Annotated in this window: 45 protein-coding genes, 1 pseudogene and 1 riboswitch (2 of these 47 cut by a window edge); of the genes and pseudogenes, 8 read left to right on the forward strand and 38 right to left on the reverse strand. The window is 50.6% G+C overall.

The features are described 5' to 3' along the window. From DP091_RS18005 to DP091_RS18035, 7 genes are all read right to left on the reverse strand, one after another. Positions 1 to 222: the beginning of an MFS transporter gene (locus tag DP091_RS18005; protein ID WP_113059584.1), read on the reverse strand. Its footprint begins 1,032 nt before the window's first position; only the first 222 of its 1,254 coding nucleotides appear in the window; the start codon lies at positions 220 to 222; the stop codon falls past the left edge of the window. Positions 223 to 590: 368 nt separating this feature from the next. Beyond that, positions 591 to 2,426, reverse strand: coding sequence for a sensor histidine kinase (locus DP091_RS18010; protein ID WP_113059585.1), 1,836 nt, complete (start codon positions 2,424 to 2,426; stop codon positions 591 to 593). After that, a complete protein-coding gene (locus tag DP091_RS18015) occupies positions 2,423 to 4,003 on the reverse strand; it encodes a response regulator (RefSeq protein ID WP_113059586.1) in 1,581 nt (526 codons plus the stop codon). The genes DP091_RS18010 and DP091_RS18015 overlap by 4 nt, the downstream gene beginning before the upstream one ends. A 119-nt stretch (positions 4,004 to 4,122) precedes the next feature. Further along, complete coding sequence (locus DP091_RS18020) at positions 4,123 to 5,802, reverse strand: extracellular solute-binding protein (RefSeq protein ID WP_113059587.1); 1,680 nt, start codon at positions 5,800 to 5,802, stop codon at positions 4,123 to 4,125. A 67-nt stretch (positions 5,803 to 5,869) separates the two neighbouring features. Beyond that, complete coding sequence (locus DP091_RS18025) at positions 5,870 to 6,769, reverse strand: carbohydrate ABC transporter permease (protein WP_113059588.1); 900 nt, start codon at positions 6,767 to 6,769, stop codon at positions 5,870 to 5,872. 27 nt (positions 6,770 to 6,796) lie between these two features. Beyond that, on the reverse strand, positions 6,797 to 7,774 hold the full coding sequence (locus DP091_RS18030; protein ID WP_258394606.1) for an ABC transporter permease: 978 nt from the start codon (positions 7,772 to 7,774) through the stop codon (positions 6,797 to 6,799). Positions 7,775 to 8,100: 326 nt separating this feature from the next. Then, positions 8,101 to 10,188: a molybdopterin-containing oxidoreductase family protein gene (locus DP091_RS18035; protein WP_258394607.1), complete on the reverse strand. Its 2,088-nt coding sequence runs from the start codon at positions 10,186 to 10,188 to the stop codon at positions 8,101 to 8,103. Positions 10,189 to 10,662: 474 nt separating this feature from the next. After that, positions 10,663 to 10,857, forward strand: a riboswitch (cyclic di-AMP (ydaO/yuaA leader). A 165-nt stretch (positions 10,858 to 11,022) separates the two neighbouring features. Between DP091_RS18035 and DP091_RS18040 the strand changes: the two genes are divergently transcribed. Then, a complete protein-coding gene (locus tag DP091_RS18040; RefSeq protein ID WP_113059590.1) occupies positions 11,023 to 12,849 on the forward strand; it encodes an APC family permease in 1,827 nt (608 codons plus the stop codon). A 154-nt stretch (positions 12,850 to 13,003) separates the two neighbouring features. Here the strand turns inward: DP091_RS18040 and DP091_RS18045 are convergent, their stop codons facing one another. The 6 genes from DP091_RS18045 to DP091_RS18070 all read right to left on the reverse strand — a co-directional run bounded on the left by DP091_RS18045 (position 13,004) and on the right by DP091_RS18070 (position 19,450). Further along, positions 13,004 to 13,864, reverse strand: a complete 861-nt coding sequence (locus DP091_RS18045; protein WP_113059591.1) for a formate/nitrite transporter family protein — start codon at positions 13,862 to 13,864, stop codon at positions 13,004 to 13,006. A gap of 332 nt (positions 13,865 to 14,196) precedes the next feature. Continuing rightward, the gene (locus DP091_RS18050; RefSeq protein ID WP_113059592.1) at positions 14,197 to 15,444 is read right to left on the reverse strand and encodes an MFS transporter; all 1,248 of its coding nucleotides are present in this window, start codon (positions 15,442 to 15,444) and stop codon (positions 14,197 to 14,199) included. 111 nt (positions 15,445 to 15,555) lie between these two features. After that, positions 15,556 to 16,149 (reverse strand): TetR/AcrR family transcriptional regulator, encoded by a 594-nt coding sequence (locus tag DP091_RS18055; protein ID WP_113059593.1) that lies wholly within the window; start codon positions 16,147 to 16,149, stop codon positions 15,556 to 15,558. 241 nt (positions 16,150 to 16,390) lie between these two features. After that, positions 16,391 to 16,984 (reverse strand): DUF4352 domain-containing protein, encoded by a 594-nt coding sequence (locus DP091_RS18060; RefSeq protein ID WP_113059594.1) that lies wholly within the window; start codon positions 16,982 to 16,984, stop codon positions 16,391 to 16,393. A gap of 127 nt (positions 16,985 to 17,111) precedes the next feature. Next, positions 17,112 to 18,473, reverse strand: a complete 1,362-nt coding sequence (locus DP091_RS18065) for an FAD-dependent oxidoreductase (protein WP_113059595.1) — start codon at positions 18,471 to 18,473, stop codon at positions 17,112 to 17,114. Between the two features lie 497 nt (positions 18,474 to 18,970). Continuing rightward, positions 18,971 to 19,450 carry a glutathione peroxidase gene (locus DP091_RS18070; protein ID WP_113059596.1) on the reverse strand — a complete coding sequence of 160 codons (480 nt, stop codon included), beginning with the start codon at positions 19,448 to 19,450 and terminating at the stop codon, positions 18,971 to 18,973. Positions 19,451 to 19,737: 287 nt separating this feature from the next. Between DP091_RS18070 and DP091_RS18075 the strand changes: the two genes are divergently transcribed. Beyond that, a complete protein-coding gene (locus DP091_RS18075) occupies positions 19,738 to 20,274 on the forward strand; it encodes a hypothetical protein (RefSeq protein WP_113059597.1) in 537 nt (178 codons plus the stop codon). Between the two features lie 25 nt (positions 20,275 to 20,299). On the opposite strand, the gene DP091_RS18080 is transcribed toward DP091_RS18075, so the two are convergent. The 3 genes from DP091_RS18080 to DP091_RS18090 form a co-directional block, all read right to left on the reverse strand. After that, entirely contained in the window at positions 20,300 to 21,553 is a 1,254-nt protein-coding gene (locus DP091_RS18080) for a hypothetical protein (protein ID WP_113059598.1), read from the reverse strand. An 876-nt stretch (positions 21,554 to 22,429) separates the two neighbouring features. Then, on the reverse strand, positions 22,430 to 22,780 hold the full coding sequence (locus DP091_RS18085) for a DUF3243 domain-containing protein (protein ID WP_113059599.1): 351 nt from the start codon (positions 22,778 to 22,780) through the stop codon (positions 22,430 to 22,432). 95 nt (positions 22,781 to 22,875) lie between these two features. Continuing rightward, positions 22,876 to 24,567 carry a DEAD/DEAH box helicase gene (locus DP091_RS18090; protein ID WP_113059600.1) on the reverse strand — a complete coding sequence of 564 codons (1,692 nt, stop codon included), beginning with the start codon at positions 24,565 to 24,567 and terminating at the stop codon, positions 22,876 to 22,878. Between the two features lie 192 nt (positions 24,568 to 24,759). Between DP091_RS18090 and DP091_RS18095 the strand changes: the two genes are divergently transcribed. Further along, positions 24,760 to 25,326: a hypothetical protein gene (locus DP091_RS18095; protein WP_113059601.1), complete on the forward strand. Its 567-nt coding sequence runs from the start codon at positions 24,760 to 24,762 to the stop codon at positions 25,324 to 25,326. On the opposite strand, the pseudogene DP091_RS18100 reads toward DP091_RS18095, so the two are convergent. The 12 genes and pseudogenes from DP091_RS18100 to DP091_RS18155 form a co-directional block, all read right to left on the reverse strand. Further along, a pseudogene (locus DP091_RS18100) lies at positions 25,323 to 26,992 on the reverse strand (ABC1 kinase family protein). The gene DP091_RS18095 and the pseudogene DP091_RS18100 overlap by 4 nt on opposite strands. Further along, positions 26,993 to 27,310 (reverse strand): phasin family protein, encoded by a 318-nt coding sequence (locus DP091_RS18105; RefSeq protein ID WP_113059602.1) that lies wholly within the window; start codon positions 27,308 to 27,310, stop codon positions 26,993 to 26,995. It abuts the pseudogene before it with no gap. Positions 27,311 to 27,585: 275 nt separating this feature from the next. Then, a complete protein-coding gene (locus tag DP091_RS18110; protein WP_258394608.1) occupies positions 27,586 to 28,230 on the reverse strand; it encodes a PepSY domain-containing protein in 645 nt (214 codons plus the stop codon). A gap of 121 nt (positions 28,231 to 28,351) precedes the next feature. Beyond that, positions 28,352 to 29,002: a PepSY domain-containing protein gene (locus DP091_RS18115; protein ID WP_113059603.1), complete on the reverse strand. Its 651-nt coding sequence runs from the start codon at positions 29,000 to 29,002 to the stop codon at positions 28,352 to 28,354. 87 nt (positions 29,003 to 29,089) lie between these two features. After that, a complete protein-coding gene (locus DP091_RS18120) occupies positions 29,090 to 30,442 on the reverse strand; it encodes a sensor histidine kinase (protein WP_113059604.1) in 1,353 nt (450 codons plus the stop codon). Beyond that, positions 30,439 to 31,137: a response regulator transcription factor gene (locus DP091_RS18125; RefSeq protein WP_113059605.1), complete on the reverse strand. Its 699-nt coding sequence runs from the start codon at positions 31,135 to 31,137 to the stop codon at positions 30,439 to 30,441. The genes DP091_RS18120 and DP091_RS18125 overlap by 4 nt, the downstream gene beginning before the upstream one ends. A 36-nt stretch (positions 31,138 to 31,173) precedes the next feature. Beyond that, positions 31,174 to 31,812 carry a ThuA domain-containing protein gene (locus DP091_RS18130; protein ID WP_113059606.1) on the reverse strand — a complete coding sequence of 213 codons (639 nt, stop codon included), beginning with the start codon at positions 31,810 to 31,812 and terminating at the stop codon, positions 31,174 to 31,176. Between the two features lie 109 nt (positions 31,813 to 31,921). Beyond that, a complete protein-coding gene (locus tag DP091_RS18135) occupies positions 31,922 to 32,737 on the reverse strand; it encodes a uroporphyrinogen-III synthase (RefSeq protein WP_113059607.1) in 816 nt (271 codons plus the stop codon). A 227-nt stretch (positions 32,738 to 32,964) separates the two neighbouring features. Further along, positions 32,965 to 34,947, reverse strand: a complete 1,983-nt coding sequence (locus DP091_RS18140) for a methyl-accepting chemotaxis protein (protein WP_113059608.1) — start codon at positions 34,945 to 34,947, stop codon at positions 32,965 to 32,967. Positions 34,948 to 35,196: 249 nt separating this feature from the next. Continuing rightward, positions 35,197 to 36,657 carry a catalase gene (locus DP091_RS18145; protein WP_113059609.1) on the reverse strand — a complete coding sequence of 487 codons (1,461 nt, stop codon included), beginning with the start codon at positions 36,655 to 36,657 and terminating at the stop codon, positions 35,197 to 35,199. Between the two features lie 190 nt (positions 36,658 to 36,847). Next, on the reverse strand, positions 36,848 to 37,666 hold the full coding sequence (locus tag DP091_RS18150; RefSeq protein WP_113059610.1) for a winged helix family transcriptional regulator: 819 nt from the start codon (positions 37,664 to 37,666) through the stop codon (positions 36,848 to 36,850). Continuing rightward, entirely contained in the window at positions 37,642 to 38,037 is a 396-nt protein-coding gene (locus DP091_RS18155) for a Fur family transcriptional regulator (RefSeq protein ID WP_113059611.1), read from the reverse strand. Before DP091_RS18155 ends, DP091_RS18150 begins: the two co-directional genes overlap by 25 nt. A 200-nt stretch (positions 38,038 to 38,237) precedes the next feature. On the opposite strand from DP091_RS18155, the gene DP091_RS18160 reads away from it, so the two are divergent. From DP091_RS18160 to DP091_RS18175, 4 genes are all read left to right on the forward strand, one after another. Continuing rightward, positions 38,238 to 39,248 (forward strand): D-alanyl-D-alanine carboxypeptidase family protein, encoded by a 1,011-nt coding sequence (locus tag DP091_RS18160; protein ID WP_113059612.1) that lies wholly within the window; start codon positions 38,238 to 38,240, stop codon positions 39,246 to 39,248. Positions 39,249 to 39,366: 118 nt separating this feature from the next. Next, on the forward strand, positions 39,367 to 40,062 hold the full coding sequence (locus DP091_RS18165; RefSeq protein ID WP_071218812.1) for a response regulator transcription factor: 696 nt from the start codon (positions 39,367 to 39,369) through the stop codon (positions 40,060 to 40,062). Further along, a complete protein-coding gene (locus DP091_RS18170; RefSeq protein WP_113059613.1) occupies positions 40,055 to 41,152 on the forward strand; it encodes a sensor histidine kinase in 1,098 nt (365 codons plus the stop codon). Before DP091_RS18165 ends, DP091_RS18170 begins: the two co-directional genes overlap by 8 nt. A 114-nt stretch (positions 41,153 to 41,266) precedes the next feature. Then, on the forward strand, positions 41,267 to 42,379 hold the full coding sequence (locus DP091_RS18175; RefSeq protein ID WP_113059614.1) for a GGDEF domain-containing protein: 1,113 nt from the start codon (positions 41,267 to 41,269) through the stop codon (positions 42,377 to 42,379). Here DP091_RS18175 and DP091_RS18180 read toward each other — a convergent pair. From DP091_RS18180 to DP091_RS18195, 4 genes are all read right to left on the reverse strand, one after another. Then, positions 42,376 to 43,326, reverse strand: coding sequence for an aldo/keto reductase family protein (locus tag DP091_RS18180; protein ID WP_113059615.1), 951 nt, complete (start codon positions 43,324 to 43,326; stop codon positions 42,376 to 42,378). The two genes, DP091_RS18175 and DP091_RS18180, sit on opposite strands and share 4 nt — an antisense overlap. An 80-nt stretch (positions 43,327 to 43,406) precedes the next feature. Further along, a complete protein-coding gene (locus tag DP091_RS18185) occupies positions 43,407 to 44,516 on the reverse strand; it encodes a Ger(x)C family spore germination protein (protein ID WP_113059616.1) in 1,110 nt (369 codons plus the stop codon). Then, positions 44,513 to 45,622, reverse strand: coding sequence for a GerAB/ArcD/ProY family transporter (locus tag DP091_RS18190; RefSeq protein WP_113059617.1), 1,110 nt, complete (start codon positions 45,620 to 45,622; stop codon positions 44,513 to 44,515). Before DP091_RS18190 ends, DP091_RS18185 begins: the two co-directional genes overlap by 4 nt. After that, a complete protein-coding gene (locus tag DP091_RS18195; RefSeq protein WP_113059618.1) occupies positions 45,615 to 46,976 on the reverse strand; it encodes a spore germination protein in 1,362 nt (453 codons plus the stop codon). The genes DP091_RS18190 and DP091_RS18195 overlap by 8 nt, the downstream gene beginning before the upstream one ends. Positions 46,977 to 47,186: 210 nt before the next feature. Between DP091_RS18195 and DP091_RS18200 the strand changes: the two genes are divergently transcribed. Continuing rightward, complete coding sequence (locus DP091_RS18200; protein ID WP_113059619.1) at positions 47,187 to 48,740, forward strand: FAD-dependent oxidoreductase; 1,554 nt, start codon at positions 47,187 to 47,189, stop codon at positions 48,738 to 48,740. Positions 48,741 to 48,964: 224 nt separating this feature from the next. Here DP091_RS18200 and DP091_RS18205 read toward each other — a convergent pair whose 3' ends face one another. The 6 genes from DP091_RS18205 to DP091_RS18230 all read right to left on the reverse strand — a co-directional run. Further along, complete coding sequence (locus DP091_RS18205) at positions 48,965 to 49,417, reverse strand: hypothetical protein (protein WP_113059620.1); 453 nt, start codon at positions 49,415 to 49,417, stop codon at positions 48,965 to 48,967. Between the two features lie 184 nt (positions 49,418 to 49,601). Next, positions 49,602 to 51,473, reverse strand: a complete 1,872-nt coding sequence (locus DP091_RS18210; protein ID WP_113059621.1) for an ABC transporter ATP-binding protein — start codon at positions 51,471 to 51,473, stop codon at positions 49,602 to 49,604. Further along, positions 51,470 to 53,197, reverse strand: a complete 1,728-nt coding sequence (locus DP091_RS18215) for an ABC transporter ATP-binding protein (protein WP_113059622.1) — start codon at positions 53,195 to 53,197, stop codon at positions 51,470 to 51,472. The genes DP091_RS18210 and DP091_RS18215 overlap by 4 nt, the downstream gene beginning before the upstream one ends. Positions 53,198 to 53,208: 11 nt before the next feature. Beyond that, entirely contained in the window at positions 53,209 to 53,769 is a 561-nt protein-coding gene (locus DP091_RS18220; protein WP_113059623.1) for a MarR family winged helix-turn-helix transcriptional regulator, read from the reverse strand. Positions 53,770 to 53,891: 122 nt separating this feature from the next. Further along, positions 53,892 to 55,004 (reverse strand): ribosome small subunit-dependent GTPase A, encoded by a 1,113-nt coding sequence (rsgA, locus tag DP091_RS18225; RefSeq protein ID WP_113059624.1) that lies wholly within the window; start codon positions 55,002 to 55,004, stop codon positions 53,892 to 53,894. A gap of 399 nt (positions 55,005 to 55,403) precedes the next feature. After that, positions 55,404 to 57,671 carry the 3' portion of an ATP-dependent DNA helicase gene (locus tag DP091_RS18230; protein WP_113059625.1) on the reverse strand. It continues 21 nt past the right edge of the window, so only the last 2,268 of its 2,289 coding nucleotides appear in the window; the start codon falls outside the window, past its right edge — the gene reads right to left on this strand; its stop codon occupies positions 55,404 to 55,406.

The following is a 57,671-nucleotide window of genomic DNA, read 5'->3' on the forward strand; positions in this document are numbered from 1 at the left end:
CACCCCGACCCGGTGGTACAGCGCGCCGCCAAGGAGTTGACCGGCAATTCCCCCCATGGACTGAATCAGTATGACAAAGCCCGCATCCTTCATGCTGCGTCCCAGTTCATCGAATACATACATCGTTGTCAGCGGCCACATCAGGGACCCGCCTGCAGAAGCAACGAGACTTGCAACAAGAAAACCTCTTACTTCCTTAGGGTACTGCTCCAACCATTTCATGTTTATTATCTCCCAGCAGCCTCACAGCAGTATATTTACGCATATAACCTAAAATAGCCCCACAAAGTGGAGCCTATGCTCCGATGCTTATTCCAAATACTTTGCGGGGACCCCAAAAAACTTTATAAATTCTTATATGTTAAAAAAAAGCCCATGCGGGCTTTTTCTAATTATTCTTCAAAATGAGGCGAACGCCGTCTTTTTGTTGTCCCTATAATCCTGAAAGAATGAACATTGCTTGTCACTTCTTATCGCCCAAATCCTAGTATCGCTTGAGAGATCCATTTTTAGCAAGCACACTCATTGACGCTTTACCATAACAGCGAATTCTCAATTCTTGAAGAACCCCTTGGTTCAGAGCTCCCCGTCTACTCCGCCGCCTTCTTATCGGGGTTTGAATTTCTGGATCTTGCAGGTATACGTATTTGAACCGAGGTCCCGATTCCGACTTTGCTGAAGATGGACACGCCGTATTCGCTCCCGTAATGCAGCTTCACCCGCTGGTCGATGTTTCGAATTCCGCAGCCCGTGTGACTATGATCCTGGGGATCCAATATCTCTTGGATTCGTTCCTGCTTCATACCCAGGCCATCATCTATTATTCTGTACAGGATATCATCGCCTTCCTGTTTGACTGAAACCCGAATATGAATACGATCTCCACTCCAAGCATGCTTCAGCACATTTTCAATGAAGGGCTGTAAAATCAGTTTGATAGTCTCGTAAGGCCATATATTCGTGTCGATATCAAATGTGACTTCCATGCGCTGACCATATTTCACTTTTTGAATATCCAGATACGCATTGGCCTGCTCAATCTCTAATACGATGGGTATCAATATTCTGCCTGAATTTAAGGTAAGCCGATAAAATTGTGCCAGCTGCACAACCATATCCTGAAGTTTCTCCGTCTTGCCGAATTTCGCAAGCTGATTAATGGAGGATAGCGTATTGTATAAGAAATGAGGATTAATCTGCGTTTGCAGCATTTCAAGCTCTGCTTCCTTCTTCTGTAGCTGAGTTAAATACACTTTTTTTATTAATGCTTCAATATCTTCGCCCATCGCATTCAAGGCATTCGCAATTTGAGGGAACTCCCCCTTGCCCCGATAAGCGATCCGTTTATGCAGATCCCCTTCCCGAAATGCATTGAGTACTCCTACAATCTTCAGGATTCGTTTAGAAAAAGATCGAGAAATAACATACCCCGTATATGTAAATAACACTACGCAGATGATACAAATAACAATCAAAATCGTTCGTACTCTCTTCGCTTCCTGTTCAATAATATTAAGGGGAACTTGTGCAACGATCTTCCAGTTCTTCTGTGGCAAATTTTCTTCGATGATCAAATAATGCTTTTGATCGTGTGCTGTTAACCCCGTAGGTTCATTTATTTTGATGAGGGTGTCGTAATTGTCTTCAACAGATGGGCCGGAGGTAAACACCACATTCCCGAAGGGATCCAATACTGATAACATACTTCCGTCCCCAAGTTTCGTGTAATCTACACTATCGAACAGCTGCGATAAGCGAACACTGAACCGCATGATTCCCACTTCCTTAATTTGCAGCGGATTGTTCATATCCACCATTCGTCGAATCATCGAGATCCGTCCATCCCGCTCATCCTCTTCCACCTGCCTCCAGATCATGGTTGCATTGTATTTCTCCCCCGGCAGTGTGAAATACCAAAACTCATTGGAGACTCGGGTCATATGGTAAATATCATAGGTTTGTTCGTTGAAATCTTGGTTGATTTCGTGATTCCAATTTTTATACTTCTCGTACACCGTTTGATTATGAAAATAGACGGACAGCCTTAAATTAAGACCAACCGCCTTTGCAGCGCTTTCTAGCTTGGGGAGAATCACATTGTTCATACGGACATAGTTCTCAGCACCCGATAAATTCCGGCGGACGCTCTGAATGAATGCAGGATCATCATACAACGTCGCCGATGTTTGGACGATATCATCCACCTTATAGGCAACGTTATCCCGAATCTGCTGAAGCGTCCCCTGAATGTTGACGCGGGTCTGTTCGCGCATAGTCTCATCATACATCGAATGCGAAATATAGAAATTTACAGAAACCAATAGCAAAGTAAAGAGCGTAAAGGTCAGCATGAGCTTATAACCGACGGGTATATACCCCAGCTTCTTGCCGTCTGTTCCGGATGATGGAATCCAGTGATTGTTCATCCCAATTCTCTCTTTCGATATTCCATGGGTGTCATGGCAAATTTTTCTTTGAATTGTCGGCTGAAATAAGGAAGATAGCGGTATCCTACCTGATCGGCGACTTCATAAACCTTAAGGCCAGGCTGTTTTAGCAATTCACATGCTTTTTCCATACGCAGTTGTACAAGCAGTTCATTAAACGTATTTCCGGACCTCTCTTTAATCAAAAATCCGATATGACTCGGCGAAAAAGAGAAATGCTGGGCAATATCCTTGATCGTTATATTCTCGCTCATTCGTTCTTTCATCGTTTGGATGACACTGCGGATGAATTTGCTATCTTTAGAATTGGATTTCTCATATAATCTTTCCGAAATTTCGAATATACGCTGGATGAACCATGAACGAATATCGCTGACGGTTTCGAACTGCATCAAGATATCAAGATGATGAATATCCATGCCTAACAGGTCAAACAAGTCTTCATTTCGACTGCTTAAATATTGTTCGAGCTTCCATATAATATAGTTCGACATATTATGCACGGTAAAACGGGAGCGCAGACTCCTTATAGAACCGAATAATTTTTCCAGTTCGTCACAGATTTGAACCAGCTCGTATTCCTTCATTGCCTTAAAGAGGACGTTCATGCGTTCATCAAGCATCCTTGCATCCAGCATTCCCGGCTCGGCACTGACGTCTTCATACTTGATAATACTTCCCTTGCCCAGAAACATCTTGCCTTCCACCGCTTCAACAGCTTGCCTGTACGACAGGTGTAGTTGATCCAAGGTGCGTACGGGTTCACCAATGCCCGTTGTCATGGATGTCATCAAATGCTGCTGAACGCTATCCATCAGTGTACTTATCGTTGGAGTAGCGTTACTGTCCTCCAGCAGTATCGCTACTCGTTGCGAAGACAGCTTACAGTAAGGAAGCATGCCGCTCCCACTATCCGTAATCGCCTCTTGAATACGTTGCAGGAATATTCTAGCCAATTCCCTCTGTGAGGAAAGGCTCCCCGCCTGACGCCATGAAACATTATCGAGCTCCATGACTGCGACGCGAACCGGCCATTTCAACTGGTCGAATTCATAAGAGATACTCATCTTTGTCAGTAATTCTTCTGATTCTTCCCGCTCAAGCAGACGTATAAGGAAATCGCTTTTGACAATGGGGATCATCTCCTGATAAGCCATCTCCACCTCGCGCTGCTTGTTTTCTTCATCTAGATCCCGCTTTACCTTGATTAAGGAAGCAACAAGCTCCCTATCGTTCATCGGCTTGAGAACATAACTATAAGCGTTCAATAAGAGTGCTTGCTGTACATAACTGAATTCCTGATATCCGCTGACGAATATGACTCGCATGTTAGGTTTATGTTCAAGCGCAATCCGTGCCAGCTCGAGTCCAGACATATAAGGCATATTGACGTCGCTGACCAGTATATCGATATCCTCGTTCTTGATAATTTCACATGCCGACAACGCATTATTGACGCTTCCCACGACTGTCATACCCAGATCAGGCCAAGGAATGAATCTTTTCATTCCTTCGAGATCCAGCTCTTCATCATCGACTAGCAGCACCTTGTACATGGAACCCCCTCCAGACAATTATAAATAACTGCTTGATTTACATATTTAGTTCGCAAACAGAGATATCCCAAAGAACCTTATGGATTCTTTGGGAAGTCCCCTTGATGTCACTGTGTTATTTATTTTCCGTTCAGTTTAGCTAAATTCTCTTGCCATTTGATCGTCCTCCATTCCAGAAGCTGACCATAGCCCAGATCCATCAAATCCTTGTTTCCTTGGTCGAGAATTTTATCAACCTCTTCGTCGCTCTTCGCCATGACGGACTTAGCATAGATTTCGAGGAAAAGTTCATCGACAGATGCTTTGATAATGCCTTCATCCGAATCTGGAGCCGGATTAAGGTTAACAAATTCTGTAACGTTTAATTGAGTTGGCCAAGTAATCGTTTGTTGGTAACGTGTTCTCCAGTCCTGTTCTTCGAAGGGGAGATTCTCCATGTATTTATATTTGGCAGGGTCAATATAACTCGTATTGCCTACGAACATAACAGGCTCATTCTTAGATTGAATCTCTGCTACTTCTGCCGGATCATAATTCTCGGTGAAATTCGGCTTACCATCTTCATCGAATCCATCCCAGTTCTTTCCTTCCGGACCGAAAAATTGAACGTTCATCCCTTCCGGACCTGTGTACCAGTCGAGGAATGCGAAAATCGCTTCAGGGTCCTCAGCATCCGTTGTAATATAGGCAGCATTCCATCCAAAGCTCGTATAGGTGCCCGGATAAATCTTATTCTTATCCAGACCTGGCTTATGAATAGGCCAAATCATGAAATACCCGCCATCCGGATCTTGTTTGATCAGTTCAGGGTGCGCTTCGCCTGCCATCGTTGTGGGACTTGCTCCTGCAAAAACTGCCACTCTGCCTGTCATGACTTTCTCCAAAATCTGATCTTCCGTTTGGTTAAAGGCATCTTGAGAAATGAGCTTCTCTCTGTACAGTTTAGCAATATATTTCTGAGCCTCTCGGAATACCGGATCTGTAAGTACTGACGTCAGCTTTCCGTCTTTTGGAACAGCAAGCAAGCTAGCATTCAGATTCGTGTAACTCGCTCCCTCTCCGAAGGCCGTGTATAACACGCCAAGTCCCTGTCTTTCCTGTGCACGGTGCGGCTCGAACGGAATGATGCTGCTGCCGTACTTATCTTTAACTTTCACCAGATAATCATATAGATCGTCCGTTGTTTCGAGCGGAGGCTCGCCCAGCTCTTTATAGATTTTCTTGTTAACTACGTAACCGGCGTTACCGTATGGATTGGATGAATACCAGTTAGGGAACATGTACAGCTTGCCATCATCTGAACGTAACATGTTCAGATCGCCCATCCATGTCTTCAGGTTGGGATACTTATCCAAATAATCATCATAAGCTACCAGCTTTCCTTCTTTGCGGAGTCTCTCCATGTCTGGATGGTTCTTGTCTGTCCAGATCATATCCGGCAGCTCGTCGGAAGCCATCATCGCACTCAGCTTTTGCGTATGTGCTCCAGCAGCCGCAATCATGTTGATTTTCACTTGTTTTTCTTCACTTAAATATTTACCGACAGGCGTGCTTTCCCATTTAGGGAAGTCCGAGTTCTCATAGTGAGAATATGCTGAAAACTCCAGCGGCTTCTCACCAAGCACCCATTTACCGTCACTATTCCCCTCTGCTGGCGGGTCGGTTTTCTTCTCGCCATCATTGTTCGCTGCCGGTGGTGCTGGAGCTGGAGCTGCCGATTTTCCGCATCCCGCTAGAGCCGTAACCATTATCAATAGCAACGAGACCAATACGAGCAACGGCTTTTTCGTCTTTCTCATTCACTTAACCCCTCTCATTAACAAAAATATATATGTTCAAAGCTATTCGCCTTAAACCGTTCGTCAACTACTCCTTTAGCGAGCCTACCAGCACACCTTTGACAAAATACTTTTGCACAAAAGGATAGACAAGAATGATCGGTAAAGTCACCACGATCATCATCGCCATTGTGAGCGATTTTGAAGTGATTTGCCTTGCTTGATCCAGTAGGGCAACCGAAGCGCTATCGAGCACGGAGCTTGAACCCGATACAATATTGGCATTCAAGGTCTGCCGCAGAATCGTCTGAATGGGGAGTAAAGGATCACTGGTGATGTAGATACTCGGCAGAAACCAGTCATTCCAATGGCCAACGGCGGTCAACAAAGCCAGCGTGGCGATAACCGGTCCGGACAAGGGGATAATAATCCGGAAGAATGTGCCCCAATTGCTGCAGCCGTCAATATTGGCCGATTCCTCCAAGCCGGCGGGAAGACCTTTAAAGAAGGTTCGGAATATGATCATGTTCCACACGCTGATCAAGGATGGGATTATAAATACTAGAAAGCTGTCCATCAGACCGAGTGAACGGTACAGGAGATAGGTAGGGATCAAACCTCCGTTAAAGTAGATCGTAAATATAAAGAACAATGTGTAATATTTGCGACCGACTAGATAAGTACGGGTCATCCCGAATGCGAGGAGCGCTGTCATGAATATGGAGGTTGCGGTTCCGATTAGGGTACGACTTATGGATATGAAGAACCCGTTAAGCAGTCGGTCGTCCTGAAGAATGATTTTATAATTTTCGGTTGTGAATTCTCTTGGCCAGAAGGTGACTCCGCCCTTTGCTGTATCGACACCTACATTGAAGGAAACAGCCACCGCATTCCAGAAAGGATAGAGTGCCGAGAAGGCTAATAAACTAAGGAACACGTATATCACGATAAGCACGACCTTATCACCAAAGCTAATTCTTTTTAACATGCCGTACCTCCTGAAGGCTCATGATTGTTACCATAAGCTATTACCAGATCTTCGAGCCAGATAGTTCGCGATCGTAAGCAGTCCAACACTGATAATCGCCTTGAACAATCCGATAGCAACCGCATAAGAATAACGGTGTGACCCTAGGCCTACTCGATAGACATACGTATCAATGACATCGGATACCGGCCGCAGCACCGGATTGGATGCCAGGAGCAAGATGTCCTCAAAGCCTGCATTGAGCAAGTTACCGATAGCAAGAATCATGAAGATGATGACTACTGGCATAATCGAAGGAAGCGTAATCAGATAGATCTGCTTGGTCTTGCTAGCCCCGTCAATGTCTGCAGCCTCGTACAGCGCCGGATCGATACTTGCTATTGCAGCCAGAAAGACGATCGAGTTAAATCCGATTTCCTTCCATACGTTGGCCGAAATCAGGATCGACCAAAAATACTCCTTTAACGAAAGGAAATTGATCGGTTCATCAATGGCCCCTAGGCTCTCCAGCAGAATGTTGATGCTTCCGTTCTCCGTTGATAGCAAGGCGGTGGTGAACCCTGCCACAATAACCCATGATAAGAAATGAGGCAGATATGTAATCGTCTGGATGACTCTTTTGAATAACATATGGCGAACTTCATTCAATAAAAGTGCCAGTACAATCGGTGCTGGAAATCCGATAAAGAATTTCAATAAACTGATTACAATCGTGTTGCGCAAAATTCTTTCAAACTCGGGGGCGGCAAAAAAATCTTCAAAATGTTTAAAACCAACCCACGGGTTATCCCAAATTCTCGAGCCGGTGAATAGGTTATAATCCATAAATCCGGTTATTACGCCGTACATAGGCAGATAGGCAAAAATGAAAACTAGAATGACGCCGGGTATCACCATGAGCTGAACATCCCATTGCTTCATGAATCGCCTAAGAAAACTTTTACTATGGACTTTTGGCTGCCGGGCAATGGGCGACGGCTGCTGTTCTGCAGTAGCTTGCGGCATAAGTTATCCTCCCGTTACGAAATGATGTAAAAGCATGCCGGGTCTCTGAATATTTACCGTTTTCGAAACCGCTTGCAATTGACTTAGTATCATTCTACCTATGGAAATATTTTGAATCTATATAATAAAACCCCGATTTTTTATACTTCTACCGGAATGTTTCACCCTTCCCAGCCAACAAAAAAACGTCTATCGACGTACTTCCTCAATAGACAGACAGCATTTAACAGAAGTTTCTATTGCGATAAAAGGGGATGCTAAACCTCGTCTAAAAAAAGACTGCCTTGAGGTCATATAGACCTGCAAGACAGTCAATGTAATCATCTTTATGCACCGGTTATTTTCATCCTGACCTCGACCACCGTTGAGAAGAAGGTAGCCCCTTCACCCAGATCCGCCAGCCTGTCGGGCGTGAGGGCATTGGCGCGCTGCTTGCGCCCCTCGCCTTCCCACCACAAGCCTTGGCTGACAACGGTGCCCGGCAGCATTTTATCCGTTACCTTGGCCCGAACTTCATAGGTTCCGCGGTCGTTGTATACCGTAACCATGTCTCCGTCCTCTATACCGCGTTCCTCTGCATCCTCCGGATGGATCTGCAGGGCTGGCTCCTTCTCCAACCTCTGATGTTTCTCCACATTCGCAAAGGTTGAATTCAGGAAGTTGTGGTTCGGCGGTGAAATGAACATGAGCGGGTATTTGTGCCCGCGTCCGCGCCTTACGCCGTCATAACCTTCCTTGAGCGGCACGTAGGTCGGAAGAGGCGGAAGACCTGCCTCCTCCAATTGCACGGAGTATAACTCAATCCGGCCCGAAGGCGTCGGCAAACGATCTAGATACGTTTCAAGCGGCGACATGTCAAGCTTCACATAACGGTGTTCCTTTAGCTTGTCCAGCGTGACGCCGTTCAGATAAGGGTTATCCGGGAAGTCGAGTGCTCTTGCCATCATCTCCTCTTCCGTCTCATGGAAGGCCGGGTCAGTGAAACCCATAGCCCGCCCCAGCATGGAGAACAGCTCTACATTGCTCTTGCTCTCCCCAAGCGCCGGAATGACCGGCTCCTGCAGCTGAATGTACTGATGCCAGTAGGAAGCGAACAGGTCGGTATTCTCGAACGAGGAGGTTGCCGGAAGCACGATATCCGCATACTTGGCCGTATCCGTCATAAACAGGTCATGAACAACCGTAAACAGATCTTCCCGTGCAAACCCTTCCCTTACCCGCTCGGTGTCGGGAGCGACAACCAGCGGATTGCTGCAATAGACAAAGACCGACTTAATCGGCTGTTCGGTCATGGCAAGCGCTTCGCCGATCCGGTTCATGTTAATCGTCCGGGCATCCGGATTCGGCCGGAGATCGGGACGTTCGAGCGCATCGCTGTCCATGCTGTTGTAGCCGCCGTTCGACTTGGCGGCCCCTCCGCCCCGCTTCAGCCATTGTCCGGTCAAGGCGGGAAGCGCCGCGATGCTGCGCACCGTCAAGCCGCCATTGTCGTGATGCTGAAGACCGTTACCGATATGAATATAGGAAGTATCTGCCCGGCCGTACAGCTCGGCCAGCCTCTCGATATCCTCAACTTGAATTCCGGTAATGGAGGATACGTGCTCCGGTGTATAGTCTTTCACATGCTCACGCAAGGCTTCATGACCGATCGTATACTCGCTGAGAAATTCCTCGTTCACCAAGCCTTCACGGAACATGATGTGCATGAGGCCGACGGCCAGTGCCGCATCCGTGCCCGGAAACAGCGGAATGAACCAATCCGCCCATTGCCCCGTCTGGTTCTTATGCACGTCGATGACAACGACCTTGGCACCGGCCTTGCGCGCTTTCTCTGCCAACACCACCTGATGCATATTGGTGCTGACGATGTTGCCGCCCCAGACGATGATGACGTCGGCATGTACGGTATCCTCCGGGACGGTGCCTCCATTAAACCCCATAACGGATTTCCAGCCCTCATTGCCTGCGGAATTACAGATCGATTGCTTCAACCGGCTGGCGCCCAGCCTGTTGAAGAACCTCCGATCCATGCCGTCCACGCTCAAAATTCCCATGTTGCCGTAGAAGCTGTAAGGCAGTATGCTCTCAGAGCCGTGCTCCTCGATCAGCTTCTTGTAGCGTTCAGCAATCTCCTGAACCGCTTCATCCCAGCTGATTCGCTCGAAAGCGCCCTCGCCCTTGGGCCCTATCCTCCGCAGCGGATAAAGCACGCGCTCCGGATGATACACCCGATGTGCCATATTTCGGACTTTATTACAGATGGCTCCCTGCGTAATCGGATGATCCGGATTACCGGTAACCTTCACGATTTTTCCGTTCTCTTTATGGAGCAGCAGGCCGCAAGTATCGGGACAATCCAACGGACAGACCGCCGGAAACACGCCGTTTTCCTGATGAATCATCGCTTGAGTCATTTCGTCTATTCCCCCTTGTACACGCTGAATCATATCCCCTTATCTTAAAAGAAAATCAGGGCTCCAGTAAAGTCTTACATTTTTTTCTGCATCGGTGATTCATTCTACTTCCTTCCGGGTAATTCCTATCAAGAGCAACGAAGAGAAACCCAGACCCTTTCTCTTCCTTGCCAAATCATGGACCACTCCCAAAAATTCGCCATGCCATGTCTCCTCCCCCGAGACCGGCATGGCGAATTTGTTTTGTATTGGCGTCTATCCATCCTGAGCAACTGGCAAGTACAGCATATAGAAAGTCATGATTTCTGTAGCAAACATGCAAAAAACAAAGCCTGTCAAAGCCACATATTCATGTAAGCGCTTATTTGTCATTTTTTATAAATAATTCTGCTTAATTTTTCGTTGGAGGGTGTTTTACAAACGATTGGAGCAGGCGTAATATACTATTCAGCTTCGAAAACATTCTTCATATTCACATGACATTCGCTTAATTTCCTTGATGGAAAGCGGGGGAACCAATCGTATGGAGGGATATCTATAGGATCCTTCATCCATACTATGGGGTGAATCCGGATGCATCGCGTACGTACGCCGCGACGGCATCAGGTAGGGCGACTCTCACCGCCCGAATCCGACAGCTAACCTCGTCAGCGTTGATCGGGAGGGTTGTGAACTTGTGATCAAACACAGGGTTCTAACCTGTGTTTTTTGTTTGCCAAAAATCAGCATAGGAATGGTGACCTTTCGTATGACCTGCACATGAAACACACCGATTGAAGTCCAATCAGTCAGCTTTCATCATGAACTTAATCTTAATCGGCGGTGAAAACAACCATGTTATCTTCAATCAAGCGATTCCTCATCGGAAGACCGCTTAAATCTACGGAATTGGGCGAGCAAAAGCTGAACAAAACCAAAGCGCTGGCCATCCTTTCATCCGACGCCTTATCGTCCGTGGCCTATGGACCGGAACAAATCCTGATCGTCTTGATGACCGTTGGCGCGGCTGCCTATTGGTACTCCATACCGATTGCTGTCGGCGTCCTGGTCTTATTGCTGGCACTTATCCTGTCGTACAGACAGATTATTTTTTCATATCCGCATGGCGGCGGAGCCTACGTGGTTTCCAAACGGAATCTGGGCATGTATCCGGGATTGGTCGCCGGCGGCTCCCTGCTGGTTGACTACATTCTGACGGTTGCAGTCAGCGTGTCGGCGGGGACGGACGCAATCACATCGGCATTTCCGGAATTGCACGCCTACAATCTGCCCATCTCCATCGTGTTCGTGCTATGTTTGACCGTACTCAATTTAAGAGGGGTTACAGAGTCGGCCTCCATACTGGCTTATCCGGTTTACTTGTTTGTACTCGCGCTGTTTATCCTGATTGGCGTTGGAATATACAACATTGCTACAGGCCATGCATCTCCGGAGCTGCATACGCCTATCGGCACGCCTGTCGCCGGGCTGAGTTTGTTCCTGCTTCTGCGGGCATTTGCCTCGGGCAGCTCCGCCCTGACCGGCGTTGAGGCCATCTCCAATGCCATCCCGAATTTCAAAGATCCCGCTCCGAATAATGCAGCCAAAACCTTGGTCGCGATGGGATCCTTGCTGGCCCTGTTATTTTCGGGCATCGTATACCTGGCCTATTACTATGGGGTCAGCCCCAGTGAGCAAGTCACGGTCGTTTCCCAGATTGCCGAGCATACCTTTGGACGAAACTTTCTGTATTACTTCATCCAAGGAACAACGGCTCTCATTCTGATCCTGGCTGCCAACACGGGATATTCCGCCTTCCCGCTGCTTGCCGTTAATCTGGCGAAAGATAAATTCATTCCCCGAATGTTCACCGTCCGCGGAGACCGTCTGGGTTATTCGAACGGAATCATTATACTTGGATTCTTCTCTATTCTGTTGCTGCTGGCTTTCGAAGGCAAAACCGAGCATCTGATTCCGCTGTATGCCGTCGGCGTGTTCATCCCGTTTACCCTCTCCCAGACGGGGATGATGGTGAAGTGGATTCGCGAAAAGCCCGAAGGATGGGTCGTCAAGCTGATCATTAACACTACCGGCGCCTGTATCAGCTTTATCGTGACGATGATCTTCTTCTTTACGAAATTTGCCCAAGTGTGGACCGTCTTGATATTCCTGCCGCTGATCATTTGGCTGTTCACCCGAATCCACAAACATTACGAGGCCGTAGCAGACCAGCTGCGAATTACAACCTGTGAGCCTGTTAAACCGATTGAGGGAAATGTTATGATTCTGCCTGTGGCGGGAATCACGCATGTGGTGGAGAACTCGCTGAATTATGCCAAATCGCTGGGTGCAGGCCAAATTATCGCGGTGTACGTGCCGTTTGAGCGTGAGGACGAGGCGGCTTTCCAGGAAAAATGGAAAAAGTGGCAGCCGGACATCCGGCTGGTAACACTCCCCTCCCCTTACCGGAGCATCATTCAGCCGCTGACTAAATTCATCGATACCGTACAGCGCAAGGCAAGCGAATCCGACTACCAGGTTACCGTGGTCATCCCGCAGTTCATCCCCAAGAAGGGCTGGCATAACTTCCTGCACAATCAATCCAGTTTGCTCATCCGTGCACATTTGCTGTATCGGAGAGATGTGATTGTTACGACTGTGCCTTACCATTTAAAGAAATAGCGGGCTTGTTTCCTATTGTGCCTTGTACAAGAGTCCGCTCCGCCAACAACAACAAAAAAGCTGCGATCATCCGACCCTATCCCTTAGTGAGCGGTCGATCGCAGCTTTTTTTCTTAGCCTTTGCTTATCAGGCTTCGGGATAATAAAGCAACCTTTACGCAGAATGAACCTGTTGGGCAGGGCCGGTAGGCGGAGCAGAAGGCAGGGCAGCATCTTGTTCGCTGCGTGGAATGACCTCAACCTCATCATGCTTCTTCAAATATACGGTCCCGTAGGCAGCTCCAACAAACAACGCGCCTCCAACGAAATTGCCAAGCCAAACCGGAATGAAGTTTATGAAATACGCACCCCAGCTGTAATACCCTTCAAATATTGCGGCCGGAATGAGGAACATGTTGGCCACCACGTGCTGAAAGCCGATGGCTACAAACGCCATCGTCGGAAACCAGATCCCGAGAATTTTGCCACTCATCTGGTCCGATCCGTAGGACAGCCACACGGCGAGCGCTACGAGCCAGTTGCAGCCGATGCCCGACAAGAAGGCCTGCAGAAAGCTGTCATCCAGCTTGTGTCCCGCCATATCCACCAGCTTCTCCAAATAAACGCCGCTGCCTGTCAGACCGGTCACATGACCGAAGAAGTAAGCGACGAACAACGCCCCCGCCATATTGCTTACCGTGACGAGAGCCAAATTCCGTATCATCTCCTTCGTGGAAATCCGCTTCTTGAATCTGGCCAGGGACACGGCCATCATATTACCCGTCAGCAGCTCTCCGCCTGCAAGCAATACAAGAATTAGTCCGACAGGAAATATCGCCGCGCCTATAAAACCGGCAATGCCTCCCCAAGCCTCAGACGCACCGGCAATTACGCGAATATCCAGCAAAAAGCCGAGCGCGATAAAAGCACCCGCCAAAAATCCTAGTATCATTACGTTCATAACGGAGGTATGTGCTTTTTTCACCCCGTTCTCCACGGTGATCTCCGCAATGCGATCAGGCTTGTAATAGGCCATGTCCGTTCCCCCAGTTCTCCCTTTTTCCGTCCTGAAAATCTCTCGAATGCAGCTTCTGATGTTTCTGTTACATTTACCCATATTGTACCGCAGCTGCCAATGCAAGTACGTGAATTATATCACGACCTTGCGCAGAATCGGACATCCTTGTGTCCTTGCTGCCCTGAACTCGTGTAGAATCGATCAATCTCTCGATCCGAGCCTGAGGTACATATAAAAATAGCGGTGCCCGGAGATTATCCCGACACCGCCCGGTTGGTGCTTTTACCAACCCTCTCTTTTATATCAGCAAGCCTATGCCAATCTGCCAGCAACAAGTTCTAACCACTATCCTATGCCTCGGCGGCAGTCTCTACTCTAACAGGCGTTTCCTTTTCCTGAGCCGGAACGTTCGAGATCGGAAGCTTCATGCTAATCAAGGACGACAGCAGGAAGAGCGCACCTGCCGTAAAATACACGATCACAATGGAGGTTGCCGACATATACCATCCCGTAAACCCGGAGCCGATGAGCAGCATGCCGGTAAACATCGGCGTCATCACGCCATTCAGCCGACCGATGAATTTCTCTTCCACCTGCTGCATCATCACGGCCATCAGGACCGTCTGTGCCATCGCCATCAGCACCCCGGTTGCGAAGCGCATCGCGCCGGTCAGGATCGGCCACTGTGACAACACCTCGACAAAGGTCGAGAGGCCAAGGAAGGCAAGCCCGGCGAACAACAAGTAGTTGCCTTTCACTCTCCCCGCAATGACAGCAGCCAGCACGCCGCCTATTAACATGCCTAGGCCCTCCAGCGCGGTGAACCACTGAACGCTGGACATTGCCAGCTGTAAGCGCTCCGTGATGACAAAGATATCAAGCGGCTGAACAAGTCCGCTGCCCAGTGCCAATAAAACGTAGACGACCAGCAGCACCTTCAACAGCCGGCTGGAACCGATGTAAGTGAAGCCCGCCTTCATATCCTTCATAAAGGAACCGGTCGATTCCGAATGGTTAGAGGGTTCATCCACACTGGAAGGAAGAAACGCTAGCACGATCGCCGAAGCGCCGAATAGAACCAACAAGCTGATTAAAGACGCCTGCAATCCAAAAGCTTGATAAAGCGTCGTACCGACCATCGGTCCCAAAATGATAAACAGCGACATCGAGGTCTGGGACAAAGCCGTGGCCGCAGGCACATGCTCATCCGGCAAGCAGCGCTTGATGAGTTTCATGGACGATGGCTGCGAGAATTGAGATACAACAGCCGAGACCAGGGTCACCGCAAATACGGCCTGCCAGTATCCCGCATACACAACGAACAGGATAAGCAATATGGATAAAAAGCTTAGAATGTCCCCCCAGATCATCGTTCGCTTGGGGCGCCAACGGTCCGCCAGCACGCCGCCAATCATGGAGATCACAAAGATCGGCGCGTATTCAATTACGGTAAGCAGCGATACGGCGACCGGATCATGGTTGCTCTTCTCCATAATGAAGAACAACAATGCCATGTTGCGGATCCAGATCCCGATATTTTGCATGAAATCCGAAACCATCAGCAGCACGAACGCGCGGTTGCCAAACAAATGCCTCATATTATATCCCCCTTTTGAAAACCGACTATTCGGTTTAAATATATTTAAGCGGATACGCCCTCTCCCGCTTGCAAACCGAGAAGAAGCGTTTCCGATATATCCTCCGGTACACTACGATCCTTGACCCGATAACACACCGTTTAAAAAGTAAGTGACTCCCTTACTATACAGAAGTCTCGATTCCTCCTGGGACCGTTCAAAATGCGACACCGACATCCCATCGAGCAGCGATGCGAATATGATGGATATTTCCTCTACATCCTCCGCCGGTATTCGCCCTTCGCTTACTCCTTCCGCGAAAATCTCGCGGTAGAGCTTGCGCGGACCTTGCAGGATGGCCAGCATCTCGCCCACAATCGTCTTATTCTCCGGCTGATTGATATAAAACTCCTCCGCAATCTTGGTGAGCGGATTCTGGAAGTCATCAACCATATGATCGGCAATGCCGTACAGCTTCTCCTCGAAGCTGGCATAACGGGCTTTTTTATCGTCCCAGGCTTCCATCCATTCCTGATTCTGCTTCGCCAGCAGCTTGACGAACAAATCTTCCTTGCTCTCAAAGTGATAGTAGATGCTTCCCTTACTGGCACCCGTATATTTAACCAGTTCATCCATGGATGTTGCCGCATACCCGCGCTGGATGAACAGTTCCTTCGCTTTATCCAGAATCATGTCCCGCTTTCGCTGCGCTTTTTCTGAAGACATCGACGTCAGCACTCCTTGCTTGAAATAATGATCCGCAAATCACGTATTAAAACCTGATTCCCGTAATATAAAAATGGATCTGTGAAGATGATGAACAACGCTCACAATTAAAAAACCGACTGTACGGTTTAATCATACTGAAAACATTCCCGTATGTAAAGCGGCGTCTTCACCGAAAAAAGGACCTCGCCTAAGCAAAGTCCTCTCATCATTCGTACATCCCGAAACCAATATTATTTTTTTATTCCACTGCCCAAATAGCTCTTCCTTCTTTCATCGGATCGCCATAACTCAGCTGCAGCCCCTTAACTCCCTGTTTCACTTCGTATGGTATTTCACCTGTCAGCTCGCCGCCTGGGGCAATGGTGCCGTCCAGCATTTTCACGTCATCCGTAATGGGAACGGTATAGTTAAGATCGCTCGAATCCGTCAGGGAAAAAGACAGCGCGGAAGAGATGACCAGCGGCTCCTGGCCATTGTTTTTCACGGTAATGTCAACCACCTTAAACGTATGGCCCGGCTGAGGCTTCAAATATTCATCGCCCCCGGATTCACGTACGCCGTTCAGCGTGATGACCGTGCCGTGGTAATCGACCGTATCGCCAACTGCCGCAGGTTCGCCGATCGGCTTCACCTCTGCATGGTCAGCCGGTTGGTCCTCGCCTTGGGGTTCTGCAGGCGGCTGTTCTTCAGACGCCCCCGTCTGACCGGTTCCCCCATTGTCCACAACAGCCGGCGGAGTCTCTGCAGGCGGATCAGCCTGATCATTGGAACAAGCGGCCGTCAGCAGCATGGAGAACAATGCAGCTGAGGCCAGCATTACTTTTTTATTCATACTTTATCCTACCTCCTGAAAGTCGAAATCTACATGTCCGGATATTTTCCAATTCGCTGTCAAAATCCATAATCCTTCAATAACAAGAAAAAGACCCCCAAATTAAGGAGTCTTCTTGGTGAATCGATTACGAATGCACAGGTGTTTTGTTTTCGACCGCCGGCAATGCCTGCAATCCAGCCGTGTTAAGGAAATTCCACGGTTTATTGTAATGCGGCTGGAAGAAGAAGTCGATGAAGGCCAATTGATCAATCGTCATCCGATTCTGTATGCATACCGACAGCGTGTTAATCGATTGCGTCATATCCACTTTGGAAATGACCTGTGCACCAAGCATCCGGCGGCTGTCTTGCTCATATACCACCTTCAGCGTAACCTCTTCGAAGGTAGGCATGAATTCCGGACGGTAATGATCCGTAATGGTGACCGTCTCCACCTTCAAGCCTTCGTCCTTGGCGGCTCCTTCGGTTAATCCCGTCGAGGCAATGTTGTGTTCGTATATTTTCAATCCCGACGTACCTTGCGTTCCCATATACGGGGTTGTCGGCGACACAAGATTGCGTGCCACGAGCGTACCCATCCGAACTGCGTTAGTAGCCAGTGGAATATACATCATTTTACCGGTCGGGTTATAGTGCACGGAGCAGCAATCGCCTGCTGCATATACATCCTGCTTGCTGCTTTGCATATATTGATCCACGACGATGGCGCCATTTTTCAGCATTTCCACCTGACCCTTCACCAGCTCCGTATTCGGACGGAAGCCGATGCAGAGGATCACGAGATCCGTATCGATTTCACCTTTGTCGGTGATGACCTTGTTCACCATGCCATCCTTGCCTTGGAAAGAAGTCACGGTCTGGCCCAGAGCCATCTCAATCCCTTTTTCACGGAAGGATTCCTCGATCTTGCCGCTAAATTCAGGATCAAGATATTTGTTCAGAATGCGGTCGGCACTATCAATCAGCGTAACCTGCTTACCGTTCTGTTGGAAGGCCTCAACCAGTTCCACGCCGATATAACCGGCGCCAACAACCGTAATGTGTTTCGCTTCCTGCGCTTTTTCAATGATCGTATTGGAATGATTGTAGTTTTTGCAGAGCAGAATATTATTCAGATCGATGCCTTCAAGCTTCGGTACGATTGGCCATGATCCGGTTGTGATAATCAGTTTGTCATAGGCATCATCAAAAATTTCTTCAGTAACCAGGTTCCGAACTTTCAAGCTTTTCTTATCCGTATCCACCGAAATGATCTCATGCTTCATCTTGGTTTCAACACCCAGCTCGTCGAGCTTCTGAGGCGAAGAGTAGAACAGACCGTCAGGGTCTTTTACAACGCCTCCGACGTAAAGCGCAATGCCGCAAGACAGGAATGAGATGTTATCATTGCGTTCATAAACGGTGATCTGTGCTTCCGGGTAAAGTTTGGCGGTATTCACGATGGCGGACGTTCCTGCATGGGTACAACCGATAACTGCTACTTTCATGGTTTTTCCTCCTCCAAGTATGAAGCTGTATATTTGATTAAGATGAGCTCTTTTGCCTGGATTCATGCTTGGTAACGCTTGTTGAGCATGAATGTGGTGACTGGCAATATTATTATTTGTGAATGTATTCACTTTATACTTTTATTATAATGTGACTTATTTCACAATTCAATAAGTAATCGCATTATTCACATATTGTACATAATTTCACATAGTTGGAATGATAAAAGATGTTGACCTAAAGAGCATGATGCTCTCATGGCTAATACTCACAATTAGATCAAGAATACAGTTTCCGTATCAGGGTAAGCTATAAGAGTCCCGCCTCAAATGAAATTCAAGGATCATCCTTATCTTATGCGTGTGCCTTAACGGATCTTAATGTTGATTCGGCTAATTAACGGAATGGGCCCATGAAAAATCAAAAACAGGACTGTTCTCCCCAGAGAAATATCCCCGAAGAAAACAGCCCTGTTGATAATCGTTACTTTCTTCCACTAGCCAAGCAGAGATTCAATGGCGCCCTTCATCGATTCCGGCGTATCTCGCGGTTCGAATCGCTGAACCACCTCGCCCTCGCGGTCTACCAGAAACTTTGTGAAATTCCAAGCGATCTCTCCGCCTTCATTCGGTCCTGGCTGCTCGGATTTCAAATATTGAAATAACGGATGCGTTTCTTCCCCGTTCACGTCAATCTTCGCAAAGATTGGGAAATTCACGCCATAATTCAATTGACAGAATGATTCGGCCTCTTTACTTGTCCCCGGCTCCTGTCCGCCAAACTGGTTGCACGGGAAACCAAGAACCTGAAGTCCTTGCTGGCTATATTGGTCATACAGCTGCTGAAGCTCTCCATATTGCGGCGTAAGTCCGCACTGGCTGGCCGTATTTGCAATAATCAGAACCTTGCCCACATACTGATCGAGCGAGACTTCCTGACCCTTGGTATTTGTTGCATGATATTCGTAAACTGACATCTTCGAATCCCCTCCCGGCTTGTTTTGAATGGATGGCACGCTTCAAGCTTTACAGTCCAGCCAATCTCCTTCCATCATATCGAATAAATCGTCTTAAACCAAATTTTAGTCCAACGCCTCTACCCCGCTGCCCGCAAATCCATTATGATGAATGTATGACCTCTTCAAACAAAATTTACATATGCTATAACAGCTAGTTTAACCAGCAAGTAAGCAGGGTAATGATTTAAGGTTTGGAGAAATATTGCAATATTCCGTATTTCAACAACAGTAAGTGAGGAATAGAAATGAAACTGTATCCCGAAATGTTTATATCCCCATGGCATCTCATTGTCATTGTGCTGGCACTGATTGCCTTCGTCGGCTTAATCAAAGGGGGTTATGACCGAAAGACCGTGCTTCGCAGCACTGGGTTATCGACGCTGGCCTTCTATTTTATACTGACGATCCCCATTGGTCTTATCACCCAGGAGTCGCTTTACAAAGAAGAAACGATGCTGACCGATTTGGATCAGAATTTTGAGGACAAGAAGACGGATTCCGAGCTCCAAAGCTTTCAAGACTACATCGTGGTCCACGCCGGAGCCTATAAAAACGAGGATGATGCGGACATTGAGATCTATGCCGGCAACTACCATGAGAGCCAAACATTTCATGGTCACATCACCCTTTTCGTATACGATAAGAACGATGATGAAGTCTTCACCGAGATGTACAAGAACGTAACCCTTGCCCCCGGCGAGAAGAAGAAGCTCGACACAGCCTTTACCAGCCAGCCTATGGAAACCTACAGATACCGATACGAAACGCACCCCCAAATGTAAAGGGTGCGTTTTTCTCGTTTTCGTATTAAGTGGACAGATGGTCTCCAGGCTGGATCCCCGGCTTATCGTTTTCGGGAAGAGGCTGATACGCCCCCGGCATCGGTGGCAGATTCTTCGCATCCCGACCTTTGCGCACATGCCGGATGCCCAAATAGAAGAGACCGACCACCGGCAGTGACAGCATGGCTATAGCAAGGAGCATGCTGGACATTTGATACGAGGGATCCGTTTCGATCTCGGAAAAATCCAAAAACATAAACGATAAAAAGGTAATCAACGAGAACATGATGATCTGGAGCCAGCGCATCCATTTCACCAGGAAGAAAAACAGGATCGCGGAGAGTGCCACAAGTAAAATGGGGAATAACGGCCGTTCCGGGTCCGCGTTGCCCAGCTCTGCCTGGCGCGTCAGCCAAAAACCGATAGCGAACTGAACCGGAAATATCAGCCACGCCAGCAAACCGGTTCCACGGAAAGCCGATCTTTGCTTTTGCAGCGCCTCTTCATATTCGAGGAGTTTCATCTCGTATTCCAGCTGATGAAGCTCCTCCTCCGTCAATTCCCGGTCTTCCTCCTCATTTTCCTGTACCAGACGGTCCAGGTAAGGCCGGAATTGCCGCTCCATATTGCCATCAAATTCGGCACGCTCTAAATCCTCGTCCTCGCGAAGCAAAGACGCAACCGATTCATCCCCAAGATCATGAATGATGATGGAAGTCAGATATAAAGGAATGTCCCCTCTGCCGATAACCTCCAGCCACCGGTTGGCATCCATCGGATCCGTGAAAGGAATGGCCACCGCCCGTTCCGTCTGCCCTTCTCCCGCAACCAGATACATAATCGGCATTAACTCCGCCATAGGCACGGATTCGGCCATTTTGCTCTTCTTATAAGCATAACTGAATTGAAAGATGTATCGCCCGTAGTATAGTTCCTTGATGTCACCGATCCTAAGGCTTCCCTTCAGGGAGTCTTTCGTTTCCTGGTCCCATCTCTCATATTCAATAAAATCTTCGTATAACAAATACTCGTCCAGATGCGTATTGTTCCAGATATGCCCTTTCAGGCTTCTCGACAGACGAATCATCATGAAGATGCCGGCTGGTATGGCAACCAAAATCATCCAGGTCCAAACATTCGTCCAGAAGTACAGCAGCATCAAAGGACCCAGTGTCAGCGCCAGGCCAAGCAGTATTCCCAGCACGTGCATTTCAAATGTAATCACCCAATAAAAAGGCTGCATTTTGGGCTTTCTCTGCTCATGAATCACCAGAGACATTCAGGAACTCCCCCTACTATTCTTTCATTTGTTTCTATGGCTCACATGTAACGAAGGCATTGGAGATCGTATATGGAGTACTTCGCAGGATGTACCAAATAGTATGTAAGGCCAACGGTAGAGCGTGCGTCCGGCAGTGCAACAGAAGAGAGACAATTGCAAGTCTTGCAGAGCGATGGAGCAGCGTCCTGCGTTCACTCGAACTCTAACCTAACGGACTCAGGAAACCTTATTCCGTAGAAAATAGGGTTTTGAGTGAATCGAACGGACAGGGAATCCGCTATTCTTCTCAAAAGACGGTATTTCAGCTGTTTTCAGGCTAAATAACGGCTATGGTGTCCGTTAGAACGATAAATGGACCTCATAACAGAGAAATAACGTATCTGATGTCCGTTAGCCTCGCGTTTGGCGGGGTTCTGGTCACCGTCATAGCGATTTCGTTGCATCTGGGTACCGTTTCATTCCAGCTGGATACCATATCGTTGCGCCTAGATACCATATGTTACACCTGCGTATCGTTTCATTGCACCTAGACACCTTATCGTTGCACCTGAATGCCTTATCGTTACACCTGGGTACCGCTTCATTGCACTTAGTTACCATATCATTACACCATATTATTGCACCCTGGATACCATATCGCTGCTTCATTGCACCACACCTCGATATGATACCGAAGGCGGAGGCGAACCAGCACGTCTAGCCTGCATGCATAGTATGTATAGAAATTATTATCCACCCCTACGTCCTTATATCCCTACATTTCTACATTTCTACATCTCTACATCCTTATAAATATGTTTAATTACTACTCTTGAACCCAAAAATCCTTCCACGGCAAGCCAGCCGGGAAGGATTTCCATCTCACGCTTTACCTTATGGAGCCGTTCGTTTCTGAGCCAGCTTCACAAGCAGATGAGCCAACTGATGCTGCTCTTCTTTGGTTCCGACCTTCCACAACTCCTGAAGAAGCTTCTCTTCGGAATTACGGGGCTCCTCGTTTGCAGCCAGATAACCAGCCACCTTCTCTGCTGCCTGTGCCAGCTGCTCTTCATTCAACCCAATACTCTCGGCAAGCTGAATTCGCTTGTTCAAATAGGATTGGAAGGCATCAAAATCGGCCAGGATTCTCTCCTTCTCCCCATCATCAATCCGGTCCATTGCGTCACTGACCTTACTCACATCCAGTTCACCTTGCTTGTTCACTACATGATTATGTTCAGACATGGTAACGCCTCCTTGTCTTTGACTGGGTAACGCTTTCTACTTAAACGGGATCTTCCGGATTGAAACAGATGCTTCCTGAAATTTTTCTGAAACTTCTAGCGGCTGCGTCCACCGCGCCGGCCACCACTCTGGCCTCTTGCTGCGCGTCCTTCAGGTGATCGGGTACCGCCCTGTCCGCCGCGACCGCCTTGATTTCCACGACCCTCGGTTCTGGACGGTCCACGGCTGCTGCCACCGCGCGTTCCGGCCTGTGATCCACGGCCTTCGCCTGCACGTCCCCCGTCACGAGTACCGCTGCTGCGGCCTCCAGCCGACAATGGTCCGCGTTCCTCGCCTGCACGCCCGCCGTCACGACTACCGCTGCTGCGGCCTCCAGCCGCAGATTGTCCGCGTCCCTCGACTGCACGGCCGTCCCGGTTCCCTGCCCGTCCGGATCCACGTTCATCTCTGCGTGACGATCCGGCCCTTCCTCTGCTCTGCTCGCCGCCACGGCGCCCGGAACCCGTACCGCGATCCGCTCGGCTTCTTCCTTGGCCGCGTTCCTGATCGGCTTCAAGCGAAGAGATGTTTCTTGCTTTTCCCGGTCTGCCTGTATCCCTGCCTGAGCCACCCGTGCTTTCCCGAAGGCCTCCAGCACTGGAATCATAGCGGACCCGCTTCAAGCGCAGAGAAATTCCTTCCTCGATGCGCTGTAGATCATTAAGATCCTTACCGGCAGCAAACGTGATAGCCATCCCGTTCCCACCGGCCCGTCCGGTCCGTCCGATACGATGGATGTAACTTTCAACATCATGAGGCATATCGTAGTTAAAGACATGCGTCACGCCCTCGACGTCAAGCCCTCTCGCAGCAACATCCGTTGCCACCAGCAGCTGCAGCTTGGCTTCCCGGAAGCGCTTCATGACCGCTTCCCGCTTCGCTTGGGACAGGTCGCCGTGCAGCTCGTCCGATTGATACCCATGGGCCAGCAGCGCCTCATTCAATGTTGTTGCTCTGCGCTTTGTCCGGCAGAAGATAATCGCGAGAAAAGGGTTATGCTCCTCAATCATCGTACGCAGGGCATCCTGCTTGGAACGGTCCGTACACTCGACCACAACCTGCTGGATCTGCTCCAGCGGAATCGGGGAAGCCCCCTTAATGACGATATCGACGGGGTCTTTCATATAGTTGCCGGCAAGCTGCTTCACGCCGGCAGGCATCGTGGCCGAGAAGAGCATTGTCTGGCGCCGATACGGAAGTGCATGCATCAGGGCTTCCACCTCATCCAGAAAGCCCATGTGAAGCATCTGGTCGGCTTCGTCCAGCACCAACTGCTTCACGCCGCCCAGCTCAAGCGTGCCCCGGCGTAAATGGTCCAGCAACCGGCCCGGTGTTCCGATGATCAAATGTCGGCCGCCTTCGAGCTTGCGCAGCTGTTTCTCCACGTCCTGACCGCCATAAACAGCCAGGATTTTGATCCCGTCCGGCTCGCCGGCCGTCAGCTTCTTGGCTTCCTCCGTAATCTGCAATGCCAATTCACGTGTCGGCGCAATAATGAGCGCCTGCGGGTACGCCCGCTTAGGATCGATTTGCTGCAGAATCGGCAGCATGAAAGCCAGCGTTTTACCTGTGCCGGTCTTTGCCCGAGCGATAACGTCCTTTCCTTGCAGCAGCAGCGGGATACTCTCTTGCTGTACCGGAGTCGGCACCGCAATTCCCTGCTCCTTCAGTTTCCGTACTCTTTGTTCGTCAATGCCCAGCTGTTGAAAGTTCGGCAAACGTTCCACCTCATTTAAATTATTTAGCATCTGTTGCGTCATATCGATTGGATTTAGCAAACAAACATACTTACATATAAGTCCAACAAAATGTCGATCGAATTCGTTCTAAGAAGAACGAACGTTGTCGTTGTATTTCTTTTCAACTGACAAAAGATCCTGACTTTGGTAATGTCAATGATATAGAAATCCAGTTTACACCGCTAAGGAGGTGTCCCCGATATGCATACCATGCAGATCATTCTGTCAGCACTCATCCTGTTGATTCTGTTCGGCCTTATCAACCTGATGATGAATTATAATTCAAGACGCGACGGGGAGCCTGTCGTACCCTTACGAAAGAAGCTTTGGCTTATCCCGCTGTTGTCGGCCTTTATTATTATACCGTTAGAACTCTTTGCCATGTTATATGCCCGGTGGTTCCCCATATCGGATCCATCCGGATCAGGTGAAATCCTGGCTTACGACGGTCAAGGCGTATGGCTCGGATTCTCGCTCACCATCCTGATTGGGTTCCTGATCTTCGAAGGTATCCTTCATCCTTTGGTGATCACCCTGCTAAGGCTGCTGCTTCGCAAGGATACCTCCATCTATGTCAAACAGGCGGTTACCGTTGTGACCGACACGGTTCTGCTGTACATAGCGTCTCTGATCGTGCCCGGCATTCCTGTCGGCGGCTGGCTGCAAGCGCTTCTCATTGCCCTATTCTTTCACCTCATAGAATGGATCCTCATCGGAGTCCAGACTTGGGTACATCAGCGCAAGCGGGCAAGAGCCGAATCTACCTAGAACCTGCCGGATTTGAAAATGGCATATAGCAGCCATGCAACCATGAGCAAGGCTACAATGAATCCGACTTCAATCACGGGGAAACTCCACAGCATCATCGGCTCTCGACTGAGCGACGAACCGATAATCAGACCCACCATGATGATGCTGAAAGCCAGAAGCACAATGCTGAAGGAGAGCCGGTTACTGATCTGATCCAGCTTGCGCATCAGCGTTTGCAGTTCGGGAACACTGATCTCCACCCGCAGTTTCCCCTTGCTGATCAGGGCCGACAGCTGCCGGGCCTGTCCGGGCAGATCAAGCAAACTCTCGGCAAGTCCGCTTACCCCGTCCAGCACTTTCCTGCTGATCCGGCGGGTATTATACCTCTTCTTCAACAGCTTTCGGCCAAAAGGCTCCGCCATATCGATAATACTCAGACTCGGGTCCAGCATCTCGATGACCCCTTCGAGCGTCAGCAATGATTTACCAAGCAGCGTCATATCCGGTGGCAGCATAATCCGGTGCCGCTGGGCAACGGCAAACAGATCCGTTAATGCCTTACCGATACGCACCTGAGCGAAAGGCACATCATAATACTCTCCCCGCAGCCGGTCCATGTCTGACCTGAGCGAATCCATGTCGCAATCGTCGGGGATCAAGCCCATTCTGGATATCGCCCGGATCATCCCTTCCGAATTCCGCCGCATCAAGGCAATAATGAGTCCGGACAGATGGTCCTTCATATCTTCGCTGAGGTGACCCACCAGCCCAAAATCCAGAAAGACCAGCTTGCCGTCCTCTCTGACAAGTAAATTCCCCGGATGAGGGTCGGCATGAAAAAAACCCTCAATAAAAATCTGCTGAAGCATGCCATCGATCAAATGTTCAGCGATCGCCTTCAGATCATGTCCCTTGTCCACGATCTCCTGTCTCCGACTTAAGGTGAGGCCATCGACATACTCCATCATCAGAACTTTAGATGACGTGTACTCCCAATAAATCCGCGGAATGCGGATATATTCATGCTCCGGCATCTGGGAGGCTATCTTCTCTGCGTTTCGGGCTTCATGGCTGTAATCCAGCTCTGCCATCATCGCTCTGGCAAATTCGTCAACGATCCGGTCCACGCGGTACTGCTTCACCCATTCCCAGTGGCGCTCGGCAATCGAGATTAAATCCCGCAAAATCTCCAAGTCACGACCGATCATTCGGGCTACCCCGGGCCGCTGAACCTTGATCGCTACATGCTCTCCGGATTTCAGCTTTCCGGCATGGACCTGTCCAATCGAGGCGGCTGCCAGGGTTTGTCTTCAAACTCACTCAACACTTCATCGATCGGCATACCCCACTCTTGCTCAATCAGCTCCCTTGCGCTCGTAGAAGAAAATGGAGGCACCCGCTCCTGCAGCTTCACCAATTCCTGGATAATATGGTCAGGCAGCAGGTCCGATCTTGTACTCGCCAACTGTCCGAGCTTCACAAAGGCGGGGCCAAGATCTTCAAGCACTCGCCGAATGCGTTCCCCGAGCGTAATCGTCTCCGGCTGTTCCCTGGAACTCCAGCGGACAGGCAGCGACAGAACATGAAACAGTCCCATCTCCTCCACCATATAGCCAAAGCCATGACGCATGAGCGCCATGGCGATTTCCCGGTACCGTCCGGCATGTCGAATTCGGACCGCCATCTATTCCTGCCGCGATCCTTCCAGTTCTACAACCTTCTTCTCCAGAGTAGCAATGCGCTGTTCCAGGCTGGCGACATCACTCTCTTTGGGAACATCCAGATCGGACAATATACGCTGCACCTGTTCATAAATATAGTTCTTGATCTGCGACTGCTCCTCTTCGCCGCGCTCGACGAGACGGTTCACAAGCGCTTTGGACTCCGCAGGAGCAAGCTCCCCGCGTTTGACCAGATCATCCACGATTTTCTCTACTTTTTCCTTGCTGACCACGGTAAGGCCCAATCCTAACGAGATGGCTTTCTTAAAAAGATCACTCACGGTACATCCCTCCCGGTCGTTGTCTGGTTCCATTATAACCTTTAACGCTGGTAAAAACATCTATCCTTGGACTTGCTTTCATAAGTATAGAGAAGCTGCCTTATCAATTTCCCCTGATTTCACATGAAATATGAGGGCAATCCGGAATCGGATAACAAGAAATTGCATTCCAGTCATGCTTACTAAGTAAAATACAATGAAAAAGCGAACAGGCGGGAAAATAAAGGATCCCGCCCGTTCGCTTATCGTGTTATCTCATGTAGATGAAAAATGGCTTAGTCGTCATCCCCGTCATGATCGTCGCGATCATCATGATCCCCATCGTGATGGTCATCATCGTCATCATCATGGTCGTCGTATTTCTCATACTCTGCCTTGATCACTTTACCGCTGATCGCATGGACTTCTACGTCGGATGATCCGTTTGCTGTCTTCACTTCGACGTCATACACCCATCTGCCGTCATCTTGGTCCAGATCCACTTCTACAGCCGTACCGCCCTTAGCATGTTTAACAGCGATAGCGGATGCCTTGCCGGCACCGATCAGATTGCCTGGAAGGTTATCACGATCTTCGTCATCGTCATCCCGGTCCGCTCTTACACCAAGAGATTTGCCGGTATAGGCATCAATCCATACATCCACGTCCCGGTTATTCTGCTGGATCTCCACATCGTATACCAGCTTGCCCTTTTTCCGGTCTATATCAATGCTCTCCACTTTGCCGCTGGCAGCAGCCAGTGCCAATTGTTCCGCTTTTTCCATTCCGATCAGCTGCTTCTGTTGCTTCGCTGCTGCCTGAGTTCCCGCTGCAGCCGTCTGTCCTGATCCTGCCGCCTGTACAGCGTTATAACCGTATACTCCACTCGCCGCGATAGCTACGGACAGTGCGCCTGCCCACCATATTTTCTTCTTCATCATCTTACGCCTCCTCATTATTCTCTCCTGTTGATCTCTACAAACCCAATATACCCTCTCAACATGAGAGCTTTCAGAGAGAAAGATTAGAAAACGATGAGAAAACGCGGACATGACTTCTCATTTATTCATCGTCGTCCTCATCATCCCAAGTCACCGTCATGATCTTACCGGTAATGGCATGGACTTGAATCGTCGCTTCACGGCCGTCCGCTCTCTCAATCTCCACCAGATAGTAACGGCTGCTCTTACTCTCGCGATATTCCACATCTTCTACCGTTCCGGGTACCTTCTCTAATGAAAGCTTGATCGCAGATTCTTTGGTAATCATCGTTGCAGGCGGTTCCGAAGTGCCGCTTCCGTTTCCGCTTTCCCCATCCGCTGCTCCCTTGTCACCGTTATCTGCTGGCTCGGAAGCAGGAGTGTCTGGATTCGGTTCCGTTGGCTGATCCGGCTCCCTTGGCCCACCCGGTTCAGGATCTGGCTTCACAGCGGTCTTATCGCGCTGCTCTATGGACACGATATCGCCTTGACGGGCATCCACCGTCATCTCGTACGTTCCGGTAGCCGACTGAAGCTCTAATCGATACACCCCGCCGTCCAGCGCGGTCTTCGTTATTTCGCCGCCAGGATATTGGGAGAGCACCTCCTCCACCACTTCATCCGCTGACATAGCGGAAGTAGAACGGCTGAAAGGACTCCATACCGCATTCACAATAATCATAACCGCTACCAGCATCACAATACCCAGCAGCAGACTGACTTTTTTACGCATCGAATCACCTCGGTTACAATCTGTCTTTACCGTCAGTATAGAGCAGCATGGTTAGAATACGATGAGAATAAGGAACGTTTTAGCCTTTTATTTCGATGCTTGCAGCCGGATCGTGGCGGTTGTACCGACACCCGGCAGGCTGTCCAGCTCTATCGAGGCCGAGATCGCCTCTGCGATATCCTTTGCCAAGGACAAACCAAGACCGGCCCCCCCGCCCCGGCGGGTACGTGCCTCGTCCACCCGATAGAAACGGTCGAACACGTGCTCCAGTTCCTCCTTGGCGATGCCGATTCCGCGGTCGATGACCCGGATATAAACCTCCGATGGCTTTCTGCCAACCTGAATGACGATATGCTCGTCACTGTACTTGCGCGCATTATCCAGCAGAATGAACAAGAGCTGCTTGAGCCTGCGGCTGTCCGTCCAGCCGAGAACCTCGCCATCGGCTTCAACCTCCACCGTGCGGTTATAGGCGTCGCGAAAAGCACGCGCGGAAGACTCCGATAATGCCACGAGATCCACCTGCTCCATCTCGACCTGCCATTGATCCTGGTTGCGGGCTAGCAGCAGCAGCTGCTCCGTCATCTCCTTCATCCGGACCGCTTCCGAATGGATCGCTTCAACGGACTCCATGAACAGCTCCGGCCGGTCCAGACCTCGCCGCTTTAACAGACTTGCGTAGCTCTCTATAATGGTGAGGGGCGTCTTTAACTCATGGGAAGCGTTGGACACAAATTGCTCCTGCCTCGCATGATTGCTCTCCAGCAGCGTAATCATGTCGTTGAACGCTGCGCCCATCTCCACCAATTCATCCTTGGACTTCTCCTTCAGCTCGATTCGCCGGAACCGCCCGCTTTGCCGGATCTCCCGCATCGTACGGATCAAAGCCGTAATCGGCTGGACGATCAATCGTCCCAGTATCCGCGTCGAAAGGATGACCGGAACCAAGGCAATCGCGGTTACGGCAACCAGTACGATTCGCAGCACTTGGAGCGTCTCCATCGTAGCGGCAAGACTGCGGGCCACCTGTATATTAACCACGACCCCGTCTCTCCAGATAATAGGTAGGGAAACCATCGTATACCGGATATTATCATACTCGACGACCTTCACCTGCTTCTGCGTATCGTACGGCAGCTTAAGATCATCCATATCCTCCCCGGAGGAAGTCACCGAAGTGGACGAATAGCTTTCATCCGGCCCGAGCAATTGAATCTTCCCGTCCAGCGGGACATAACTTCGTAGAAGATCGCTCGCCGGGATCGTCTCTGCGGCTTTGGCCATTTCCCGCGATATTCTGGAGTCCTCCGCTTCCGCTTGCTCCAGCTGGCTGTCCACCGTCATTTTGCTGAACACATAGTACACGGATAAGTTCATGACTATCAGAATCGCCGCCATCAGCACCGACGAATAGAGGTGGATTTTACTGCTCAGCTTCATGGGGTCTCTTTGAGCACGTAACCCACGCCGCGGACGGTGTGAATGAGCTCGTATGCGCTATCAAGATCGATTTTCTTGCGGACGTATCGTATATATACATCGACGACGTTGGTGTCGCCGTAATAATCATATCCCCATACGGCAGCGAGAATCTGCTCGCGGTTCAGCACCTGCCGTTTGTTCTTCAGTAAATAGACGAGCAAGTCAAATTCACGCGGCGTCAGATCGATCCTTCTGCCATCGCGAATGACTTCCCGCGTGCCTTCGTTCAATTTCAAATCCGCTGCCGTAAGCCACTCTCCTGCCGCCTGCTCTTTCGGATCCTGCTTACCCTGAAGCCGCAGCGCAGCACGAATCCGCGCCAGCAGCTCTTCGATCTGAAACGGCTTCGTTATATAATCATTGGCTCCTAGATCAAGCCCCGATACTTTATCCTCAACGGAGCTCTTGGCTGTCAGAAGCAGCACGGCCGTGTGGGGGTCATGGGCACGGATGCGCCGCAGCAGCTCAATCCCGCTCATCCCGGGGAGCATGACATCCAGCAGAATTAAATCCACGACCTGACTGCGGTATGCTTCCAGCGCCTCCAACCCGTTGTCTGCCTTGGTCACCTGATATCCTTCACTCTCCAGCTCGATTTCAAGCAAACGGGATATTTTCGCTTCATCTTCAACAATTAATATCTTCCCGCTCAAGCGCGTCCCTCCTACCGATTCTATCGAAATGGCTTCTTAACCCGGAACGCGTGCAGCCCACTTGGCCGCTTGCGTAATCATCAAACGCAGCTGAGGCTGGAGAAAGGACGGCTCGTGGTGGCCCGGCATCAAGAAAACCACGCGGCCGATGCCATACGTATGGCACCAGGCGGCAGGCCACTGCTTCCCTTCATATTCATAATGCAGCAGCACGGTTTTTTCCGTAAACGGACTGAATATGAAACGGTAAGGCTCCTCATCGAGCACAAAAGGCTCCACGCCCTCCGTAATATCGTGATCACTCTCCCCTGGAACGAAATACAGCTTCTCCATAGGCGGGTGTCCGTCAAAACGGGCGCCGATCAGCTGCGCCAGCTCATAACGATTGGCCAGCGTAACGCCGTTATGAATCACGAGCAAGCCGCCGCCGCCGCTTACGTAAGACAACAAGCCTGCGGTCTGGCGGGGCGAGACGCGCTCATCCCACAGGTCGCTGTAGGCGATGCAGAGCTCGTAAGGGTAAAGATTGCTTTCATGCAGCATTTTATGATTTTCCGTGCACTGCACGGTGAACATGTCGTTCAGCAGGTGTGTCACTTGTTTATCGATGCCTTGCAGCGGATGAAACTTCGGGTGGGTGTAGCTGCCAAGCAGCAATGCTTTTCTCTTATCCATCGGTCATCCTCCTATTACTACTCAATATTTCACATGTTCCCTGGGAACATGCATGAAGAAGCTGGCATGGAATGAAATCTCCCCAACTTCATTACGTTATATCATGACATTATTCTTGGCTTTGAGCAAAGTAGCGCCCAAGCGCCACCATCATGCTTCCCATTCGCTCTTCCTCGGGAACCACCATGCGTTCAATGCCTTCCTCGCGGAGCCCCTGTGCCGTAACCTTGCCGACAGCGGCGGCCAGGACCGGCCCGCGGAATGCCTCAAGCACAGCCTCCAGTTTGCCGTGGGCACGTGCATAATCCGCAAGGAAACGGAACTGGGGCGCGCTTGTAAAAGCCACCGCATCAACCTTGCCGGCAACAATTTCGTCCACGAGCTGTGAAACATCCTCCTCCAGCGGCGGAATGTGCTTATACGGCAGGATCTGCTCTACTACCGCCCCGCGACTCTCCAGCCACTCCACCAGCTTAGGGGCAGATTCGCCGTGCAGTTGTAGAATGACGCGCTTGCCCGACAAGTCATGCGGCGTAAGTGACCGGATCAGCCCCGACGTACTGCCATCATCATCTCGGACGACCGGCGCCAGCCCGCGTTTTTTCAGCGCATTTGCCGTTTTGTACCCTCTTGCCGCAATCGAGGTGCGCTGCAGCGTTTCATTCAATGTATCCAAAAGGCCCATCTGTTCGGCCGTATCATAAATGGCCTCCAGGCCGATTCCCGTCGTAAAGATCGCCCACGGCGCAGGCGCCTTGAGCCAAGCTTCGATCGAACGGCGCAGTACTTCATCATCCAAAAATACGGTTCCCTGGGCCGGACGAAGCAGCGCGGTTCCTCCCATCTTCTCCACCAGCTTAGCCATGTCTGCCGCCTTGCGCGGACCAGCCAAAGCGACGATCCGATCTTTCATATACTGTGCCATGTTATATGCCCCACTCTCATCATTTCTAGCTTATGGATCCGTTAATCTTACGCTTCTAGCAGTTGACTCCAGTATAAAGGCCCTGCTCCTATAGATAAAGTCACTTTGGTCTTATTCTTCAAAAAGCCCCCCTTTCCTGCCACAAACCAAAAAGCAGCAAAGGAATATAAGTTCCCTTGCTGCTTCAACATGAAATATTCAAGGCATACTACACGCCCCGTAAACTCTTAAATCTTAAAGCGTTTCACCATCTCCTGCAGTTCTTCGGCTAACCGGCTTAAATCTGCAGCAGACGCGCTCACCTCTTCCATGGAAGCAAGCTGTTCTTGAGAGGCAGCCGATATCGTCTGAGTCTGGCTGGACGTTTGCTCCGACACCCCGCGGATATCTTCAACGGACTTTTTCGTGGAGGCCGTATCTTGAGCCAATTCCTTAGCCGCTTTCGAAGTGGTTCTTACCTGGCCGGACACCGTATTCACGGCCTTTTTGATACGGGAGAAGGAGCGTCCGGTCAGATCCGCTGCGTCAACTCCGTCCGACACCTTCTGCCTGGCGGCTTCCGTCACCTCCATGGTTCGCTCCACTTCAGCCAGTATCCCTGCAATTAGCCCAGATATGTAATCCGCTGAGCTTTCCGACCTTTGCGCAAGCTTACGGATTTCGGCGGCCACAACCGCAAATCCTTTGCCCTGCTCCCCGGCTCTCGCAGCTTCGATCGAGGCATTCAGCGACAGTAGGCTCGTCTCCTTGGCAATGTCGGTAATGGCCGATGCGATACCGCCGATCTCCTCGGTCCGCTCAGACAGCTGGTGGATAACCCCATTCAAATCGTTCATCGCATGATCGATATCCTGCATCGTCGCTGCTGCGGTAATCACCGTCTTGTTTCCTTCCTGGGCCAATTCCTCCGTCTGGTTCATGGCGTCTGTAACCTTCTCCAGCACTTCCGCGATCTCATCCGCATGCCGGGATACTTGAAGAATGCGCTTCAGAATCTCCTCCGCGGCGTTCAACTGGCGTTCGCTGCCGGCGGCAACCTCCTGAATGGAAGAGGTGACGTGCTCGACGGCGCTTGTATTTTGCAGGGCGCTTGCGGACAATTCCTCGGAAGATGCGGATACATTCTCCGTCATCGCCTTGACTCCGTGAACCATGTCCCTGAGACTGTCCACCATCTGCTGGAAGTGATCGGCCAATTCTCCAATCTCATCTCGCTTAAAGCCTTTCATCCGAAGCGTCAGATCCCCCCCGCTAATGACTTCGGTCGCTTGGCGCATTCGGCGGATCGGCTTGATCACAGAGCTTACATTCCAAGTCACCAGAATTAAGGCGGTTAGCAGCGACACGGTCATGACCACAATCATCGTATGGCGGATGCCATTAACGGCGTCGTCGACTTCCTGAACATACATGGTCCCGGCAATTTTCCAGCCGGTTCGTTCATTTGTAATATAATTCAATTGTTTCTCCATGCCTTCATGAACATAGTGAAAATGACCGGTCGGCTGCTCATACAACTTGGAGATCCAGGTTTCCTCAGCCAGCGCGTCCGTCCCTGCTTCATAATCGGGGTGAAACAAATATTTGTGGTTCTGATCCAGCACCATCGTGTAGCCTTCTTTACCAACCTGTACCTCGACCAGACTCTGGATGCTGCCGAGGTTGAGATCAATGCCCGCGACGCCTTTGCCGTCAGGCAGCATCTGGGCGATCGTTACAACAATCAGTGAGCCAGCATTCGAAGCATAGGGGGCTGTAATAATCGGTTGGCCCGATGCATTCATCGCCTCCTGGTACCAACCGGCTTGTCTAGGGTCATAGCCCGGCGGCAGCTTTTCACTCGATGCCTTGATAATTCCAGCCTGCGCCGTACCGATAAATACGTCCACCGTCTCCGGATGAAGTCCTAAGTACTGCTTCAGCGCATTGATGGTTGGACCTGCTTGCGCTTTAAGTTCCTTGTCGATGTCCGCGGACTTCATCGTGGTGCTTAAATAATTCAGGTCATCAAACTTGGATTGCAGCGTGTGGTTAATAATCTCATTCGCCGTATCGACGCTCAGCGATGCACTGCGCAGAATTTCATCCTCGATCGTTCCCTTGGCGTCACGGTAGGTGATAAAACCGATGGCGCAGCTGGGCACAAGGAGCACGAGGAGAAATGTGAGGATCAAATTTCTTCTAATACGATTGGCACTTTTTTTCTTCATGGGTTTCTTTCCTTTCTAAACTGCAGTGAATCTCGCCTGTCTTCTATAAAAATACTCCCTTCAACTTATCGGCATCTCTTGGACCATTCATTATGCAGTGGGTATAGGTAATTAATTCCATGAAAAAGAGGGATACCCCAATTAAACGGGTACCCCTCTTGCCGGCAATCCTAGATTACCGTCTATATAAAGGCCATCCATCCTGCACAGCGGAAACCAAGATGACTGGCTCTTATAGTTTAAACTACATTACTTCTGCTGATTGGAAGGTATGAATGCGCTTAGGTCTACACCAAGCCCGGCAGCCAGTCGTGCGCCGTATTCCGCGTCCGCACGGAAGAAATTGCATACGGCACGGAGCTGGATATCGGATTTGACCTGACTCAAGTCATCGACCAGATTGCGGATCAGATGATCCTTCTCCTGCTCGGTAAATGAACGATACAACTCTCCGGCCTGTGTGAAATCATCCGTTTTCTCGATACGCTGGCGAACGACACGCCCGATGAGCGGTGCCTCGCTTTCACTTACAGACGGATCTTCCACAGGTCCTGTTGTATAGCTGTTCGGCTCATAGTTTACCGGGGACGGATCTTGATTCACGTTCATCAAGCCATCACGTTGATGATTACGCACAGGAGCATATGGGCAGTTAATCGGAATCTGCAAATAATTCGCACCCAGCCGATGACGCTGCGTATCCGGATAAGAGAATAACCGGCCTTGCAGCAATTTATCCTCCGACGGCTCGATACCAGGCACCAACGCACTTGGGGAGAAAGCGACCTGCTCCACTTCGGCAAAGAAGTTCTGCGGATTGCGATTCAAAGTCATGGTGCCGACCGTTACGAACGGGAAGCGATCCTCCGGCCAGGTCTTTGTAGGGTCCAGCGGATCAAAGGACAATTCATCCATCTCCTCCGGGGACATCAGCTGCACCTGCAGGCGCCATTTCGGGAAATTCCCGTTCGAGATGTGCTCATGAAGATCACGGGTGGCGTGATTGAAGTCCTTGCCCTGGACTTCGACCACTTCGTCTGCATTCAGCGTTTTCACGCCTTGTGCGGACTCCCACTTGTATTTAATGTAGGTCACTTTCCCTTCGCTGTTCACCCACTTGAAGGCGTGAACACTGAAGCCATCCAACTCGCGATAGTTCGCCGGTGTGCCGTGATCGGAGAACACCCAGGTCATCATATGCGTGGATTCCGGGGACAGCGTCATGAAGTCCCAGTACCGGCCGGGCTCCTGGATGTTGGTCTCCGGCGAAGGTTTCAAGGAATGCACCATATCGGGGAATTTGATTGCGTCCCGAATAAAGAAGACAGGGATATGGTTCCCTACAATGTCATAGTTGCCTTCCTCCGTATAGAACTTCACGGCAAATCCGCGCGGGTCGCGTGCTGTTTCGGGTGACCCCGTTCCATGAATAACCGTTGAGAAGCGAACGAACACAGGAGTTTCCTGGCCGATTTCCTGCAGGAATGCCGCTTTCGTATACGGCTTCATGTCATTCTCCACAACAAATGTGCCGTGTGCGCCTGCCCCACGGGCATGAACGACGCGCTCCGGTATCCGTTCACGGTCGAAATGGGCGATTTTTTCGATCAGATGATAATCCTCCAGCAGCGTTGGTCCGCGGCGTCCTGCCGTTTTGGAGTTTTGGTTATCTCCGACCGGAGCCCCTTGATTGGTTGTCATTCTATCCATATATGAACCCTCCATCATTTCTGTAATTGATTTTAGACTGAATCTAAATTTATGAATTGATTGTATCATTGGAGAATCCATTGGATCATGATTGTCGCATGAGTGTTATATGACCCTTTAATGATCGTAATATGAAGTTCGGATGAACCCTACGAGAGTGCGATGAATGAACAAAAAAAAGGGAGGGGGATTAGTCCGCCAGGCGGTATCCCACTCCTCTAACCGTTGCAATATAGCGCGGGGCTCCCGCGTTGTCGCTCAGCTTTTTACGCAAGCTTTTGATATGGACGTCGACCACATTGCTGCCGCCCATAAAATCAGTATCCCAAATTTTGCACATCAGGTCCTCGCGCGTGCATACGGCTCCTTCGCTGTCCAGCAGTAGCATCAGCAAATGATACTCTGTCTTGGTCAAATGAATTGGAGTGCTGCCCCGGTGGATCGTCATTTTATCCCGATCAATGGATAAGTCTTTATAAACGAGGCCTCGCATGACCTCTTCTCCACCTGATAATCCGGCAGCCGGTGAGAACAATCGGATGGTTCGCTGCACCTGATACATCATCGTATCTTTGGAACGGGCAGGCCATACCATGAGCTCTTCGTTCAACAGGCTTGAGCCCGCATTGCTCATTAATTCTTCCCCGACAAGGTACAGAATCGGAATAGAGGAATGCTCGGGCAGCAGGAGTTCCTTCTCCTTGTTGAACGCCGTCATATTCCGGCAGCCCGTCATATCGGCAATAATCAATCCTGTATTGAGTGCCGATTGAAGACGCGGTTCCCATTTACGGAACATCATCACCTCGAAGCAGTTCTCCGTCAAGGTAATGAACATTTCATTCACCCGTCCGGGCGAACGGCTTAATAACGCAGCCCGCAGGGTTGTGGGACAAGCATCCCCTATCGCCATCGGCGTCGTCGGACGAACATACAGGTTGCCGGACTGGAAATCAGGAAACGAATAGACCGTTCCCGGTTCCGTTATTTCTTCCGTTTGGTTTGACATTCTGGACACACCCCCCCGAATACGACGTGAGCATGATGGATGACGTAATTGGTTTCACCGGCTACCGTAGCAGCCCAATCCTCTGGCACCTCCGTCATGACCTCGTCCACTTTACCGCATACTTCACAAATAATATGTTGATGCTCGTCAGTACGGGCGTCGTACCGGCTCGCGCTCTCGCCCAGCTTCAATTCTCGAATCAGCTGCTTATCCGTCAAATAACGCAGGGAATTATAAACCGTCCCGTACGCCAAATTATATCCTTTCTCCACCAGCCGGTTCATGATATCCGCAGCAGTCGGATGATCATGCGATTCCCGAAGGACATCGTACACCGCTTGGCGCTGTGTCGTCAGATTTAAAGATTTCAAGGTATTCACCCTTTTAATTTATTTTTAGATCAAGTATAAATCCTATTCTTCTCAAGGTCAACATCCATTGCCGAAATTGCCGCTGGTAATCTTTAAGATTTCTTTAGATTCAATTAAAAATTCCTTTAGCTTGTATGGTTAGAATTAGAACATACATAAACGTGAAACGCATAGCCCGCCAAAGGAGGCGATCGACCGCCATGGAATCCATATCCAAGCATCCCCGTCAAGTACCGTCATCCCCTGAACGATCCCGACAGCAAACAGGCACGATTCGAAGCAAACGAATAAAGCACCGCAAGGGACGAGCTCGCTTAAGTCTGCTCCTTCTGCTGTTTCTCGTCATTCTGTTGGTCGTGTTCATCGCGAAGATATTTATTCCGCCTCCCATCAAAGCGAGCTCGGCCATTCTGATTCATGCAGATACCGGCCGCGTGCTCTATGCGATGCATGCCGATCTCCCCCTTCCTCCCGCAAGCATGTCCAAAATGATGACGGAGCTGCTGGTGCTGGATGCGGTTCGTTCCGGACAGCATGCGTGGGACGAGAACGTGCCGATTAGCCGATATGCCGCAGAGGTACCCGGTTCGGCCATCGGCATGCATGAAGGCGAACATTACACGCTGAGACAGCTGTTCGAAGCGCTCATAATTCATTCGGCCAATGATGCGGCTGTAGCTATCGCGGAGCATCTCAGCGGGTCGGAAGCCCGGTTCGTGGAGACCATGAATGCCCGGGCGAAGGAAATCGGCCTTTCTGATCGGACCGTATTCGCCAATGCATCTGGTTTGCCTGCCGCCGACCTGGTTCCTTTTGCCGAAGCGGCCACCGAAGGGGATACCGTCATGACGGCCAGGGATTCGGCCATGCTGGCCAGATGGCTGGTGAACGAGCATCCCACACTTCTCGAGGTAACCAGCCAGCGCGATTTGCCTGTACCGCAGAAGAAACTTTCCCTGCATACCACCAATCTCATGCTCCCTGGCGAGCCGCATTCTTACGAGGGTAATGACGGATTTAAGACCGGGTATACCCGGTCTGCCGGTTATTGCTTTACTGGAACGGCGTCTCGTGGTGGAAACCGACTGATATCCGTCGTGATGGGAACCGGGGATGCTGATCAGCGGTTTAAGGAAACCCGGAAGCTGATGGATTACGGATTCGATCGTCAAAGCATTTTTTCGAATCTTGTCGCCGGCCTTTTTAAATGATAATTGTACAAAAACTCGCTATACTTGAAGGCAAACCTGCACTTTATGCCATTGATTTAGGGTACACTGTTCGTATGGAATCATCGTTCCAATGGATGATTTACTGGAGGATATCACAATGAGAAGCGTATTAATCGTAGATGACGATAAAGAAATATCCGGGCTGATCTCCATTTATCTGGAGAATGAGGGTTACCGCGTAATCCAAGCCCATGACGGGGAGGAAGCACTGCTGGCGATGGCCACGCACGGTGGTACGGTGGATCTCGTGATTCTCGATGTCATGATGCCAAAACTGAACGGGATTGACACCTGCCGCAGAATCCGGGAAACCTCGTCCATACCCATCCTGATGCTGAGCGCCAAGAGTGAAGACATGGATAAAATCCTGGGGCTGATGACCGGCGCGGATGACTATATGATCAAACCGTTCAATCCGCTGGAGCTGACGACTCGCGTCAAAACACTGCTGCGGCGCTCCACCCTGTACAATGCCGAACTGCTCCGGGAGGACAGCGATCGGATCCAGATCGACGGGCTCGACATTAACCGGACAACGCATGAAGTAACGGCCAATGGCAAAGCGATCTCTCTGACGGCAAGAGAATTCGAGATTCTGTATTTGCTTGCCCGCCAACCGGGGAGAATCTTCAGCGCCGAGGATATTTTCCAGCAGGTCTGGAAGGAGAAATATTACGTCTCCAATAATACGGTCATGGTGCACATCAGCAACCTGCGGGACAAGCTCGAGAAGGAGCTGGGTTATAAGCTCATTCAAACGGTATGGGGCGTCGGGTACAAAATCCATGCGTAAGCTGCAATGGAAGATCATCACGCTGTTTTTTGTCGGCGGAGCGCTCACCCTGTCCATACTGTTCATCGCGCAGCAGATCATCCGATTGATCGGCCGGGAATACTGGAAGGAGCCCTGGGTAAACACCCTATTCAGAGTTGATCGTATTCTGGAGGATTTCTTCGGTTTTCCCATCATCCCGACGATCATCGGCATCGTGCTATTTATCTGCATGGTTTTGCTCCTGAGCCAGGGCACCATTCGTCAAATCAATCACTTAATGGAGGGAACAAAGCGTTTGGCGAAGGGCGAATTGGATCAAGAGATTATCGTCAGCTCGAATGACGAACTGGGCCAGATGGCAACGCAAATCAATCAAATGGCCAAGCAGCTGAAGCTGTCGCTGGCAGAGGAGCGGATGGCGGTCCAGTCCAAGAACGAGCTGATCAGCAACGTATCGCATGATCTACGCACCCCCCTCACCTCCATCATCGGGTACTTGCGGCTGGTCAATGAAGACCATTACAAGGATGAGGTCGAGCTCCGGTATTATACCGATATCGCGTACGATAAGTCGCTGCGCCTGGGCGGACTCGTGAACGATTTGTTTGAATACACCCGGATGGGTTACTCCCCGATAAACCGGGTTGACATTAATTTGGTGGAGCTGCTCGCACAATTGGCCGTGGACTTTTCACTAACCGGGCAGCAGGAAGGAGTACAAGTCATCTTCACGCCTGAAACGGAGAAAATCATAATCTCCTCGGACGGGGATAAGCTGATGCGTACCTTTGAGAATCTGCTGTCCAATGCGGTACGGCACGGGCGGGAGGCCGGGGTGGTGGATTTGAAGGTATCAAGCGATGCGAAGTTTGCCGTCGTACAGGTAATCAATTACGGCCCCCCGATCCCCCCATATGCAATCCCCTATCTGTTCGAGCGGTTCTACCGGGCGGATGAATCGCGTACCGATCAAACCGGCGGCTCCGGTCTTGGCTTGGCTATCGTCAAAACCATCGTGGATGCCCATCACGGCACGATTCAGGTGACCAGTAATACGGAACGGACGATGTTTGAAGTTCTCCTGCCTTTAGAAGCTCCTCAAAATTAACAAAATTAAGCATTTAATATTCGACATACAATTCCATTTTCCGATAAAATAGGGGGTGAATGTCTTCATCGCCTTGCCGTCCTTGTGCAAGGTACATGAAAGGAATGATCCCCCATGACTAATATATTATTTACCAACTTTTGCATATTTGTGACTTTTTTATACTTATCCGGACTGTTGTCCAAGAAATATGTAACGGGCGTAGTGACACCGTCCATCAATGTTAAGGTCAACGCCGGACTCCTGTTTGGCATTTACGGAAGCATCTTGATGTATTATTCTTTCCCGATTGACCCCCGGTTTTTTGCGGATTTGCGGCATCTGGCCATTGTCGTGATCGCCAGCTACCTGGGCTGGCTTCCGTCCCTAATTGCCGGCTTGCTGATTGCACTCGGGCGGCTGATCCTGTTCGGCATGTCCGCTTCCTCAGCCATTGCGGGAGCCGGCATGCTGCTAATTGGCATCATCTGCGGGACGCTTTCTCGCACTCATTGGGGGCGTTTAAGCAAAATGCTGCTCATGAGCATCTCGAGCATGCTGGTGCTCCTATGTATTATGTGGATGAATATCCCGGACCACCACAAGGTATATACCGTCTTCACGCAGCACCTTATCATATCCATGCTCGCCACGGTGGTCATCTACATGCTGACCGAGTATATCCACACGTCCAATCAACTATTTCTGCAGTTGAAGAAAAATGCGGAAACGGATTACCTGACCAATCTTCACAATTTGCGCCAGTTCGAGCAGCTGTTGTCGGAACGTTTTCTCGAAGCCCAGCATTTCAGCGAACGGCTGGGTGTTCTTGTTGTGGACATTGATCACTTCAAAAAAATAAACGACACCTACGGCCATGCGGCCGGAGATGCCGTTTTACAGCAGCTCAGCAAAGTGATGAGGGAGCATTCCCGTTCATTTGACGAAGTGTCCCGCAACGGCGGGGAAGAATTCTCGGTGCTGGTTCCGGAAGCGACCATCGACGAGACGGCCGCTATTGCGGAACGAATCCGGGCCGCCGTAGCGGACCATATCTTTGTCCTGGATGACGGAACCAGGATTCGGATCACCGTGTCGATTGGAGTTGCTGTTCACCCCGATACGATTCGGTCGAAAAATGCCAAGGAGCTGCTTCAGCAAGCGGACCGCGAGCTGTACCGCGCCAAGGACAGCGGGCGCAACCGCGTATGCTCCGCCCCTGAAATCAATGATTTGATTCTTATTTAATTCGAATCCGCCTTCAGTATTTCATCAATGGCAGTCAGCGTATCCGAAGACAGCTTCATGCCGGAGGCCTTCACGTTCTCTTCCACCTGCTCCGGACGGCTTGCGCCCACCAGCGCACTGGCTACGTTGCTCTGACGCAAAATCCAGGCCAAGGCCAGTTGGCCGACGGTCATACCCAGCTCGCTTGCAATGAGACCCAGAGCCTGAACCTTCTCGATGCGGTCATCACTCATTTTGAGCCGGTCGGCTCCAATCTTCGATGCGCGGCTGTTCTCCGGCACGGCTTGCTTGGAGGCGTACTTGCCAGTCAGAAGCCCTTGAGCTAGAGGAGAATAGACCACTTGTCCAATGCCCTTCTTCTCGCCTAAAGGAATGATCTCCTCCTCGATCTTGCGCTCGAACATGTTATACAGCGGCTGATTCACCACGATGCGATCCAGCAAATAGCGGTCCGCAACGGCCAAAGCCGCTTCCATCTGCGCAGCGGTCCACATACTGACGCCTATATAGAGCACCTTACCTTGGCGGACAAGGTCATCCAGCGCCCGCAGCGTTTCTTCCAGCGGTGTTTCTTCATGATATCGATGGCAGTAATAGATGTCGACGTAATCGGTGCCCAGCCGCTTCAGACTCGCATCGCACTGCTCTCTGATATGTTTGCGGGAAAGTCCCTGATCATTGGGTCCGTCCCCCATCTTGCCGAATACCTTCGTGGCCAGGACATAGGATTCCCGTGGGAAAGCTCTCAAGGTTTCCCCGACAACCACCTCAGCCGCCCCTTGCGCATACACATTCGCCGTATCGAAAAAATTAACCCCGAGTCCATATGCGGTCTGAATCGACTTCACGGCATTCTCCCGTTCCACATATCCCCCGTACGTCAGCCAGCTCCCGAGACTGATATCGCTAACTTTCAGTCCGCTTCCGCCCAATCTTCTAAATTCCATATGTGAAACCTCCTTTATACAAGATAGATGCTTATTCTTTATTGTAACATCTTCCTGTACGATAGACAGTTATGCCTTGTCTAACGTTTATAACCGGTGGACTTTATCCTTAACCTGACCGATACATTAAACTTGATATGGGGGTACATGGCACGCCATTCCTCCATCTCCGTCTGATTGTTCCAGTGCGTCCCTTCATATCGGAGGCCGAAACCCAGAGGGTCCAGGCCTGTTTTTTGAATCTTCTCCAGCAGTTTTTTTATCGATTGGGATATTTCCTTGCTAAATTGCTCTTCGATCTTACGCAGATCCTTTGGATCCAGTTGTTCGGGATCCTCCTTCTCCTCCAAAATCGCCGTTATTCGAATCTTGTAGTCAATGGTTTCTTCCCCTGCTTTATCCGTTGTGATCTTATATCTGGCCCGGGTCCTGTCCGTATTCACTTCAAGCAATTGGCCCTCAACCCTCGTCCCGAAATTGGTGCTTAGGTTCCGGAGATCGAGCAGGTTATACAGCCTGGTTTCCTCCTGATTCAGAATCACCTTCACCTTGCTCTTATCCATCAAAGCAACCTTGTTGATATTCAGAACTTGGTCGTCGGTCGTTTCCACGACGGGCATGACCGGATCTTCTCCTTCCTCCATCATTCGGCGGGTCAGATCGAAGGAGTATGTCTTGGTAATGAACGGGGATTCCGTCCCATCCTCACTGAGCGCCAGAAATATCGCGTTTCCGGCGATCCGCTCGGTTGGGGGTTCAGCCTTTAATACCGCTTCCGCTGTAGGAACAGCAACCCCTGGATACATCAGCAGCTGCATATCTCGCCTCCGAACGGTCCAATCTTGAATTTTGCCGATGTTTTCCCGGGCATATGCTTCGCCATACATGACTCCCTTGCAATGTCCGAAGTCTAGCTCCTTATCTACTTTGGATTTAACCTCCCTGATCGCTTCAGCGATGCTTGTCGCTTCCTGCGTAATAAGCAATGACTTCTTATCCCCGGTCTTCGGATCTCCCGAAGGAATCGCGATTTTGAAGCTGAATCGGTTCATGTCGGGATTTTCCTTCGAGACATCAATGCCAATGGACACAACAAAAAGCCTGAGATCGATATCTCTAAAATCACATCCCGACAGAAACAAAAAAGAGCAGCACATGAGCCAGACCAGCCATCGTTTCAGGTCTTTCATGCCTTTTTCCTCCTTTTCCTCCATACCGCATAAAATAATAGGGCAATGAGCAGGAATTCCCCTGCGAACCGAACATCCAGAAAGATAATCGCCATATCATTTAATATGTATTGATTCACGATAAGCGACGTGCCGAAGGTAATCAGGGAAAAGAGGAGAATCACCCACCATTCGATTTTCCTCCTTATTGTCATCGCTTCACCCTTATCGACCTTTAATCCGAAGCTTCCCAGAATCAGATCCTTACCCACATGCCAGTGGATGATGGAATTCACGAGGGAGAGGCACATATACACCACGTAAAAGACGTAAATCATCCGTTCAATGATGAAATAACGAATCCGAAGCGAGTCCACCGTCGAGAAGGCAGGATATACGTGTCCTCCGGCGCCCGCAGCCCCCAATATGCCAATGGGTGCAAAGATCGAAACCAGGAGGGTAAGCATACTGACCACCACAATCGCCCAAACATGGCGTACTCTGAATCGGTGAAATATCCGATTGAATACCACCATGTTCACGTAACCCGTAAAAATAAAAGTTGCCGCCGCCACCGTTTCATAATTGGGCATATTCCATGCATAGGTTATAATTTGCCTTACGGAATCCCAGCTGAAATAGGGATTGCTGAAGATACGCCATGACATGTAGGCGATGATAGGCACACAGATGTACAGAATCATCTCCAGGGCATAAATAATGGACTCGGAATCCAGCCTCGCGCTAAGTCCAACCACCACCAGAAATCCCACCAGAACAATGTAGGGAGACACATCCGGGCTGATGTAGCGAGAGGTAATATCAACGAAACTGACCAAGGTAATCACGCTGGAGAAAAACCACGCGATTCCGTATAAAAAAAGCAGAATGCCGGAAATCCACTTGGACATAACCGAGTGGAAAATCTCCGGCAGCCCTTGTCCCGGAAATTTCTGAATCAGCTTCACGAAAGTAAACAACAGCAAGGTGCCAATTGGAATGGACACGAGAATCGACATCAGCGCACCGTCAAAGCGATCCGTTATCAAGATGCGAGGGACATAATTAATCAGGTTGATGGTTGCATTGAGCAGGAAGAGGTAATAAAAATATTTATTTCTAACCACTTCGCTGATCTCCTTTCTTGTTCCAGTCCACAGCAAACATCTTCAAGTATGGTTTACCGAAGGACCTGAGGCTCGTAAGGTACATGATCATGGCCACCATCCCCAAAACGATACCGACTAAGCCGAATAAGGTGGCCAGTACAATGAACAAATACTTCGTGACACGGATGCCTGAGCTCATCATCGTTATCGGGATCACAAAATTTGTTATCGCTACGGCGGAAACCAGGATGATCATGATGTTACTAACCAATCCCGCCTCCGTAGCTGCGGTTCCCAGAATGAGACCCCCTACCGTCGTAGCGGTCTGACCGATCGCTTTGGGCAGCCGAACACTCGCCTCCGTCAGAAATTCCATCGCCAGCAGCATGAAAATCACTTCAAAGAAGGACGGATACGGCACCGTAGCCCGGCTTCCGGCAATAAGCAGCGTAACCTGCATCCTCAATATCTCCGGATTATAGGAGGTGAAGGCCACATAAAGGCTTGGCATCAGCACGGTGACAAACAAGGCGATATACCGGATTCCCTTGAGAAACCAGCCGATCGGGGGAAGCTGTATTTTGTCATCCATCGCCGTGAAGAAATCGTTGAATATGGCCGGCAGCAAAAGCGCATACCCCGTTGAATCCATCAATACTGCAATCTTTCCTTGGGAGATATTCAGTACGGCCCGGTCAGGTCGTTCGGTTAGCATAAGTGTCGGATACAAACGAAATTTAGGATGCATCGTATGTCTCTCGATTTCGGACGCCGATTGCACAATATCCGCTTTGAGCTCGGACAATCGCTTTTTAAGCTCCTGTAATACCGTCTCCTCCACTTTGCAGGCATCGTACATAATGATGATTCGGGTCTGCGATAGTTTGCCGACGGTCATGAATTCCGTCTTTAAATTCGCGGTTTGGTAACGGTGGCGAATCAGGTTCAGGTTCACCTCGATATTTTCCGTAAACGAATCATCGGGACCCTGAATGACATTCTCCGTACTGGCAGGCTGAATGGCGCCTGCATTAACCAATACGGCGTCAAACAGGAGCACACTGTCCCGGAGAAATACGGCAACGCAGCCCCTTAGTATATTCCGGAGCAACTCCTGTTCATCTTTCGGCTCCACGGTTGAGGGAAAGGACCGGAGGAATTGGTCATATAGATCCAAGGATTTCAGCTCATAAAAACGGTTAATCAAATTTTCGTTAACCATGATGGGATCGCACATGCTCTTTAGATAAATCAATAACGTATGCTCCCCTTCATTCTTCAGCTCGCGCTGCTCGATATCTGCGATATTGCGTAGATGTTCTTGCAGACACTTCTTGGCATCCTCCGCCTTTAAATATGGTTCGCTGGTCATCCGGTACCACCCTCATTTCACTAAATTCCGAATCTCTCGCTCGTTTCCTTAGGTTCTGCACAAATGTCCCAAATTATTTACAATCATCCAGAAAACGCAAGAAAACAGCGAATCGAAATCAGCTCGTTTCTAATCATTCCCATGTGGTAATAATGAAGACAGAGTCTGAGTTTAAGGGCAAGACCCCTAGAAACTGAGGAGGAATCGTGAATGAACCCATCCAATTCATCGTACCAAGGACTGCCGCAATACCCGGTGTCGCTCTGGAGAGCGACCACCGAACTGCCCGACTTTCCACGCTTGGCCGAAGATATCGAAGCGGATGTGGCCATCGTCGGAGCCGGCATTACCGGGATCACCACAGCCTATCTGCTGGCAAAGGCAGGTAAAGATGTGGTTGTCGTCGATGCAGGCCGCATTCTGAACGGAACAACAGGTTTTACAACCGCGAAGGTAACGGCACAGCATGGGCTGATCTATCATGAATTTATGAATCATTTTGGAGAGGAGAAGACAAGGCTCTACTACGAAGGAAATCGCGAAGCGATCGAATTCATTAGGGATATTATTGGCGGAGACGAAGGGAAATTCGGGCTGAAGCTGGAGGATGCCTATATTTACGCTCAACAGGAGGACAAGTATCTCACAAAGCTCGAGGATGAAATCAAAGCTTATGAGAAGCTCGGCATTCCGGGAGAGTGGCAGGACAGTCTTCCTCTGCCTATGCAAATTCGGGGAGCCATTAAGATGCCCGGGCAGTATCAATTCCATCCTCTGCAATATCTTAAGCATTTGACCGAACAATTTCTGAAACTCGGAGGTCGGATCTATGAGAACACGACCATGGATGAAAAGGCCGAAACCGATGGACCGATTACGCTGCTGACCAAACGGGGCGGACATCGGATCACTTGCCATCACGCCGTGTCGGCATCTCATTTTCCGTTCGTTGACGAGAAAGGATTGTTCTTCACCCGGCTGCACGTGGAACGCTCCTACGCCATTGCTGTCAAACCCGAAACCGCCTATCCGGGAGGGATGTATGTAAGCGTAGATCGGCCAACCCGTTCCTTGCGGTCAGCTTCTTATGACGGTGAGGAGCTGGTTATCGTCGGAGGCGAGAATCACCCGACGGGCCGCAGCATCTGTACCCATCAGCATTACGAAAATCTGGAGCTATTTGCAGGAAAGCTGCTGGGCGCTTCTGCCATTCCGTATCGCTGGTCGACTCAGGACCTGATCACACTGGACAATATGCCTTATATCGGGCCGATCACGTCCAATCAAGACCGGATCTTTGTTGCGACAGGCTTCCGGAAATGGGGAATGACGACCGGCACGCTAGCCGCAAAGATCATTAGCGATCAAATTTTGGAGAAAGAGAACCGTTACTCCGAGGTGTACAGCCCGTCCCGCTTCAAAGCGGATCCGAGCATCAAAACATTCGTCGTCCAGAATGCCTTGGTTGCGAAGGATTTTGTGGCCGGCAAGGTGGAGTTATCCCACGGCGATATAACCGAGCTTAAGGCCGGCGAAGGCGCCGTCGTCCGCCATAACGGTCAGCGCGCCGGGGCTTACAAGGATGATCAGGGGAACCTCCATCTCGTGGATACGACTTGTACCCATCTCGGCTGCGAGGTGGAATGGAACGAGGGCGAACGCTCATGGGATTGCCCATGTCACGGATCACGCTATCGCTATAACGGCGAGGTGCTTGAAGGGCCGGCCATTGAGCCGTTGAAGCAGCTGGACCCGGAGAGCTGAGCGGACGCCGCGATCCCTCAATGACCCCTTATCTAAAAGAAGTGAAGCCCATGCGAGCTTCACTTCTTTTTTATATCATGGGACTACATACCAGAAGTGTCCCAAATCCAACCAAACTTCAGGTAGTACATCACTGAAGTTTATAGTTTCTTACAATTGCAAAAAGGCACCCTGACGGGTGCCTGTGTTATGTTATGACCTGGACCTGGATTACCTATGCAGGCCTAAGCGATTTCTGGTGCCGGTTCCTCGCGGTATGCCTCGAGCGAACAGTCCACGATGATCCGTATGAAATCCGGATCCATATCCTGAAGCCAGGGCATGGCGTTATTCCAAGCATTTTCCTCGATTTGAAGCGCGATCTGCTTCTGCTCCCATTCATCCACCGTTCGATCCATCCGGTCGCAGAGTTCTGTCAGCGTCAGGTCCATCGAATGGCCCAGCTCATGCGCAAATACCACCGCAAAATAGGCAGAAAACAGCTCAAGTGTGCCAAACAGCTGCAGGCACTGCTGGCGTATGACTTCGGTATACATCGTCACGCTGTGCGAATTCATGACATATTTCCCGCCGATTAACCGGCCCCCTGGAAAATACGCCTCCATCTCCACGGTGACACTGCTGCCCGACCGACGTAGAAGCTCTTGCGTAATTCGGTTCAGTTCGGACTTATTCAATAATGATCATGGCTCCCTTTAAAGATATAAACATAAACATCATTATAAAAGAACCATATGAAAATGCAATAACAAATATGCCTGCCAGCTTGCTCTCAACCTACTGAAACCTATCATTAATAACCCCAAAAAAAGACCCACTCCGCACGCGGATGGGTCTCTTATTATAACATTTCTTGCCTAGCTATCCAGCCTCATGCTGGTCACTGAATTGACTGTTATACAGGTCCGCATAGAAGCCGCCGTGAGACAGCAGCTCTTCATGGGTTCCCTGCTCGATAATGCTGCCCTTGTTCATGACCAGAATCAGGTCCGCATCCCGGATCGTGGACAGTCGATGCGCGATGACAAAGCTGGTGCGGTCCTTCATCAGCTCATTCATCGCTTTCTGGATATAGAGCTCCGTTCGGGTATCCACGCTGCTGGTTGCCTCGTCGAGGATCAGAATCGATGGATTTGCCAGAATGGCACGTGCAATCGTAAGAAGCTGCTTCTGCCCCTGCGATATGTTGGAGGCCTCCTCGTTCAGAACGGTGTCGTAGCCGTCCGGCAGCGTCCGGATGAAATGATCCGCGTGAGCCGCTTCCGCCGCTCGGATGATCTCTTGTTCTGTGGCGCCTTCGCGTCCATATCCGATATTATCCCGGATAGTCCCGTTAAAAAGCCATGTATCCTGCAGCACCATCCCGAACAGGCTGCGGAGTTCGCCGCGCCGAAGAGCGGTAATATCCGTGCCGTCTATCGTAATCTTGCCCTTATTCAGCTCATAGAACCGCATCAGCAGATTAATGAGCGTGGTTTTCCCGGCACCGGTCGGTCCGACGATGGCGATCGTCTGCCCGTGCTTCACGTCCACATTCATATCCTCGATCAGAAGCTGGTCCGCTTTATAGCCGAAGCTCACGTTCTCGAAAGACACATCGCCAAGCGGCTTCTTGAGCGCTGCCGGAGCTGTATGCTCTGAAACTTCTTCTTCCTCATCCAGCACTTCAAATACGCGCTCTGCCGATGCGACGGTGGATTGAATGACATTCGCGATATTGGCAAGCTGGGTAATCGGCTGCGTGAATTGGCGTGAATACTGGATGAATGCCTGAATATCCCCAATCTCAATCGCTCTGCGGGTAACGAGCACGCCGCCGACGACACTGACGATCACATAACCGATATTTCCGACAAAACCCATCAGCGGCATGATGGTACCCGATATAAACTGGGCTCTCCACCCGGCATCATAGAGCTTGTCGTTGACCTCATCAAATTGCTCCATGGATTGTCGTTCCCGGCCAAAGGCCTTCACGACCTTATGACCCGTGTACATTTCTTCTACATGTCCGTTCAGCTCACCCAAATGCTTCTGCTGAGCCACAAAATGCTTCTGCGAGCGCTTGGCAACTACAATGGTGACCACCACGCTAAGCGGCAAGGTCAGAATAACCACCAACGTCAGCAGTGGACTGATCGTGAGCATCATGACGATGACGCCGACCAGCGTGACAACGGAGGTAATCATCTGCGTCAAGCTCTGCTGCAGCGTGCTGCTGATATTGTCCATATCATTGGTCACCCGGCTCAGCGTTTCCCCATGCGTCCGAGCGTCAAAATATTTCAGCGGCAAACGGCCGAGCTTGTTGTAAACATCCTTACGCAAATCATACACGGTCCGCTGGGCCACACCAGCCATAACATATTGCTGGATGTATGCAAATAGAGAGCTTAAGAGATATAAGCCTGCAAGCCAGAGCATGATCGTCCGAATAGCGTCAAAGTCGATCCCGGCACCCGGCACGCCTTGCATTTTGGCCATGAAGCCCTTGAACAGGATCGTGGTTGCATCCCCTAATATTTTCGGGCTCACGATGCTGAATATCGTACTGAGAATGGCTGCAATCAAAACGATCAATAGCTTGCCGGTATGCGGTTTGAGATATCGCGTTAACCGGCGAAAAGTGCCTTTGAAATCCCTGGCTTTCTCCCCTGCCATTCCGGGCCCGTGCGGGCCGCCAAAGGGACCGCCAGGTCCCCGGGGATGTCCTCCTCGTTTCTTCTCACTCATGCGATCTCCTCCTCTGACAGCTGCGAGGTAACGATTTCGCGGTACACATCGCTGGTAGCCATGAGCTCCTCGTGCGTGCCGATGCCGGCAATGCGTCCCTCATCCAGCACGATAATCCGATCAGCGTCCATGACGGTGCTTACCCGCTGAGCGACAATCAGAACGGTAGCTTCCGTCGTTTCCTCGCGGAGCGCTGCCCGAAGATTGGCATCCGTCTTGAAATCCAGCGCCGAGAAGCTGTCGTCAAACACATAAATCTCGGGCCGTCGAACCAGCGCCCTTGCAATCGAGAGCCGCTGCTTCTGACCTCCCGATACGTTGCTGCCGCCTTGCGAAATCTCGGCATCGTATCCGCCCTCCATGGAGGAGATGAAATCGGCGGCCTGAGCAACCTTCGCGGCATGCCGGATCTCCTCGTCCGTTGCTTCCTCTTTACCGTAGCGGATATTCTCCGCAATGGTACCGGTGAAGAGCAGCGCCTTCTGCGGCACGAATCCAATCCGGCCCCGCAGGTCCTCCTGCATCATGTCCCGGATATCCGTACCGTTGACGAGTATCCGCCCCGACGTCACGTCATAGAAACGCGGGATCAAGCTGATCAGCGTCGATTTACCAGAGCCGGTTCCGCCGATGATCGCCGTGACTTCCCCCGGCCCGGCATGGAAGGAAATATCGGATATGGCGGGTTCCTCCGCACCCGGATAATAGAAGGTTACATCCTGAAATTCAATCGAGCCGTGCTCCACGCCGGAATCAGCCGGTTGCTTCGGATCATGGATCTCCGGCATCATGTTCAATACCTCATTGATCCGAACCGCCGATGCCTGTGCACGAGGAATCATGACAAACATGACGGATAACATGATGAGCGAGAACATGATCATCATCGCGTATTGGAGAAATGCCATAAGGTCGCCGACCTTCATATGCCCGCTGTCGATCCGCAGACCCCCGAACCAGACAATCGCCAAGGTGGCAAAGTTCATGACCAGCATCATGACGGGCATCATCGCCCCCATGATTTTATTGACTTTGATCGAAGTGGCCGTCAGGTCCTCGTTCGCGTCGTTAAAGCGGACGGTTTCATGGTCCATCCGGTTGAAGGAACGGATGACCCGGATTCCGGTCAGATTCTCCCGCAGCACGCGGCTCAGCGTATCAATCTTCACCTGGATCGCTTTGAAGAGCGGGATCCCTTTTTTGGCGATGAGGAAAATAGCCAATGCCAGAATCGGCAGGACGATCAGAAGCACCGTCGTCAGTCCCGGGTCTCTTGACACAGCCATCACAATGCCCCCGATACACATCATCGGCGCTATCGCCATCATGCGAAGGATCATGATCGTGACCTGCTGCACCTGGGTAATATCGTTCGTTGTACGGGTAATCAGGGATGCCGTACCGATCTTGTCGAATTCCTGCAGCGTGAAGTTCTCCACATGGGAGAAGACGCGTCCCCGAACAATCTTCCCGAACCCCGTAGCGGATTTGGATGCCAAATAACTCGCGGCAATAGAGCATACCATGCCCCCTGCTGCTACCAGGAGCATAAAGCCGCCCACACGCCAAATGTAAGGCACATCTCCCTCAACGATGCCATAATCCACGATGTCTGCCATCAAGGTCGGCAGGTACAGATCAGACAGACATTGGAAAAATGTGAACAGCAGGACAAAAATGACCGCGGTCCGGTACGGTTTCATGTAGTGAAACAGTTTTAACAAATCCCCCACCCCTACTCGTTGTCAGATGTCGTTTCGTTCGTTTTGCGTTTTTGCTCGTGAAAATGATACACCTTCGTTAACAGCTCCGTCAGTTTGACGCTGTCCTCTTCCCCTAGAAAATCCACCAGCTCGTTAAAGTTGTTTTTGACGTTCTGATAGGTTTCCTGGACTACGCGGTTCCCTTCCTCTGTAAGCTGTACGCGCACCGCACGTCGATCCTGTGCATCCATCACCCGTTCCACCAGACCCTTGCTCTCCAGAGCGTTTATAAATTGGGTGATCGTCGGTGACGTAACATTCATCATGCTGCTGATTTCGGACACTTTCATGCCAGGACCATCAGGCTCGATATGATGTTTGAGTCCCATCAGAACGCGGATCTCGCCGGGCGTATAACCGGAAATCAGGTGCTGATCCCATTCCTGCTTGTGGAACATGCGAATGCTGTACAAGAGCCTGCCGGCAACGCTGTCCTCCCGCCTGCCACTCTTCATGCACAGTCCTTCTCGCGATTCCTTTTCCTCTTTCCCGTTGTTCTCATTATGTAAATCTGGATGTTTATCCTCTGCCATGATCCACCTCTTTTCTGCAACCACTTCAATAAATAGATAGTCTGCCAATTTATTTGGTTGCCTAACTATATACCCGAAAGAAGGCCGAAGTCAAATCGACTCCGGACCTCTTGTAACATCCATTATTCGTCATCGTACAGCAGCTGCTGATATGCCCCTTTGCTGCCTCGATCACTCTTGCGGGACGACTTGCCCGAGCTCTTGTTCTGGCGGCGGGTGCTGACCCTCTCTTTACGGGCGATATGGGCGAGCTCCCGCTCCGTCTTCTTATAATTCGCGTATCGTTTCGCATCCAGCGTTCCGTCCTGCAGTGCTTCCCGGACCGCACAGCCGGCCTCCGTTTCATGACGGCAGTCATGGAACCGGCACTGCTGGGCGAGCGTGGCAATGTCCGCAAAGGTTGCCTCGAACCCTTCTTCCGAATCCCACAGCTGCAGCTCCCGCATGCCCGGCGTATCCACCATAATCGCGCCTCCCGGCAGCACAAAGAGCTCTCGATGCGTCGTCGTGTGCCGTCCCCTAGCGTCCTCTTCGCGTATCCCTTGAACCCGCTGCATCTCCTGGCCTGACAGCCAGTTCAGAAGGGTGGACTTACCGGCCCCGGAGGTACCTGTAATCGCAACCGTCTTCCCCTGCACCAGATAAGCCTGCAGCTGCTCCTTCCCATGATCCATCAAGGAGCTCACCGCATGAACCGGCACGCCCGGTGCAACAGCCTCTACCTGCGCGACATAATCTTCCGGCGATTCACATAAATCCGCCTTGGTAAGCAGCACGACGGGTGCGGCTCCGCTCTCCCAGACCGCAATCAGATAGCGTTCAATCCGGCGGACATTAAAATCCTTGTTCAGCGCGTTAATGATAAACACGGTATCCATGTTTGCGGCAATGATCTGCTCATCCGGGACGCTTCCCGCTTCCCTGCGCGTCACCGCGGACTTTCGGGGGAGCAGCTGATGAATGACGGCACGGGATTCCCCTTGCAGCGGCTCCACCATGACCCAGTCGCCAACAGCGGGAAAATCGCTTTTGCTGGCCGCTTCGTATTCGTATTTGCCCGTAACAATCGCGGACTGCTCTCCCTCTTGCGTAATAATGCGGTAATGCTTCGAGAATTGGGCTGTAATGCGTGCAGGTACCAGCGCTTTATCCTGCTGCGGGATCTGCCCGGCCATCAAACTCCAATGTTCATTCCATCCATAGGCTTGTAGCATGGTCGTGTCTTCTTTAGTCAAATTCGTTATATCCCCTATCGTTATTGAATTGGTTGTTATCAAACACAAAAAACCGCAGATTTGTATCCGCGGCTAATCTGAATATATACAAGAAGAAGGCCTCAAACCCCGTACGGCCAAGCCGATATAAAGGTCTTACCAAGCCCTTGCATAGACACAAAAAACCCGCAGGATACCAAGCACGGTCTCCTGCGGGCTCTTTTCAGTATGGAGTTAAAGACAAGTATAGCTACATGCCTTATACCCCTATACCATTAGAATTTCCCGTCCAAAGAGACCAACGTCAATGCAACCCATCCACTATGCATCATAACCATCTGACATCAGCCTCCTTCAGCTAAATTAATATATCCGTATTATAGGTGCCCAATTTCCAGTTGTCAACATCTCATGAAAAAATTAGATGCGCCTGTAATGCCTCCACTCCCCCGGCAGCAGCATCCCGTACTGTCGATTCAAAAAGCGGTCATCCACCAGCGTCAGCGTTCCGCTGTCCTGCTCCGATCGGATCAAGCGCCCTCCGGCCTGCAGCACTTTGTTCATGCCGGGGTACACGTAGGCGTAATCGTATCCCCTCTTGCCGGTACGATCAAAATAATCCTTGATGATATCATTCTCGAAAGATAGCTGCGGCAGTCCTACCCCGATGACCACGACGCTCGAAAGCCGTTCTCCCTTCAAATCGATGCCTTCGGAGAAAATACCGCCCATCACGGCAAAGCCGATCAGCGGATCTTCCGCATCCGCCTGGAAGGCATTCAGGAATGCCTCCCGCTCCTCTTCGCTCATCCCATGCCCTTGGAGCAAGGTACGCGCTCCCGGATTCATTCTGGCAAACGCCTCATGAATATCCTGCATGTAGGGATAAGACGGCAGGAAGATCAAGGTATTTACCGGCTTTTCCTGAACCAGCGCACTCAGCATCCGGACGATGGCCTCGCTATTGCGCTCCCGATCCTTGAATCTCGTCGATAACGGCAAAATTCGAACATCCAACTGCTCGGAGGAGAAGGGAGAGGGAATCGAGAGGCTGTAGTCCTCTTCCTCTGCTCCCAGCATGTCGCGATAATATCCGAGCGGCATGAGTGTTGCCGAGAAAAATACGCTCGAGCGGTAGTTTTTACCCGCCTGCTGGAGCAAATAAGAGGGGTCCAGACAAAACAGCTTGAGAAACACCTCGCTCTGACTCATCTCCGCATACGTGACAAATCGATCGTCATACAGCTTGGAGATGCGCAGATACCCCTGTACCGCAAAATAGCACTCCAGGAGCGCATCGGCCTCATCCCCGCTCTTGCCGGTCATCAGTTCCGCCTCCGCCTGGAGCGAGAAATCCTCAAGCAGCTCAACCATCATCTCCGGCTGCTGGGACCCGACAATCCGCTCTTCCTCTTCACTGACCTTGCGCAGCACTTTAAAGCGGTTGTTCACCCGCTTCGCCGCGTTGTAAAGCGCGGGATTGCTCTCTTTGTAAGCTCGTTGCAGTTCCAGAAAAGCCGATTTATTCAGCTCGGCCGAGAACATTCCCCGCGCACGGTCGACCAGATTGTGAGCCTCGTCAATGAGCAGCACGCTGCGTTTCTTCACGTCCTCCGGCATTCGCTTGAAGGATACGCGCGGGTCGAATACATAGTTGTAATCGCAGATGACGGCATCTGCTGCATACGCGGCATCCAGCGAGAACTCAAACGGGCACACCGTATGCTTCCGGGCGTACTCTTCAATAACGGGTCTCGTGATCAACGTTTCATTCGAGAGCAGATCCAGTATGGCGCCGTTAATCCGGTCGTAGTAACCCTCCGAGAAGGCGCAGCCCATCTGACTGCAGCCTTCCGCTTCACGGAAACAAATCTTATCCTTCGCCGTCAGCGTGACCGTGTGCATGCAGAGTCCTTGACGCTCCATACGCGCCATGGCTTCCTCCGCGGTGGTTCGGGTGATCGTCTTGGCCGTCAGATAAAAAATCCGAGATAATAGGCCCTCGCCGATCGCTTTAACCGAAGGAAACAGCGTGGATATGGTTTTCCCTGTGCCCGTCGGCGCTTTCGCAAACAATCTTCGTCCTTCTCCGATGCTTTTATAAACGGCCCCGGCGAGCTTTCGCTGCCCCTCGCGGTAAGAGGGAAACGGAAACTTCAATTCGCGGATGCTCAGGTCCCTCCGCTCGCCATGCTCCCGCAGCAGGTTGGCATAAGGCGCATAAGCCGCCACGACCTCCAAGACGAAGGATTCCAGCTGAGCGAAGCTCCATTCCTGTACAAACTGCTTCCGCTCTCCGCTCGGGACCTGGAAGTAGGTTAATCTCACCGCCATCTTCGGAATCTCATGCTGCTTGGCGTACATATAGGCGTACATTTGGGCCTGTGCCCAATGAACGGGGTACGTGTGCTCCGTAATCACGCCCAAATCGCCGGAGGTCGACTTGATCTCGTCAATCATGATCCGCTCTTCCTCATGAATCAGACCGTCGCAGCGACCTTCCACGACAAACAGAAGATCCTCGTAAGGAATCTCGACTTCAAGCTGAACTTCCTTCTGATCGTTCTCACCATAGTCGCGCTGAACCTGTTGATGCGCCCGGGTTCCCTCGGTCAGGGATGTCGCCGTGCGAAAACCCGAGGTAATACTGCCGCTGCGAAAGACGTATTCCACCAGCGGCCTGACGGA

This window comes from Paenibacillus sp. MDMC362 (assembly GCF_003269305.1).
Lineage (GTDB): Bacteria > Bacillota > Bacilli > Paenibacillales > Paenibacillaceae > Paenibacillus_AQ.

Excerpts from the sequence above, each read along its gene's own strand:
- DP091_RS18070 (WP_113059596.1), bottom strand. The coding sequence starts at position 19,450 with ATGTCAGTTTACGAATATCATGCAACAAATACCAAGGGTCAGGAAGTC.
- DP091_RS18185 (WP_113059616.1), bottom strand. The coding sequence starts at position 44,516 with ATGAAAGACCTGAAACGATGGCTGGTCTGGCTCATGTGCTGCTCTTTT.
- DP091_RS18045 (WP_113059591.1), bottom strand. The coding sequence starts at position 13,864 with ATGGCCTATTACAAGCCTGATCGCATTGCGGAGATCACCGTGGAGAAC.
- DP091_RS18180 (WP_113059615.1), bottom strand. The coding sequence starts at position 43,326 with ATGGAATTTAGAAGATTGGGCGGAAGCGGACTGAAAGTTAGCGATATC.
- DP091_RS18220 (WP_113059623.1), bottom strand. The coding sequence starts at position 53,769 with ATGGCAGAGGATAAACATCCAGATTTACATAATGAGAACAACGGGAAA.
- DP091_RS18200 (WP_113059619.1), top strand. The coding sequence starts at position 47,187 with ATGAACCCATCCAATTCATCGTACCAAGGACTGCCGCAATACCCGGTG.
- DP091_RS18040 (WP_113059590.1), top strand. The coding sequence starts at position 11,023 with ATGTTATCTTCAATCAAGCGATTCCTCATCGGAAGACCGCTTAAATCT.
- DP091_RS18060 (WP_113059594.1), bottom strand. The coding sequence starts at position 16,984 with ATGAATAAAAAAGTAATGCTGGCCTCAGCTGCATTGTTCTCCATGCTG.
- DP091_RS18140 (WP_113059608.1), bottom strand. The coding sequence starts at position 34,947 with ATGAAGAAAAAAAGTGCCAATCGTATTAGAAGAAATTTGATCCTCACA.
- DP091_RS18135 (WP_113059607.1), bottom strand. The coding sequence starts at position 32,737 with ATGGCACAGTATATGAAAGATCGGATCGTCGCTTTGGCTGGTCCGCGC.
- DP091_RS18015 (WP_113059586.1), bottom strand. The coding sequence starts at position 4,003 with ATGTACAAGGTGCTGCTAGTCGATGATGAAGAGCTGGATCTCGAAGGA.
- DP091_RS18160 (WP_113059612.1), top strand. The coding sequence starts at position 38,238 with ATGGAATCCATATCCAAGCATCCCCGTCAAGTACCGTCATCCCCTGAA.
- DP091_RS18055 (WP_113059593.1), bottom strand. The coding sequence starts at position 16,149 with ATGTCTTCAGAAAAAGCGCAGCGAAAGCGGGACATGATTCTGGATAAA.
- DP091_RS18210 (WP_113059621.1), bottom strand. The coding sequence starts at position 51,473 with ATGAGTGAGAAGAAACGAGGAGGACATCCCCGGGGACCTGGCGGTCCC.
- DP091_RS18010 (WP_113059585.1), bottom strand. The coding sequence starts at position 2,426 with ATGAACAATCACTGGATTCCATCATCCGGAACAGACGGCAAGAAGCTG.
- DP091_RS18080 (WP_113059598.1), bottom strand. The coding sequence starts at position 21,553 with ATGTCTCTGGTGATTCATGAGCAGAGAAAGCCCAAAATGCAGCCTTTT.
- DP091_RS18050 (WP_113059592.1), bottom strand. The coding sequence starts at position 15,444 with ATGAGGCATTTGTTTGGCAACCGCGCGTTCGTGCTGCTGATGGTTTCG.
- DP091_RS18075 (WP_113059597.1), top strand. The coding sequence starts at position 19,738 with ATGAAACTGTATCCCGAAATGTTTATATCCCCATGGCATCTCATTGTC.
- DP091_RS18195 (WP_113059618.1), bottom strand. The coding sequence starts at position 46,976 with ATGACCAGCGAACCATATTTAAAGGCGGAGGATGCCAAGAAGTGTCTG.
- DP091_RS18020 (WP_113059587.1), bottom strand. The coding sequence starts at position 5,802 with ATGAGAAAGACGAAAAAGCCGTTGCTCGTATTGGTCTCGTTGCTATTG.
- DP091_RS18115 (WP_113059603.1), bottom strand. The coding sequence starts at position 29,002 with ATGCGTAAAAAAGTCAGTCTGCTGCTGGGTATTGTGATGCTGGTAGCG.
- DP091_RS18035 (WP_258394607.1), bottom strand. The coding sequence starts at position 10,188 with ATGACTCAAGCGATGATTCATCAGGAAAACGGCGTGTTTCCGGCGGTC.
- DP091_RS18130 (WP_113059606.1), bottom strand. The coding sequence starts at position 31,812 with ATGGATAAGAGAAAAGCATTGCTGCTTGGCAGCTACACCCACCCGAAG.
- DP091_RS18065 (WP_113059595.1), bottom strand. The coding sequence starts at position 18,473 with ATGAAAGTAGCAGTTATCGGTTGTACCCATGCAGGAACGTCCGCCATC.
- DP091_RS18150 (WP_113059610.1), bottom strand. The coding sequence starts at position 37,666 with ATGTCAAACCAAACGGAAGAAATAACGGAACCGGGAACGGTCTATTCG.
- DP091_RS18030 (WP_258394606.1), bottom strand. The coding sequence starts at position 7,774 with ATGCCGCAAGCTACTGCAGAACAGCAGCCGTCGCCCATTGCCCGGCAG.
- DP091_RS18095 (WP_113059601.1), top strand. The coding sequence starts at position 24,760 with ATGCATACCATGCAGATCATTCTGTCAGCACTCATCCTGTTGATTCTG.
- DP091_RS18110 (WP_258394608.1), bottom strand. The coding sequence starts at position 28,230 with ATGATGAAGAAGAAAATATGGTGGGCAGGCGCACTGTCCGTAGCTATC.
- DP091_RS18025 (WP_113059588.1), bottom strand. The coding sequence starts at position 6,769 with ATGTTAAAAAGAATTAGCTTTGGTGATAAGGTCGTGCTTATCGTGATA.
- DP091_RS18090 (WP_113059600.1), bottom strand. The coding sequence starts at position 24,567 with ATGCTAAATAATTTAAATGAGGTGGAACGTTTGCCGAACTTTCAACAG.
- DP091_RS18145 (WP_113059609.1), bottom strand. The coding sequence starts at position 36,657 with ATGGATAGAATGACAACCAATCAAGGGGCTCCGGTCGGAGATAACCAA.
- DP091_RS18170 (WP_113059613.1), top strand. The coding sequence starts at position 40,055 with ATGCGTAAGCTGCAATGGAAGATCATCACGCTGTTTTTTGTCGGCGGA.
- DP091_RS18175 (WP_113059614.1), top strand. The coding sequence starts at position 41,267 with ATGACTAATATATTATTTACCAACTTTTGCATATTTGTGACTTTTTTA.
- DP091_RS18165 (WP_071218812.1), top strand. The coding sequence starts at position 39,367 with ATGAGAAGCGTATTAATCGTAGATGACGATAAAGAAATATCCGGGCTG.
- DP091_RS18120 (WP_113059604.1), bottom strand. The coding sequence starts at position 30,442 with ATGAAGCTGAGCAGTAAAATCCACCTCTATTCGTCGGTGCTGATGGCG.
- DP091_RS18085 (WP_113059599.1), bottom strand. The coding sequence starts at position 22,780 with ATGTCTGAACATAATCATGTAGTGAACAAGCAAGGTGAACTGGATGTG.